The following is a 57671-nucleotide window of genomic DNA, read 5'->3' as shown; positions in this document are numbered from 1 at the left end:
GCAGTTTGATAGAAAACTGGAGTGGGATTATGATAAAGAAGTATTTATTAATGATGATGAGGCCAATGCCATGTTGCGCCGCGAGCAAAGAAAACCTTACGGAACGGATACCGTAAAGTATTAAATTAGGAAAAGCCCGTTCATTGCGAACGGGCTTTTTAAACCGCTCACAAAAAATCTATTATATAGATTGAAGTAGCTTTTGCCCACCTTTGGTAAAAGCCAAAGACTAACAACCCATATATGAAAAAGAATATTGCATTTTTAGTTTTACTGCTCGGAATTGCTTGTGGTGAAAAAAAAACAGTTGATAAAATGGTTGAAACCGATACACAAGCTAAAGTTAAGTTAATGACGTTGGATCCAGGTCATTTTCATGCGGCTTTAGTGCAGAAAACAATGTATCCCCAAGTAGATTCTACAATTTACCTTTTTGCTCCTGATGGTCCTGAAGTGAACGATTTCCTTAATAAAATAGATTCTTATAATTCCCGGGAGACGGACCCTACTGCTTGGAAAGTAAATAAATACTTAGGCGATGATTATCTGGAAAAGATGATTGCTGATAAACCTGGTAATGTGATGATTGTTGCTGGGAAAAATAGTAAGAAAATCGATTATGTTCTTGAGGCAGTAAAAGCCGGGTTGAATGTATATGCGGATAAACCTTTGGTGATTAATCCCGAAGGGTTTAAGAAGTTGCAGCAGGCTTTTGAGATAGCGGAAAAGAATGGAGTGTTGATTTACGATATCATGACCGAGCGTTTTGAGTCCACTACTTTAATGCAGAAAACTTTTTCAGATATACCTGAAATATTTGGGGAATTAATTGATGGTTCTGTTGAAGAGCCCGCTATTAGCAAAGAAAGCGTACATCATTTTTTTAAGTATGTTTCCGGTCAACCGTTGGTGCGCCCAGCTTGGTTTTTTGATGTGAACGAAGAGGGCGAAGGTATTGTAGATGTTACCACACATTTGGTAGATTTGGTTCAGTGGGAAGCTTTTCCGAATCAGATAATCGACATTACTAGCATTAATATGGTGAAAGCCAAACGCTGGCCTACCGTATTGACCAAAGAAGAATTTCAGAAAGTTACGGGTCTTGATTCCTATCCAGAGTATTTAGAAAAGGATATAGAGAATGATAAGTTGAATGTCTTTTGCAACGGAGAGATGATATACAACATCAATGGAAAGTACGCCAAGGTTTCGGTGATATGGAATTATCAGGCGCCAGAGGGTACAGGGGATACGCACTACAGTATCATGCGGGGTACAAAAAGCGACTTGATAATCAAACAGGGAGAAAAAGAAGGCTATAAGCCAACTTTATACATTGCACCGAAAGAGCAAGACGGGTTTGATGGACTATTGAAAACCGCTATTGATGATAAGATAACCGCTCAGTTTGCTGGCACGACCATGGAAAAAATGGATAACGGAACGTATCGCATAAACATACCCGATGAATTTAAAATTGGTCATGAAGCGCATTTTGGACAGGTTACGGAGAACTATCTAAAATATTTGGAAGCCGGAGAATTACCAGAGTGGGAGGTGCCCAATATGATCAGTAAATATTACACGACAACAAAGGCATATGAACTGGCGAAGAAATAATACATATGAACGAGCTTTTTGATTTAAAAGAAAAAACAATAGCCTTGTCTGGTGGTACGGGAGTTTTAGGTGGTTCCATAGCGGAATACCTTGTACAGAATGGTGCTCGTGTGATTTTATTGGGAAGATCTCCTGATAAACTGGACGCCAAGCGTGAGGCGTTAAATACGATCAGTGAAAAAAGTGCTGCTTCATACGTTGTTGATGTTATGAAAGAAAGCCAGCTAATTAGCCTTCGTGAAAAAATAAGGGACAATCACAGTAAAATAGATGGCTTGATAAATTTGGCTGGAGGTAACCTTCCGGGAGCTACATTGCAGCCTGATCAGACTATTTTTGATATTTCGTTGAGCGATACAAAAGAAGTGGTTGATTTGAATCTTTTTGGTAGCGTACTGCCAACCATTGTATTGAGCCAGTTAATGGCAGAGCAAGGGAAAGGCACGATAATAAACATTTCTTCCATGGCTTCTAAGCAGTCCATAACAAGGGTGTTGGGCTATTCTATGGCCAAAGCTGGTATTGATATTTTTACTAAGTGGATGGCAGAAGAACTGGCTACTAAATTCAGTGATAAAATTAGGGTTAATGCCATTGCGCCAGGCTTTTTCATTGGAAATCAAAACCGAAAAATTTTAATTAATGAGGATGGTTCCCATACGGAGCGAAGCAAAAAAATTCTGGCAAAAACACCTATGAACCGTTTTGGTGATGCCTCCGAGCTCAACGGAATGGTACACTATCTTTTAAGTGAAGCCTCTTCTTTTGTCACGGGAACAGTATATGATGTAGATGGAGGTTTCAATTCTTTTACCGGAGTTTAGATGGAATACTTAAAGAAAACATACCGCTGGTTTGGACCAAATTTTGGGGTGACTTTAGCTGATATTGCTCAATTGGGAGCAGAGGGTATAGTTACGGCTTGCCATAGCTTGGCTACAGGAGAGGTTTGGCCGGAAGAGACAATATCGGACATTAAATCTGAAATAGAAAAACACGGTATGGAATGGTCCGTTGTGGAAAGTGTGAATATTCACAATGCTATAAAATATGGACTGCCGGAAAGAGATATCTATATTCAGAACTACATTCAAACCTTAAAAAACCTAGCGAAGCATAACATTTATACTATTTGTTACAATTTTATGCCGCTTATTGATTGGACTCGTACCAACCTTGATTACCAGTTACCCAACGGGACTTCTAGTTTGCTTTATGACCCAATTGCCATAGCTGCATTTGATCTTTTTATTTTACAACGGGAACGTGCTGTTGAGGTATATGAAGAGCAGGTTATTTCTAAAGCGGAAGTCTATTTTAAACGTTTGAAAATTGAAGAAAAGAAAGCATTGGAAAGTGCTGTTTTGGCTGGTTTACCAGGTAGTAAGGAACCAATTCCTATGTCCGTTTTTAGGCAAAACCTGGCCGCGGTGAGTCAAATTTCAAAAGAAGAGCTTCGGGAAAATCTGGTGTATTTTCTTAAGGCTATACTACCCGAAGCCGAAAAGTTGGGTATTAAAATGGCGATACATCCAGATGATCCGCCGTTTTCGGTTTTTGGTATTCCACGAATAGCTTCTTCCTATGATGATTTTCAGTTTATTAAAGACTGTTACCCTTCAATTAATAATGGTTTTACTTTTTGCTCTGGTTCTTTAGGTGCATCGGCCAAAAATGATTTGGTGAAAATTGTGGAGGATTTTGGAGACCGTATTCATTTTGTTCATCTAAGAAATGTACAGCTAAATACCACAGGAGAATTCTATGAGGCGGAACACCTTAAAGGTACGGTGCCTATGGCAGCAGTTATGGAAGCTTTTATAACAGAGCAGCTAAAAAGGATAGGTTCAGGTCGTACGGATATAGCTATTCCTTTGCGGCCCGATCATGGTCATGTTTTATTAGACGATAAAAAAAGACAACAAGAATTTTACCCGGGATACTCACTAATTGGAAGAGCTCTGGGTATGGCACAGCTTTCGGGATTGGAAAAAGGTATTCGTCATCAGATGAAGCTTTCCTGAGGCTATTCCAAAATCTCCCTGAAATCTTCAAAGAACAATTCTACTTGGTTCATTTGTTCGCTCAAAAATATCATGGTTTCTTGCCATGTGTTTTTATTATGAATGGATACGTTTTCTAGGGTAACGTATATTCTAGAAATCTCTTTCCCGTTGGATAAAAAAAAGGCTTCGTCAAAAATAGCATCTGGCAGGTAGTCTTCAGATTGAAGTAACGATTGCAACGATTGAAATTTTTCCCAAAGTGTAATGCGTTTTTCAAGGTCATCGGTTTCGATATCTATGGAAACCATCGCTTTTTTTAAATCGAAATGAAACTTAAAAACAAGGCCTTTTATCTTGGTGTTATAGAGTATCCACTTACGAGGATACGATTTGCCAAAGGCAACCCAAAAATCTTCGCGTAGTTTTTTTGACTCGGCTTTGCTGAACATTTTATAAAAGATAAGCGATTATAATGCCCAAGAGTATGGCTACTATTTTTCGCAAATTAAAGGTGTGTCCCTCTGAACTTTCAAAAAGTATAACCGTAGAAATATGTAAAAATACACCAATGACCAATGAATTGATTGAGGCAAAATACGTATCTGCCAATTGGGTGTGGTTCGCAATATAACTTCCTAATGGCGTCATTAAAGAAAAGATAGAGATAAACAAAAGCGCCTTGGTCAATGGTATTTTTGAGTTTAATAAAAAGATACTCAATATAATAGCTATGGGTACTTTATGAATTAATATGCCGTAAATAATTGTGTTGTGGTCATGTATAGGAAAACCTTCTAAAAACGAATGAAGACAAAGACTTCCGAAAAGTAACCATGGGAAAAGCTTTTTGTCTTTATCTAAATGTACATGACCGTGTTCTGCTCCTTTGGAAAAATACTCCAAAATAATCTGAAGTAAAATTCCCAACATTACAAAGAGTCCCACATTCTTAGGGTCTCCGTGTTCATAAACTGATGGGAAAAGTTCAAACAAGGTAAGGGCCAATAAAAAAGCACCACTAAAGGCCAAAAGAAGCTTAAAATGACTTTTGTTATTAGGTTTTACCAGGTATACAAAGGCAAAACTCAAAAGAACGGCAAAAATTGGTAAGGCGTAATTCATTAACGGAAAATCGTTTTATAGGGGCTCTTAGTCTAAGAAATTTAATAATAATTACAGCTATAAACCCGCATTTTTCAGTTTTCCGAAAGAGCAATTTTGTTCTTTCAATAGAGAAAGAGCGAACGGCATTTTAGAAAGCAGAGGGTAGGTTCTTATTTCTCCGGCTAAAATACTGTATTTTTGCGGCAACTTTAGAATAAGACATGGGTAAAAATTTTAAAATGGTTGCCAAGACCCTCTTTGGTTTTGAAGAGATATTGGCTAAGGAAATTCGTAACCTCGGTGGAGGTAATGTGGTTGAAGGAGTTAGAAATGTAGCTTTTGAAGGGGATACCGGCTTTATGTATAAGGCCAATTTATGTTTGCGAACCGCCATTAAGATTATAAAGCCTATTCACTCTTTTTCTGTACGTAGTGAGAATGACCTGTATAAAAAGATTTATGCCATGGATTGGGCCGAGTATCTTTCCGTGGACACCACTTTTGCCATAGATTCTACAGTTAATTCTGATAATTTTACGCATTCTCTTTATGTATCGCAAAAGGTGAAAGATGCCATAGTTGATAAGTTTAGGGATATGGATGGAAGTCGCCCTAGCGTAGACGTAAAGTTTCCTGACGTGCGTATTAATATCCATATTCATAATGATCATTGCAATGTGTCCTTGGATAGTTCAGGGCGTTCGTTGCACCAACGCGGTTATAGGACGGCTACGAATATTGCGCCTATAAATGAAGTGTTGGCAGCAGGACTTTTATTGATGAGCGGATGGGACGGTCAATGTGATTTTGTTGATCCTATGTGCGGTAGTGGTACTATGTTAACCGAGGCCGCTATGATTGCTTGCAACATACCGGTAAACATTAATAGAAAGGAATTTGCTTTTGAAAAATGGCATGATTTTGACCAAGACCTTTTTGAGAAAATTATAGAAGTCAGTCTGAACAAAGTTAGGGAGTTTCACCATAAAATTGTGGGTTATGATAAAGCTCCTTCTGCGGTGCGAAAGGCAACTGACAACGTTGAGAACGCCAACCTCTCTGAATACATTTCTGTAGAGCGAAAAAACTTTTTTAATACGGAAAAGTTCACGGACGGGAAGTTGCATATGGTCTTCAATCCGCCATACGGGGAACGATTGAATTTGGATATGGAAGATTTTTACGCATCCATTGGAGATACATTAAAACAGAAATACCCAGGTACTGAAGCTTGGTTCATAACCTCAAATATGGAAGCTCTTAAATACGTAGGACTAAGGCCTTCCCGAAAAATAAAGGTTTTCAATAGTCACTTAGAGTCGCGTTTAGTGAAGTACGTAATGTATGAAGGAAGCAAGAAGGCCAAGTATATGAACAAGAACAACGATTAAGTAAATCTTTGTAAACCACCTTTGAGATGTAAATAGGAACGACTATTGTCTTTGCGGTCGCTCTTTACCTTCAGGTTTTGGTTCAGGTTGGGGCTGCGGAATTTCCTTTTTTGGTTCGTTTTTCTTTTTGTATAGGGGGATAAGGTAGCTCATGGAGAAATTGTAGCCTATTCCAAACCTACTACCATCGGTAACCTTATTAAAGCCCGGAACGAAGAGGTCGTCCAATTCATTTTCAGGTCTTTTGTTCGTTATTAATATGGCCAATCTAGCACTTGCCCCTAAGTAGAGGTTGCTAAAAAGTTCGGCTTTTATACCTGCTACGAATTCTAACCAAGATTTATTACGTCCTTCGTATTTTCCAAGTGCATCACTGCCAGAGGCAAAATCATCCGGATTCCAATAGCGGTTGGAGTCGAATATTTTATAGGCATTGAGTTCTTGGCTAAAAGTACTAAAAGCATAGCGCCCACCAATATATATCATGTTTTGTTCGCCATACCAGTTTCCATAGGTATTGTAATCAATTCCCACTTTAATATAGCTTCCAGATGTGGTGAACGTATATAAATCACCATCCGGATTATCAATATCCGCACCAAGAGGCGTCCCTATTGTTTTTTCTTCGTTACCGATTTCGGCTGCTAAATACAGGTTTTGGGTAAGTCTGTAGTCCGCTACTAATTCCAATCCGGTATACTCATCCTCAAAAAAGGAGGTTGCAAGCCTGCTCAGATCAACACCAATTCTAAGACCGTATTTTTGTTTGTATACCGTAGTGTCCTTTTTATTGAGGTCAATAGGTTCGTTCTGAGAGAAGCCCACAGTAACTACGAAAAAGAAAAAAAGACTAGTGAAATATCTTAACATGGGCAGAAGCTGTGTTTTCAATAAGTGCATTATCTACGTCTATGGTCTCAATCCAAACGGAGTCATCCTGTTTAACCGTAGCCGTTAGGTTTTCAAAATTAGCAATATAACCACAAGCTCTAGATTCGTAAATTTCTTTAATATCATAGCTAAAAGTTAGCGTATCTATATTAATATCATCAATACTTAATTGTCTGGATAAGGCAAATGTAGTACTGCTTGCGTCTACTCGTAATGGTAAAACAATGGAATCCAATGCAATATTGTCAATGGTATCTTTACCTTCATTTTCTAAAATGCCCCATACAATTAGGTTTTGAACATCTTTAAACTCTGTTGGGTTGAGCGCATCATAAAAGCGAATGACCAATTGGGGTGTATCTGCATCCGTACAAATATCATCTTTTTCGCAGGCGGAGAAAGAGAGAATTCCTAAGGCGATAATAAAAAGTATTTTGAGTTTATTCATAAAGCTATAGCTTTTTCAAAAGTACAATATTTTCAACATGATGTGTTTGCGGAAACATATCTACCGGTTGTACTTTAACTACTTGGTACATCTCCTTCATTAATGCCAGGTCACGAGCTTGTGTTGCACTATTACAGCTTACATAAACCACTTTTTCAGGAGCAATGTTCAAGATTTGCTGCACTACATCTTTGTGCATACCATCCCTTGGAGGGTCTGTAATAATAACGTCTGGAGTACCGTGGGTATTAATAAATTCTTGATTGAAAACATTTTTCATGTCCCCTACAAAGAAATCTACATTGTCAATTTTGTTTCGCTCAGCGTTAGCTTTTGCATCTGCGATGGCTTCGGGTACCGACTCGATACCTACAACTTTTTTTGCTTTTTTAGAAACGAACTGGGCTATGGTTCCTGTACCTGTGTAAAGGTCATAAACGAGTTCGTCACCTTTTAAATCTGCAAACTCACGTGTAAGTTTATACAGTTCGTAGGCTTGTGCGGAATTAGTTTGATAAAACGACTTGGCATTAATTTTAAACTTCAAGCCCTCCATTTCTTCAAAAATATGGTCACGACCAGAGAAACAAATAATTTCTTGATCATAAATAGTATCGTTTTGTTTCTGATTTATAACGTATAGAAGAGCCGTAATCTCTGGAAAGGTTTCTTTAAGGTGATTTAACAACAGTTCGCGTTTTGCTTTATCATCTTCATAAAACTGAACCATAATCATAAGTTCCCCTGTAGAAGCCGTACGAATCATAAGCGTACGTAATTGTCCGTGCTGATTTCTTGGATTAAAAAATGTGAGTCCGTTTTTGATAGCGAAATCACGGGTTTCTAATCTAATAGCATTAGAAGGGTCTTGCTGTAAGTGACATTTTTTAATGTCCAGAATTTTGTCCCACATTCCGGGAATATGAAAGCCTAGAGCATTTTTATCGGCAATATTCTCGTTAGATTGAATTTCTTCCAAAGTAAGCCAACGACTATCCGAAAAAGAAAATTCCATTTTATTGCGGTAGAAATACTGCTCCTCGGAACCTAAAATAGGAGTAGTCTCAGGCAACTCAAGATGGCCAATTCGTTTCAGGTTGTTTTCAACCTCCTTTTGCTTGTAAAAGAGCTGGTGTTCATAGCCCATGTCTTGCCACTTGCAACCCCCGCAAACACCAAAATGCTGGCATTGAGGTTCTACACGTTTATCGGAATAGGAATGAAAGGTGGTCGCAACCCCTTCAAAATATGCTTTTCTCTTTTTAGTAGTCTGTACATCAACAACATCACCAGGTACGGTATTGGTCAAAAAAATGACTCTTCCGTCGGGTGCTTTACCAATAGTTTTTCCCTTTGCACCGGCATCTACTACCTCAATGTTTTCGAATACCTGTCGCCTGTTCTTTCTTCGCATGCGGCAAAAGTAAGCATCCCATTGCATTTATTATAACTAAGATTACGATCCGGCTTATTAAAAATAGTTAAATCTGGTATTTGGTTACTTTAAGTACATTGGAACGAGTTGTTTTTACGAGAAGAATGATAATAAAAAAAGTCAAGAAACCCCATTACAAGGTTTCCCGACTTCACAAGCAGTTTAATTAATCGGGGGAACTACCACTTGCTTTTATTAAACTTATTTAAAATGTATGCCTTTTATACTAGACTAGTAAAAATGCTCTGTAAACTGTCTATATTTTTTAGACACGCTTTTTTGTTTAAAGTCACAATTGTTTAGTTAAACAAAATAACGGATGTTTTATGAGATAAAAAATATTCATTAGATTTGCAATTCTACAAGGATGATTTCTCTCCCACGCTGAATTTTCGAATCTTCGAAAGGAAAAAGGTACAGAAGGAATTACTGAAGTTTTATTTAAAAGTAATTTTATCATGTCAGTTTTAGAAAAAATCAGTTCTAAAGATGCTATTGCATTGGAGGACAAACACGGAGCACACAACTATCACCCATTACCCGTTGTACTTAACAAGGGAGAAGGTGTTTACGTTTGGGATGTTGAGGGAAAAAAGTATTATGATTTTCTTTCGGCTTACTCTGCGGTAAATCAAGGGCATTGTCACCCAAAAATTGTTAAGGCTATGACCGATCAGGCGCAGACCTTAACGCTTACGTCAAGGGCATTTTATAATGATGTACTTGGGAAGTATGAAAAGTACGCGACCGAAACATTTAAATTTGATAAGCTTTTACCCATGAATACGGGAGCTGAAGCTGTGGAGACAGCGTTGAAGTTATGTCGTAAATGGGCGTACGAGAAAAAAGGTATAGCAGAAAACGAAGCACAGATTATTGTTTGTGAGAATAATTTTCATGGACGAACTACTACCATTATTTCATTTTCTAATGATCCTGTTGCCAGAAAGAATTTTGGACCTTATACTGCAGGCTTCATTAAAATAGAATATAATAACCTTAAAGCTTTGGCAGAAGCATTGGAGCAAAATAATAATGTTGCAGGATTTTTGGTAGAACCTATTCAAGGTGAAGCGGGAGTCTATGTTCCTTCAGAAGGGTATTTGCGTGAGGCAAAAGCATTATGTGAAAAGCACAATGTTCTTTTTATAGCAGATGAAGTACAGACCGGAATTGCTAGAACTGGTAGAATGTTGGCTGTAGACCATGAAAATATAAAACCAGATATTCTTATTCTAGGAAAAGCACTTTCAGGAGGAGCATACCCTGTATCCGCAGTTTTGGCTAATGATACTATTATGGGTGTTATTAGACCAGGTAACCATGGTAGTACTTTTGGAGGGAACCCTATTGCCGCTGCTGTTGCTATGGCTGCGCTAGAAGTAGTTAAGAACGAAGAATTAGCAGAAAATGCTGAAACCTTAGGTGTGTTGTTCAGAGAAGAGCTGAACAAATTTATAGCTACGTGTACTATTGTAAATGCTGTACGCGGTAAAGGCCTTTTGAATGCTATACTTATTAATGATACAGAAGAAAGCTCAACGGCTTGGGATATTTGTATGGCGTTAAAAGAAAACGGACTTTTAGCAAAACCTACGCATGGTAATATCATTCGTTTTGCACCACCATTGGTTATGAACAAAGAGCAACTGTTGGATTGTGTACGAATTATTACGACTACATTAAAACAGTTCGAAAAATAATTCAAAAAAATAGACAAGAAAAAGCCTGAAACTTAGTTTCAGGCTTTTTTATACAACTCCATTTGTGGTTTTATATATTACCCGAGGCTGCCGTGGCAATAATTGCGGCTATCACACCAAAGTAAAGAATACCAATAAGTAGATATACAGAGGCTAGGGCTAGACCTACATATGATAGTATTTTTCCTGTTTTTACATTTTCAATGCCTGAATATTCGCCATTGCTCTGGTCAAATGCTTGTTGCGCTGTTTTTGCATTAGAAAGGCCAATGAAGCTGAAAATAGCTCCGAATGGGCCACAGCAAACTAGGGTCAATACTATAGAAAGAATTCCAAAAGTTAGCGCGTTACTAGCGCCCGGTAAGGATTGTTGCATAGTTTTATCCTAATAATTCTTCCATTCTTTCTTGCATTAACTCAGGGTCTTGTATCTCGTCAAAGCCAAAAAAGGCTACCATACCAATGGTCATTATTAGATAAAGAGCACTTAATACTATACCAATAATAGCAAGAATTTTACCGGTTTTTACGTTTCCGTAATCCGTATAGTTTTCTGGGTTTTCTAAATATACAGCAGTTGCTTTTTTAGCTAAGACTAACGCCACTATTCCAAATATAAGACCAAGAATACCATAGCAGCAGCATGTAACTATAGAGAGTATTCCAAATACAAGAATGAGCGTAGCATTGGGCAGTTTGTGTTGTTCCATTTTTTAGTGGGTTAGGTGAGTCATTTTTAAAATATAGTTAACTAAGATAATAGAACCGCTGAGTATACCAAGGGTTACTTTTATAGTAGAATCAAATCGAAAACGAATAAATTGACTTGTAATAGCAAACAAAACAAGCGGAATTAACGTGAAAATTGCCGGGTACATATCAAAAGCAGCGCTAAAATCACCTTTTAAAAAAAGCACAATAGAACGCTGAAGACCACAACCGGGGCAGTCAATGCCAAAAAGCTTTTTGTTCAGGCAAGGTAGCATGTAGTCTTCAAGAACCAATAGAAAGGTGGCTAACTGCATTTTTACGGTTTAGCAATTCTTTCACGAAAATTACCATTATTTTTGTGGATACAAAATAAATTATGGCCGTTTTTCAAATAGGGGACAAGGTGGAGACCATAGATGATATTATCTCTGGTAAGGTAATTAAGGTTTTAGAAGGTGTGGTTACGATTGAAACTAACGATGGATTTGCTCTAGATTTTGAGTCAAATGAACTGGTTAGGGTAGATACCGGTGATATTAGAGTTAGTAATTACGAAATAAACCAAATCAAAGCAGAAAAAGAACTTCCAAAGAAAAGAAGAACGCAGGTCATAAAACCCAAAGAACGGAATGCTCCCAAAATGGAAGTGGATTTGCATATACACCAACTGACAAAGTCTAGTAAGGGGATGAGCAATCATGAAATGTTAAATCTTCAGTTAGATACAGCAAGAGGTCAATTAGAGTTTGCTATGCGTAAACGCATTCAAAAAGTAGTATTTATCCATGGGGTGGGAGAAGGCGTTCTAAAAGAAGAACTTTATTATCTTTTTAGACGCTATGATAATGTTAAATACTATGATGCGGATTACCAAAAATATGGTCTAGGAGCAACAGAGGTTTATATTTACCAGAACGGTTAGTTTCCTACAGTTGTATACGTACCTAGAACAAAACTGTCCAGTGCAGTAATGGTTACATCAGCAACATCTGCTCCATCTCCTTTTAAAACGAGTACCGCACTATTTAGTGAAATTGTATGCGTATAGGTAATTGCTCCGGCACCATCAGGTTCACTTGCCACGGTTTCAACATTTATAGCACCACTGGAAGAAATAAAATTATGACTGATGATTTCCTCGGAAAGTGCAGCTGTTGAACAAATCATATCGTCTGTAATAACAGTATCCAACACCGTATAGTTAAATTCACCGTTTTCTAGTGTTGCCGTTCGTGGGGTATCTATTTCGGTAACTTCATTTACCAAAGTAGTCAAAGGAATATCTAAGGAAACATATTCGTCGTTAATCATTTTGTGCAATCTAAGGCTGCCTTCAATACTATTACTTTCGCATTCAGAAAAATTGGTAATCGTCTCGTAGTTCATAAAGGGAACTTCAAGATTTAGGCTCGTAGGTGTAGATGTTTTAAAGGTTCCATACGTTAATGTAGAGGAATCTATAATACTTTCATTTTGCTCATTGGTCAAGACCAAACCACTAATTAGTATGGTATGTGAATAGGTTTTTACATCTTTGGAAACGGCAGTTACCTTTGTATTTACTGCAATATCTCCGGCTTCAGCGGTATTTTCGTTTATAACCGTGGGTTCCAATACGGGGATGGTGGAGCAGAAATAATCTGAAGAAACATCATCTGAAAAAAGTCTATAAACCAAATTGGATGAACCGCCCAAAGTACTGGTAAGCGTGCCTTCTGTAGAGCTTTCGTTCACCAATAATCCACCCTCTAATTCAAGTAAAAAAGCTTCGTCTCCATCTATTTTAAAGAAAAAAGTGGTGTCAAGCGGGTCGTCCTCAAGACCACAGGAGGCAAGACTAACAGTGTCAAAATCTACACGTTCAATTTGCAGGTCACCGTCGTCACAGGCAGATAAAAGGATTAAAATACCTAAAAGTAGCGTTTTCTTCATGTGCCAAATTTAAAGGAAATAAAGGACAAGTTTATTCTGAATTAGGGAGAAATTAACTTTAATTCCGCTAATTTTGGAGGATCTTAATTGAATTTTTTGGTGATGAAAAAGGTTTATTTGGATAATGCGGCCACTACGCAGGTACGCGAAAATGTGATTGTGAAGATGCAGGATGCGTTGGCCAACTTTTATGGCAACCCATCTTCTACTCATAGTTTTGGACGTTCGGCAAAGACAGCTGTAGAGAGTGCCCGTAAGACCATAGCTAAGCATATGAATGCCCATCCGTCAGAGATTGTGTTTACCTCTGGAGGTACAGAGGCGGATAATATGATTTTACGTTGCGCCGTTCGCGACTTGGATGTGAAAACCATTATAACTTCTAAAATAGAGCACCATGCCGTTCTTCATACGGTTGAAGATTTGGCCAATGAAAAAGGAGCCCAAGTATTATATGTTGATTTGGATGCATTTGGGAACCCAAAACTTGCGCATTTGGAAGCGTTGTTAACACGCGACGATTCTAAAAAGTTGGTGAGTCTAATGCATGTTAATAATGAAATAGGTAATAAGATTGATATTGCAGCAATTTGTGAGCTGTGTCATTCAAATGGAGCACTTTTTCATTCGGATACGGTACAATCTATTGGGCACTATGCATGGGATGTAAAAGATGTGCCTGCAGATTTTTTGACCGCTGCAGCGCATAAGTTTCATGGTCCTAAGGGTATAGGTTTTGCGTACGTTAAGAAAAACTCAGGACTGAAGCCTTTTATTTCAGGAGGTTCACAGGAACGTGGTAATCGTGCTGGGACTGAATCTTTTCATAATATTGTTGGATTGGAAACGGCTTTTTTGGAGGCATATGATAATCTAGAGTCGGAAACAGCTTATGTTCGTGGGTTGAAATCTTATTTTATAGATAAGATGAAGCAAGAAATTCCGAATGCTAAGTTTAATGGGCATTCTGGTGATATGGATAAGAGTACGTTTACATTGGTGAATGTTTGTTTACCTATTGACCCACAGAAAGCATTGATGCTTTTGTTTCATTTGGATATGAAAGGAATAGCCTGTTCAAAAGGAAGTGCTTGCCAGTCAGGAAGTGACTTGGGTTCGCATGTGCTTGCAGAAATCTTATCTAAGGAGGACCTTGAAAAACCTTCGGTTCGGTTTTCTTTTTCAAAATACAACACTAAAGAAGAGTTAGATTATACTATTCAGGCGCTCAAAGAATTTGTGGAAAAATAAAACTCCCTTTTAAAGGGAGTTTTAGTAATTACTTCTGTTTTCGGTCCTTTCGTTTTTCTCGGTCGTATGGAAATTTTCTGGCCGCTAGTTTCATCATTCTATCAATAAGGTCGGTTGTATTCTTTCCTGACTTTTTATTGATTTTCTTCTCATACTTCCAAAGAAGCTTTCCACTGGTGCCATCGCTGATTTTAACGCCAATACGTCCATAATTGGCATCACCGGAAAAGTAATCCATAAAACTAAATTCCGTTGGTATTCCTTTTGAAAGCAGAACGTTCAAGTCCATATTACCACTAATGATACCGTCTACGCCTAAAATTTCACTAAGTTGTTTAGTGGTGTATACATCAATATTATTGTAGTCGATGTTGTTTTGTGCCAAGATTGCATTGGTGTTTTTTACATCCTGAAAGTCTACATTGAATTTCTTTTTCTTTTTTCGCTTTGAAAAATAAGTTTCAAGTGCATTCTGTACGGCATAACCTTCTTTTTGCTCCAGTGCATTAAGCTCCTCGTGAGAAATATCATCCTTAAGTTCAAGATTGGCTAAAAAAGGAACAATGGCCAATACTTGGTGGCTATCGCTAAGGGCATCAAACTTATCACTTTCATAAATGTTCTTTTGGGCATTGGCAAGAATGCTAGTCAAAAGGAATGCGGCAAAAAAAATATTTTTCATTAGTATGTCTTCTAAAAGCGCATGCGTAATCTTAGGTTGAACACGCGACTTGTCATGAAATTAGGGACTGCAAATTGTTGTTTGCTATCCACATCCCTGACCCATGTATTGGTAATTGAATTTTGATTGTTGAACAAATTAAATATCTCAAATCCTGCGCTCAGTTCTTTAAACCTGTGCAACCAGTGGTTTTTTTGATAGGTTCTGTTTCCGCCCACAAAAATATGGGAAATTCCTAAATCTGCGCGCTTATAATCACGTAATCTTGTATTGTACACATAAGGATCTGCATAATTTGGAGAACCACCGGGTACCCCGGTGTTGTAAACCAGGTTCAGGTACATTTTAAAATTGGGAAATTCCGGAATGTAATCTTGAAATAATACTCCAAATTTTAACCGTTGGTCAGAAGGTCTGGCAATATATCCTCGGTCGTTACTATTTTCTTCTGTTTTTAAATATCCAATGCTCACCCAGGATTCGGTGCCTGGCACAAAGGCTCCGTTTAACCTTAAATCAGCTCCGTAAGCGTAGGCCTTAGCATCATTATTGGCAACATAGCGTATACGTACGTCTTCCAACGTATATGTGTTAACATGGTTCAGCCTTTTATAATACAGCTCGCTCATAAGTGTAAAAGGGCGTTCCCAAAGATTAAAAGAAAATTCATTGCCCAATACTAGGTGAATGGATTCTTGGGCTTTTACATCTGGGTTGATGGTTCCGGTCGCATCCCGCAGTTCACGATAAAAAGGAGGCTGGTAATAAAGTCCGCCGGAAAGCCTGAAGACCATATCACTTTTCCAACTGGGTTTTAAGGATACTTGTCCACGTGGACTTATAACAAATTGTGATGAGGTTTTAATGTCTTCTCCTGAAATTGTCCAGTGTTGCGCTCGAACTCCAATATTATAGTGGAAATCATGAGAGGCCAAGGAGAGTCTATTACTAAATTGCACAAAACCTGAAAAGCGATCGGTCTTGACAAAATTTATAGCGTTAACACCATCATAAGCAACAAGTGGTGAGTTGGAAGGTACTTCTGGTTCATTGGTATTGAACTCGGGCAAAGGTGGGCGAACAAAAAAACCAACGGAATCAATAAATTCAGATTCACGCAATTGATCGCGAATGTCTTCGTGAGTATATTTTATTCCCCATTCAAGCACTTTGTTTTCAATGGTATGGTTTCCTTTATGGGTAATGTTGAAAATTAGCGCATCCAGCTCGTTTCTAGCGCGGTTGAATTGAGTGCCAATTCCCCGTAGGTTTGTGGCACTACCAAAAGAATCGCTGGTAAGGTCATTATTAACATCGCCCAGCTCATATTGGGCAATTACATCAGAATATTCTTCTTCCGTAGTATGGTATAGCGAAACAATAAGCTTTAAGGTAGTTTTTTCGTTTACGAAGTAATTACCTTTTAAGGCTCCTAAAACTGTGTTATAGCGATTATTTTCTTCCCCTTGATAGTATATTCTAAGTGATTTGGGCTCAGCAATAGTACCAAAATTGGTTTGCCGGTTTAAAGGTTCGTTCTTATAATCGTTAATTGAAACAGTGCCTAGAAAGTCAAGATGGAATTTGTTGGAAAACCGGTAGGTCGTAAAAGTTTGTGCATCTGCAAAAGTAGGGTTGAAATTGGAGTTGGTCTCTTGGCTGTTTACCAATAAGCTGTTATTTCTATACCGAATACCGCTAATTGTGCTCAATTTTTTGTTTTTAGAAACCGTTTCTACTGTGGCGCTTGCTCCAAGGAAACTTAAATCTAGTTGCACATTGGTTTCTGATGGTTTCTTGTAGGTGATGTCTAAAACGGACGAAAGTTTATCGCCATATTTGGCTTGAAATCCACCGGAAGAAAAACGAACGTTTTGAACCATGTTACTATTCACAAAACTCATACCTTCCTGCTGAGCTGAGCGAACCAAAAAAGGGCGATAGACTTCAATTTCATTTACATATACTAGATTTTCATCATAATTGCCACCTCGTACACTGTATTGGGTACTTAATTCATTGCTTGAAGAAACACCGGGTAATAGTTTAAGAATATTTTCAACTCCGGCATTGGCTCCAGGTATATTTCGAACAATTTCTGGGCTTAGCGAGGTAATACCAGAAACCATTTTCTTTCCCGTAGGAGTGATGGTTACACCATCAATTTGTATGGCATCAACACTCAATACAGGGTTGAATTCAAAAACTTCGTTGGTGGATAGAATTAAGTCTTTTAATACGGCATTTTTATGTCCTAAATGAGAAAATGTTACCGTTATAGCTTCATCTGCGGTAACTTGTAGGGAGTAAAATCCGCTTTCATTAGAAAAAGTTCCAGTAGAATTTGTGGTGATGTTTACTTCCCTTAAGGGCTCATTCGCTTTGTTCAACACTATGCCTGTAAGCGTAGCGGTTTGCGCACTTAAGCCAAGTGTAAAACCGAATAGCGCAAAAACAAGAATAAGTCTAGAGCACTTCAAAAAGGTGTTATTTTCTATAAAAAGTATGGGTCAAAGTATTTGTATTGCCCACATTGTCAGTCACTGTAACTTCAAGTTTGCATTCTTTCTGATCTAGAATAACATCGTCAAAATTATAGGTTAGTGTCGCGGTTTTTGGCTCGTACTCCATCAATATCCATTTGCCGTTCAAGGTTGCGGAATACGTGTCAATACCACTAAGGTCATCCGTAATTCGTAAACTTAGATAGTGGTAGTTGTTCAGCCACTGTTTTTCTTTAAAGTTTTTCGCTTTTATTCTAGGAGCCACAGTGTCTTTTGCCAAAGTGTAAGTGCCCATGTTTCTGGTTCGTGTTGTAAATGTATTTCCACGTTTGTAGGTTGAGGCATGTGAGGGTCTTAATCTACTATCTAGTCTTGCAATGAACATCTGTTTTCTTTCTGCTTCACTATATTTTGAAACGTCAAAAGTAATGGTGAAGTTGCGGTGCGCCGCCACGGTAGAATTATGAATCCGGACCGTATCATCATCCTTTTTTAAATCGATGTAAAAATCGTCATAAAAAGTATTTGCAGGGAAATATACTTTTGCAGCACCTAAATCATAATTGTTCGGCTTTTTGGCAATCACATAATTCTCTGTCTTCTTCTCGTCCTTATCAACCTTTATAAGTTCTTTTTTTCCTTCTACAGGTATGATAGCCTTGGTTAAGTTGCCGGCATAATCCTTGATCAATAATTCAACATTGTAACTTAATCCTTCGCGAATATCAATCTTGCCTTCGTTTTCAACCGTGTTGTATATGCTTAATTTATTTCCGGGCGATTTATAGAGCAATTGAATACGCTGACGGTATTTTCCGTAATGGTAATAATCAATTAAAGTATTGATATATCTAGTCTCCCCAAAAGAAAAAGATTCTAAATCATAATCTGTATAGACTTTTCCGTTTACCAATTGTTGTACGGAATACACACCATTGTGGTTAGCGGCAAGGTCTTGACGGTCAAAACCTACAAAACCAAATCCTACTGTACCAACGGCATTAACAGGGTCAGCCAAGAACGTTCCGTCTTTTTGTCTCTTAAAATTAAGAGCGGTGGCGTTTTTACTTTGGTTAATTTGTGCATCTTCAGAAAGTGGAAAACCGTACAGTTTTTGTAATGTAGGGTTAGTGGCATCACGAACGTCAAAACCATATAATAATGGGTTTGTAGGTTTTTCCGAAATACTACTTCTAATTTCAAAATGAAGGTGAGGGCCAGAAGAACCTCCGGTATTACCACCGTAGGCTATAATTTCCCCTTTTTCTACTTTTATTTCTGCATAATCTGGGAAGTCTTCAACCTCATAGGATTTTTTCTTGTACTGAAGCTTCTTTACATATTCTTGGATTTTAGGACCAAATTTTTGAAGGTGTCCATAAACAGAAGTATAGCCATTTGGGTGGGCAATGTATAGCACTTTTCCGTAACCCCAATGAGAAACTTTTATACGGGTAACACTTCCATCTGCAATAGCATAAATGGGTAATCCTTCCCGTTGTTGGGTTTTTATGTCAATGCCAGAGTGAAAATGATTGGAACGTAATTCTCCGAAGGTCCCGGCAAGAACCAGAGGGATATCTACGGGAGACCGAAACGCATCTTGTGGGTATTTTTCTTGGGAAACACCAACAATAGTAGTAAACAGCAAAAGAAAGGCAAAAAGTTTTTTCATAATTCTAAGGGGCACAGATACGAAATTAGCCAAACGGTTTGAATTCTAGAAAATATATAGCGTCAAAAATCATACTTCTTATGTAACCAACGTTATTTAAAGGCTTAAAGTATTACTTGAAGAATAATTGAAAAAAGTATTGCTAAGTAGGGGCAGGTATGTTAACTTTGTGTAAAATGCATTGCGTTTGATTTATGAGTGAATTAGTCAAAGTCGTAGACTCGTTAGAGAATAAAATAAGCAAGCTTTTGCATAAGTTGGAGGTGCTTCACCAATCCAATACTAAATTGCAAGAGGAGCTTAGTGGTCTAAAAGAGGACAAAGACAAAGTGTTGGATTCTGTTTCTATGTGGGAGGAGAAATACAACTCGTTGAAACTCGCAAACTCAATGCTTGGCAGTAATACGAATAAAACCGAAGCTAAGCTTAAAATAAATACATTGATCAGAGAGTTGGACTATTGCATAGCACAACTTTCAGAATAATGTTCAAAAAATAAAATGTCGGAAAAGCTAAAAATAAAGCTTTCTATAGCTGATAGGGTGTATCCTTTGACCATTGATCCAAGCCAAGAAGAAGGCTTGAGAAAAGCGGCGAAGAACATTGAACAATTGGCGAAAAAGTTTGAACAAAGTTACGCTGTGAGAGATAAGCAAGATGTTTTGGCTATGTGTGCCTTGCAATTTGCTTCTAAAATTGAACAACGTGGTATTGATCAATCCGAAGGAACCGAAAATGCGACCGAACGTTTAAAAGCGTTAGATCAATTGGTGACCTCAAAGCTAGGTTTAAAATAAAATACGTTCTTTAAAATACATAAGTTACTGCCCACATTGGTATTACCTTTTGACAAACTCAACATTTATTTTGTTTAAAAAGGGTGAGTTTAGATTGTAAAAGCGGGCCCTACTCGTATAGGGATTCTTGATCAGTCTTGTAGCCCTAAACCTGTTTATTGGAGTTTGTTCAAAACTTCGCTGATGTGGGCTTTTTTTATGGATTTGTTTGAGCAACGGTGGTCGGTACATTATTCTTCATGTAGCTTCTAAGTGCTCAGGCTTGTTCAAACCTAAATTGTTAGATATATGGATAGTGCAACACTTATAATAGCCGGAATAGTCGGCCTTGCGATTGGATTTGCCATCGCAAAATTTTTGGAAAAGGGAAAAGCGTCAAAAACGCTTTCTAATGCCAAAACTGAAGCAAATTCAATAATTAGTTCCGCTAAGACCGAAGGCGAAAATATTAAGAAGGACAAGATTTTTCAGGCCAAAGAGAAGTTTTTAGAGTTAAAGGCAGAGCACGAAAAAGTTATTATTAACAAAGACAAGAAAATTGGTGAGGCCGAAAAACGCACTCGTGATAAAGAGTCTCAAGTTAGTAATGAATTAGCTAAAAGCAAAAAACTCAACACTCAGCTTGATAGCAAATTAAAGGAAGTTTCCCATAAAGAGGAGTTTCTTGAAAAAAAGCAAAGCGAACTAGAAAAGCTTCATAAGAATCAAGTACAACAGTTGGAGGTAATCTCGGGACTTTCTGCAGATGATGCAAAAGGTCAGTTAATGGAGTCTCTAAAAGAGACTGCAAAAACAGATGCCATGGCCTACATTCAAACAACGGTGGAAGAGGCTAAACTAACTGCTCAGCAAGAAGCTAAGAAAATCGTTATAAACACCATTCAACGTATAGGAACGGAGGAAGCAGTGGAAAATTGTGTGTCTGTTTTCAACCTAGAATCGGATGATGTTAAGGGTAGGATTATTGGTAGAGAAGGTAGAAACATCCGTGCATTAGAATCTGCTACGGGTGTTGAAATTATAGTTGATGATACTCCGGAAGCTATTATTCTTTCTTGTTTTGATTCAGTTCGTCGTGAGGTAGCAAGACTATCTTTACACAAGTTGGTAACGGATGGTAGAATTCACCCGGCACGTATTGAAGAGATTGTTAAGAAGACAGAGAAGCAGATAGAGCAAGAAATTGTTGAGGTAGGTAAGCGTACTGTAATCGATTTAGGTATTCATGGTTTACATCCGGAATTGGTTCGTGCTGTAGGTAGAATGAAATATCGTTCTTCTTACGGACAGAACTTATTACAACACTCTAGAGAAGTTGCTAAATTATGTGGTGTAATGGCTGCGGAACTTGGGTTGAATCCTAAGTTGGCAAAACGTGCGGGTCTTTTACATGATATTGGTAAAGTGCCAAATACGGAAGCAGAGGTTGAAACTCCACATGCTATTTTAGGTATGCAGTGGGCAGAGAAGTATGGCGAGAAACCGGACGTATGTAATGCTATAGGCGCTCACCATGATGAAATTGAAATGAAGACACTTATCTCACCGATCGTTCAGGTTTGTGATGCTATTAGTGGTGCAAGACCAGGAGCACGTAGACAAGTGTTGGATTCGTACATTCAACGTTTAAAAGACTTGGAAGAAGTAGCTTTCAGTTTTGGAGGTGTTCAAAAGGCTTATGCTATTCAAGCAGGTCGTGAACTAAGGGTAATAGTTGAAAGCGAAAAAGTGAATGACGAGAAAGCAGCACAGTTGTCTTTTGAGATTTCACAAAAAATACAAACAGATATGACATATCCTGGGCAAGTAAAGGTTACCGTAATTAGGGAAACCCGTTCAGTAAACGTAGCGAAATAAGGTACTTACTACTTTATATAAACAAAAAGAGAGCCGCAATATGCGGCTCTCTTTTTGTTTAATGACTATGACCTGTTATTTGTGATAGGGATTGTCTACCAACTTCTCTATTTCAAAAGTTTCATCATAAGCCGGCATGCGACCGCTGTCCCACAATTCTTTGTCTTTTACAGAATAAACCCATAAAGGCTTTACAAAGCTTTTGGTCCACTCTTGTGTTCTAGCTATCATATCCTTTAAACGTTCTGGATAACGGCCAGCAAGGTTTTTCTTTTCACCTATGTCTTGTGTTATATTGTGAAGTCTCCACGGTTCATTACCCATTCTGGTTATTTTCCAATCGCCAAGTCGGGCTCCAACATCATTATAACCTTCACGGTAGCGCAGAGAATAAATTAAATCGTTTTTATAAGGCTCTGTATTTTTCAATACGTCGTTTATGATATTCTTTCCATCCAGTTTTTTTCCTTCTGGAAGTTTAGCTTTGGCAAGCTCTGTAAAAGTAGGGTAGAGGTCCAATGCGGAAACAGGGAATTCAAAGCGTTGATCCTTTTTGATTTTTTTAGGCCAATGAAAAAACATAGGTACACGGTAACCGCCTTCCCAAGTATCTCCTTTTGTTCCTTTTAAGGGATAATTATTAGCTCCATGGTCAAAGTTCCCCCCGTTATCGCTTAGAAAAACAATCAATGTATTATCAAGTTGATTGGTTTCTTTTAGAGTTTTTACGATGTTACCAACACCGCGGTCAACCGCATAAACCATGGCGGCATAGGTTCTTCGGTCTTTGTCTTCTATGTTTGAAAATTTGGCCATGTCTTCAGCTTTCGCTTGAAGCGGAACGTGTGGTGCATTGTATGCCAAATAGATAAAGAAAGGTTGCTTTTTGCTAGCAGCAATTTTTATATCCTTACTAGCTTCACGGGAAAAACCATCGGTTATGTATTCGGTTTCGTTGGCAGGTTTCCCATTATGTTCCATCGGAAAAACATAATCTCTTATATTCTCGTTACCAGCTTTCATCTGTGAATTATAGGTCTTGTTATATTCACTTGGAAAGTAATGATGCCCTCCGCCTAGAAAGCCATAAAAGTTATCAAATCCTCTTTTATTCGGATGAAATTTAGGAGCAGAACCCAAATGCCATTTCCCGATGGCACTGGTATAGTAACCTGCATTTTGTAATACGTTGGCCATGTACGTTTCTTCTAAGGGAACACCCATGTTATCTTCATCATCTTTACTACTATTATGAAATAAGTTGTACGCGGTACCGGTTAAATGTGGATATCGTCCGGTAAGAATAGCAGACCTACTTGGTCCGCAAAAAGGATGCGCAACATACGCCGATGTGAAAATGGAGCCGTTACTTGCCAGTTTATCTAATTCAGGAGTGATAATATCTGTTGATCCGTTAAAACCAACATCTGAATAACCAAGGTCATCACATAAAACTACAAGAATATTTGGACGGGTTTCTTGGGCTATACCCATTGTAAAAATAGAGAGAAAAGCTGCGTATAGAAGCTGTTTAAGATTAGAAGATTTAATTTTCATATGTGTAAGTTTAATTTTGATATGTATATTAGAGGATGTTTTTCAAGGTGTATCCTTTTATTGATGACTATATTTTGCTTCGTTAAACTGCGATAATAATTGAGCTACTAATTCAGAATTTTCTAGTGCAATATTTGTTGTTTCGTCAGGATCGTTTTTATGGTCATAGAGTTCATAGTATAGAGGAGTAGCTTGTGGCTGTGTTTGGTCTTTCCAAACAATAAAGCGGTATTGTTCCGTTCGCATGGCGTATCCCATTAATTTATTTTCAAATAGATCTCTATTCCATTTTTCTTTTTGCTGCGATTTAATTTTTGTTTCAACCTCTTCAATTAACTGGCCAAAATAGGTTTCTCTCATAGCTGGCCGTAATGGGTAAGAACCCCATTCTCGTAAAGCCGGGGATGGAAATTGACTGAATACCGCTGTTTTCCATTTTTGTTTCGGATTCTTTAGAAGAGGAACAAAACTTAGGCCTTCAATATGTTCTGGTTTTTCAATTTGGGCGAGTTCGCATAGCGCGGGGTAAATGTCAATCAATTCCACTAAGGCATCTGTTTGAGCTCCTCTTTTTGTTTCGGGCATATCCGGAGTCCATATCATTAAAGGGACTCTCGTTGCGATTTCGTAATTGGTGGCTTTCCCCCAAATGCCCATATCGCCAAGATGATATCCATGATCACTCCAAACAATAATAATGGTATTGTCACGTATTCCAGCATCTTCCAAAGCTGTAATGGCACGGCCTATTTGAGCGTCAACATAGCTAATGCAAGCCAGATAGGCATGTTTTAAGGTTTTGGAAAGTTTTGGGTCAAGTTTACCTTTTTTAGGAATACCAGAGCGAACGCGCAACTCAAACGAGGGGTGTAGTCCCATTGCGGCACCATTTTCTGGAGGTATACTATCGGATGCCATTGGTATTTTTGTTTCATCGTATAAATCCCAGTATTTTTTTGGGGCTACCCAATTTAAATGAGGCTTATGAAAACCCATGCCTAAAAAAAAAGGTTTATCACTGTCTTTGGCCATCTTTTTGATGTCGGCAACTGCCAAATCCGTATTATAACCGTCACTATAAGTATTATCAGGAACATCTGCAGATTCGTATGCAGGCCCCATGGCTAGGCCATATTTAGCAACATCACCATATTTGGTGAACATTTCCTTACGGGTTTCTTCCCGTATTTGCTGGTTTTCGGGAAGGGCAAAGCCCACAACGGATTTAGGTTGTGGGTCTGGCACTCTACTCCATGATAAAGAATCGTCTAAGTCTCCGTGATGGAATATTTTACCGTAATAAACGGATTCATATCCGTTGTTTTTAAAATGCTGAGGTAGGGTAACAACATCAGGGTGGAGTTCTCGGATTTTTAAATAGTTGTGATAAATACCACTGGTTTCTGGTCTAAGTCCGGTTAAAACACTAGCCCGGGATGGACCACAAATTGCCTGTTGACAATAGGCTCTGTTAAACTGAAGTCCTTCACTTGCCAATTTATCTAGGTTAGGACTTTGCGCTATCATAGAACCATAGGACCCTAGTTCAGGCCTAAGGTCATCTATGGCAATGAATAGGATGTTGGGTTTGCGTTTATTCTTTTTTACAACGGGAGCTTCGTTTTTGCAACTAAAAGCAAGAAACGAAAGCAATATTATAGTTAAACTCTTTTTCATTTTTGTTGTAATTATTCCCAAACAACAGGCAACCAAACACTCATTTCACTAGCTCCTCTGTTTGCCCATGAAAAATACGGAACAAATTGTACTTCGCTAGTTTCCCATGTAGGTTTGGTAACCTCTGTGTACATGCCTTCTTTGGTGTCTTTTCTTAGTTTTAGATTTCCTGTAATGGTAGAAACGCCACCCAATAAATCCGGATTGAAAGTTGCTGTAAGACTAGAGTTAATAGGAAGATATACATCTAAAATATCTGTGTTTTCAGGTAGGTCCGGAGTTTCTACACAATAAACAACAGGGCCTCTTTTTACAGCTACTTGATTACGGACTTCTTCTATAAGAGCGTTACCTTCCAATAGCTTTACATCCATAGGCATGTCTAAAGTAATGACATCGCCTTTTTTCCATTTTCTATTGATAGTGGCATAAGTACCGGTAACTATCTCTGTATTGCTACTTTCACCATTTACCAATATTTTGGAACCAGCTGCCCATTCTGGAATACGTAATAAAATATCGAAAGCCTCTTTTTTGGCTTTTTCAACGGTAATATCTACTTTACCTTTCCATGGGTATTGGGTTTCTTGTTTTAGCTGAATTTTAGAGCCATCAAGTAAGTCTGTTGTTAATTTATTTCCACCGTATAGATTAACAGAAATTCCGTTTTCAGATAAACTATAGGCCCAATTAGACATTTTTGCTATTGTACGCACCAAGTTTGGAGGGCAACAAAAACAAGGAATATACGGCTGACGAACATCAAACTCTGTATCATTGCCTGGGTCATGACCTTTATGGCTTACACGTAACGGGTTGGCATAGAAGTAATCTTTTCCTTCAATACTAATACCGGACAAAGCACTATTAAATAGAACCAATTCCATGATATCTGCATATTTTGATTCTCCATGTAAGCCTAACATACGGTAATTGAACATGGAGTTACAGACATTGGCACAAGTTTCATTATAGGCACTTAAATTAGGCATCATGTACTCGCTAATAAAACCTTCGTGTATCATGTCTACATTAGAAGAGGCTCCGTGGTGCGTTTGCCCACAGGCTCCGGTAACATACATTTTTTTGTTCACCACATTGTCCCAAAGTCGGTCTAAAGCGTCTATCAATTCCTGTTCACCAGTTTCTGCAGCTACATCAGCAGCACCAGCATAAAAATATAGTGCTAATACGGCATGCCCTTCAGCGGTCTGTGCTTTTCTTAAGGGTGTTCTTTCTTGTGTCATATCGCCAATGAACTTGAAATTTGCCGTTTCATCTGGCTCTACTTTGTATTTACCCCTCATATTTATGAATAGTTCCGCTAACTCTAAATATTTTTTGTCTTTAGTGGTACGGTACAACTCAACAAGTCCCATAATTTGGGTTTGATTGAAGCCAAACCTTTTTAAATGGTCTGGTTCTGATATGAAGGTGTCATATAGGAAGTTCGCATTTTTAATGGCAAGGTCTAAAAAGTTTTTCTTACCCGTAACCCGGTGGTGGATACATGCACTAGTATACAGATGTCCGAAGTTGTACATCTCGTGATGTTGTCTGTTTCCAAAGCGAAACATATCATCTTCAATTTGCACTTTTGTGTGAATATATCCGTCTTCTTCTTGTGCTTTTGCAATTATTTCGATGTAACTATCTAAGTCTGATAGTATTTTCGGGTCCTTGTTTTGGGCGTAAATGTAAATGGAAGCTTCCATCCATTTATAAAAATCACCATCATGCCATTTCATGCCTTGGTGCTTTCCTTCTTTAAGACCAGCAGCTATTTTAAAGTTGTTTAAGGCATGTCCCGTGTCACCTGTTAATAGTTCTCCCATGTAGGGAACCATGGTTTCTTCAGCTACTTTGAACTTATCGGCCCAAAAGCCATCTGTCCATTGGCAATCTTCTATGTTTATGCTTTTTAGCTTTACATGCTTACTCTGGCTATTATTAATTATTCCTTGTTGTTGGGCATTACCAACGCTGAAAAATAAAAGACTAAAGACTATAAGTATGGATTTTTTCATTTCAATTCTGGTTATTGATTTTTGCTATTGGTATAGCATAATGTTTTAATAATGTACTTTTTTAGGTCGAAAAATTAATATTGCAACGGCAACCAAACAGACATGTCATGAACGCCTCTATTGGCCCAAGCAAAATAAGGTATCATCTTAATTGGAGTTTTCTTTAGCTCAGGTTTTACCAATGGCTTATACAATTGGTTGGACCAATCTGCTTTGGGTAATACGTTGGCTTCACCTTCTAATATGGTAACACCGGACAAAAGATTGGCTTCGTATTTTGGTTGAAGCATAATATCCGTTGGAACTACAATATCGTTTATACTGGTTCCGGACTCTAAATCTCCACCTTCTAAACAGTATACAATAGGACCACGTTTTACGGCAACTTGGTTTCTGGTCTCTTCAATATTTGGGTCTGCAGTTATTAAAAGAGGAGCCATTGGCAATTCAACTTCTACCACATCTCCTTTTTTCCACTTGCGGTTTATTTCAGCGTAAGACCCAGCTTTTGGAGATTGAGTTACCAGTTCTCCGTTTACTTTAATACTAGCATTCTCCGCCCACGCAGGAATACGTAACATCATTGCATATTCTTTTTTCTTTTTGGAATCTACAGTAATTTTAATATTTCCGTCCCAAGGATAGTTGCTTTGTTGGGTTAGTTTGATGTTGGTTCCATCTGCTAAATCGGTATCAAGTACATTGCTTCCGTACAGATTTACCCAAATCCCTTTTTCTGAAGTGCTATAGGCATAGGTATGCATTTTGGCAATAGTACGGATGATGTTTGGAGGGCAACAAAAAACCGACATAAATTCACCACGTTTGCCTTCATCCTTTGTATTCTGCGGGTGACCTTCAATAAAACGCAATGGGTTGGTGTAAAAGAAATGTTCGCCGTCCAAAGAAATACCTGAAATGGCACTGTTATAAAAAATCAGTTCCATAATATCTGCGAAACGCCCTTCACCATTCATTAGAAACATTCGCCAGTTCCACATGGCATTACCAATGTTGGCACAGGTTTCATTGTACGCTTTTATGTTGGGCAACTCATAATCTTTACCGTAAGCTTCGGCAACAATTGCATGATCGGATATTCCAAAATGATGGGGACCCGTGGCTCCGGTCAAATACATTTTTTGAGTTGTGACGTTCGTCCAAATTCGCTCCAAGTAGTCCTTTAGGGTTTGGTCACCGGTTTCCGCATATAAATCGGCTACACCTGCATAAAGATAGTTGCCATGGCCGGCATGACCCACCGCTTTGGATTCTTCCCTAACGGCAGTACCTCTTTGGCTATGGTCCATACCACGGTGGTCCAAAGCTTCTTTTGGGGCAGTACCTAACATATTTACAAAAGTCTCCGTTAGCTCTAGGTATTTTTTATCTCCAGTGGTGCGGTACATTTCTATCAGACCCATATAATGCGGAGGGTTCCAGTCTATGCGGGCAAGCTCAGGAGATGGCTCTTTAAAATGGTCATAGATATTATCACTCGCTTTAATAGCTATATCAAGAAAGTTCTTTTTACCAGTGATTCTATAATGGATACAAGCAGCAGTCATTAGGTGTCCGAAATTGTAAAATTCGTGAGAAGGTCCGTTGGTATAGGGTTTTTCGTCACTTTTAAATGGATGTGCGGATTCATGAAGAAAACCTGCAATACCGTGACCGATTTGAATTTTAGTATGAATGTAACCATCGGGACGTTGCGCTTTCGCAATTACAGCGATGATTTCATCCATCTGCTGATTTATCTTTTCATCTTTGGTCATGGCGTATTCGTATGCCAAGGCTTCAACATATTTATAGAAATCACCATCTGTAAATGACCATCCTCTAAACTCACCTTCTTCGAGACCTGCAGCTACTTTAAAGTTGGAATAGGCATGAATGATTTCCGGATCATCCATCAATCTTCCCAAATTAGGAATCATTACCTCATGGGCCGCTTTGAGTTTATCGGCCCAAAAACCTTCGGTCCATCGGCAATCATTTATATCAATGGTCTTAAGGTTCATGTGCGGGGTCCTTGAATTGTTCATGACCCCTTGTTCTTGTGCAAAGCTGTAAATAGATAGTAGTAAGCCGCCAGCAAGTGCTAATGTTCTTTTCATAGTTGAGTCTTAAAAAGGATAAATGTTTTAGTTAGGTTGAGATGTTTACTCAGGATTATAGTCTGAGTCTCACAAATAAAACACTAAAACAAATGTTTCCTTTTACGTGGGTTAACCGCTAATGGCACTATTTTATCTATTTGGTACGGTCTGGTCTGTTTTTTACAGAGTATGGGAAATGGGTTTTAATCCTTCCAAACAACAGGCATGAATACCGTCATTTCGGCCTGCCCGCGATTACTCCACGCAAAATAAGGTACAAGTTGCGTCTTGTATGGTGTCCATTCAGGTTTTTGTACGGTTCTGTAGATACCTTTGCCTTTATCTTTTCTAATTAAAATTTCTCCTTCAAGAACGGTAACGCCTCCTAAGAAATTAGGCTCATATTTTGGTTCCAGTTTTTTGTTCCCGTTGAAGTAAATATCCAGAATGTCTGTATTCTCTGGTAAATCTGGAGATTCAATACAGTAAACTATAGGACCACGTTTTATAGCAATTTGATTCCGTACTTCTTCAATTCTTGGGTGACCTTCAATAAAATCAACTTCCATTGGCATATTTAAAACGAGGGTGTCACCTTTTTTCCAATTTCGTTCAATTAAAGTAAAGCTTCCTGGTTTTAGAGTATTAGATATTTCTTCTCCGTTGAGTGTCAGTTTTGAATTTTTTGCCCATTTAGGAATACGCAGACTAATTGAAAAAGCATCTTCCTTACATTCCTTAACAATCAGTTTTACCTTTCCTTGCCACGGGTATTCTGTCTCTTGTGCTATCTTAATAGGGGAACCATCTTTTAACTGGGTGTCTAGATTATTTGCACCGTATAGATTTACGGTTACTCCATTTTCAGCAAGACTATAAGCCCATTCCGAAACCGTAGCAATCGTACGCACAAGGTTAGGAGGGCAGCAGAAACAACTCAGATAAGGCTCTCTATTTGGAGTTTCGGTTACATTTTCGTGAGCGTTATAATCTCTAGTATTATTGAGCATCCGCAATGGGTTCGCATAAAAGTACTCTTTGCCTGTTACGCTAATTCCAGAAAGGGCACTGTTGTAAAGCACCAACTCAACAATATCTGCATATTTGGCTTCGCCATGAAGGTTCAGCATACGATAGCTGAACATGGCGTTACAAAGGTTGGCACAGGTTTCATTATAGGCGGTCATATTGGGCATCATATAGGCGTCTATAAATCCCTCTTCAATCATATCTCTATTTGCAGAAGCTCCATAGTGGGCTTGACCCACGGCACCGGTTACATACATTTTCTTGGTCGTCACATTTTCCCAAAGACGGTCTAAGGCATCAATTAGTGCTTTTTCACCTGTTTCTGCATATACATCGGCAGCACCGGCATAATAGTATAGCGCAAGAACGGCATGGCCAACTGCTTCATTGGACTCACGTAAAGGTGTGCGCTCCTGAACCATGTCACCAATAGGGTAGCCCTCCGTTGTGGCATGATGCTTCACTTCGTATTTACCACGATTATCAATAAACTTTTCAGCAAGGATCAAATATTTTTTATTACCTGTAGTACGGTACAATTCTACCAAGCCCATTATCTGCGTTTGATTGAAACCAAAACGACCGTAATGTTTTGTATCAGGCATGAAAATGGTGTACAACAAATTTGCATGCTTAATGGCAATGTCCAAAAAGTTGCTTTGTCCAGTAACCCTGTGATGTATGCAGGCAGTAATTAGCAAATGGCCGGTATTGTACATCTCGTGGTACTTTCTATTTTCGTAGCGGTCTACGCCATCTCTCAATTGAATTTGAGTCTGTAGATATCCGTCACTTTCTTGCGCCTTCCCTATGACGGTTATGTATTCCTCTAATTCCTTAAGCAACTCTTTATCCTGGGTGTGTGCATAAACATAAATTTTAGCTTCCATGAATTTATAGAAGTCACCATCATGCCAGAACATACCTTGATGTTCACCTTCTTTTTCACCTGCAGCAATCTTAAAATTATTAAGGGCATGTCCTACATCTCCGCATAAAACATCGCCCATATAGGGAACCATGGCAGTGGTACAAAGCTCAAATTTATCGGCCCAAAAGCCTGTGGTCCATTGGCATTCACCAATGTTCATGCTGTTTAGTTTCGTATACGGACTGTTTGAGTTGGCCGGAGTTGCTTGTTTCATTTGTACTAATGTTATTAAACTTTAGGTTTTCTTCGGGAGGATAATGCCAATTGCACTTCTTCTATGGTCATGTTTTTAGTTTCTTTTAAATAAAAGTAAAGGATGACCAAACCGATACTTACCGTTATGGCATAGAATAATAAGGTGGAACTTATGCCCATAGTTGCTAATTGCCAAGGGAAAAATTTCTGTACCAAATAGCTTACAAAACTCGTGACCAAAGTGAAAAAGGGTATAGCAACACCACGGAGGGATATAGGGAATATCTCTGAAAACAAGACCCACATAATAGGGCCTACGGAAAAATGAAATGCACCTATAAAACTGAGTATTCCCATTAGAATGAGTAGGGCATTTATATCCGCTGCTTTTTGGAGTAATAGTCCGGAATAATCTCTAGCATCGGTTTCCCCTAAAGTCTCAATTAAAGCAGCTTTAAAACTAATATCACTCTCATAAGAAACATCAACTAAGACATTTAATCTATCGGCATTAGGAATAGAGGACATCTCGGTAATAGCACTCCCCGTTATGGTGTAGTCTGCAGTTTTAAAACCGTAATAGCAAATTCCTAGGCTGATAATAATCCACAACATTCCCCAAATAATCATAGGTCTTCTACCAATGCGGTCAACCAGTAGCAGACCTAAAATTGTAAATACAATACTAGTCAGGCCAATGTAAATAGCTTGGGCAAAAGCTGCATCTGTTCCAATGCCCAATTGTTCAAAAACAGTAGGTGCATAAAAAAGAATGGCGTTTATTCCGGTAGCTTGTTGCGCTATGGCAATGGTCATTGCGATAATCATGGTAACCCGCATGGGTTTGCCAAAAATTTCTTTTAATTGAGAACCTAGGGAACGGTCTTGATTACTGTTTTCAAGACTGAAACGCATTTGAGCTATTTTTGCGGGAATTTCATCTTCAGGAGTTACCTTTTGCAACGTCTTTATAGCTTCTGGCTCGCGTTCATTGTATAACAACCACGCTGGACTTCTAGGAACTAAAAACAACAATAGAAACCACAAAAAAGCGAAAATAACTTCAGTGGCTAGCATAAACCTCCAAGTATTTGCATCCAGACCCCATTCTTGAACCCATGGAGCTCCCGAGTTTGCCAAACCTAAAATTAGATAGTTGATAAAGTAAGCCGCTGAAAGGCCTACAACAATATTTATTTGTGTCATGGAAACCAATTTTCCACGCCATTTTGGAGGTGCTATTTCTCCAATGTACATTGATGCTATGGAGATGGAACTGAAAGCCAACCCTCCTAAGAACCGAGCAATTAATAATAGTGTATAGGTAGGGGCCATTGCAGATGCTATAGCCGAAAAAAGATAGAGCGCCGCAGCAATCATTAAGGTGGCTCTACGGCCAAATTTGTTACATGCATAACCAACAAAAACAAGCGCCAGAAGTACACCCATAGCAGGTGCGCCTACAACAGAGCCTAATTCCAAATCTGTAAGTGAAAATTCCTGAGTTATGAATTTTATAGTTCCTGAGATTAAGGCGGCGTCCAATCCAAAGACAAAACCGCCCATAGCAACTATGGTTGAGTATGTAAAAGCATTCTTTTTATTAGAACCCATAAATCATTTTGGTTAAGTTATGGTATATTACCATAAATCCTAATTCCAGATTACAGGTAAGAAAACCGTCATTTCTCCTTGGCCTCTATTGCTCCAAGCATAGTAAGGTATAAAATTGGTTTTAAAGGATTGAAATTCTGGTTCACTTACTTCTTGATACATTTCTCCGAGCTTGTCTTTGCGCAATAGAATTTCTCCCTCTAAAGTGGTTACACCTCCTAAGAAATTTGGTCTAGAGGTGGGTTTTAATTTTTTCTTTGAAGAAAGATAAACATTGGTGATATCTGTTTTTTCGGGTAAATCTGCTGATTCTATACAGTACACCACCGGGCCTCTTTTTAGGGCTACTTGGTTGCGAACTTCCTCAATACGTGGGTGCCCTTCAATAAATTTGGTTTCCATGGGCATATCCATAGTAATCTCATCTCCTGCATTCCATTTTCTTTCTATTCTAGCAAAAGTTCCAGGCGTAGCATTTTCCACTGCAACTCCATTTACTTTAATTTGAGTGTCCTTTGCCCAACTAGGTATGCGAAGCAGAACTTCAAAAGTATCTGCTTTAGATTCTTCTACTGTTATTTTAACGGCACCATCCCATGGATAATCTGTTTTTTGAACCAGTTTTATTTTCGAACCGTCTAATAATGTAGTATTCAATTCATTTCCTCCGTATAGGTTAACGGCAATTCCATTTTCGGATTTACTATAGGCCCATCCCGGGGATTTTGCAATGGTACGTACTAAGTTTGGTGGACAACAAAAGCATTTAAGATAGGGTTGTCTTTCAGGAAACTCAACGTTCATTTTTTCATAATCAAGCGCTCCCTCAATTTTACGTAGTGGGTTGGAATAATAATAGTCTTTTCCTTCAAGACTGATGCCCGAGAGTCCGCTGTTGTGAAGTACAAGTTCCATAATATCTCCATGTTTGGCATCACCGGTTAAAGTGAGCATTCTATAATTGAACATGGAATTACAGATGTTGGCACAAGTTTCATTGTATGCCGTCATGTTTGGCATCATATATTCATCAATAAAACCTTCTTCAATTTTATCAAGGCGAGAAGAACGTCCGTAGTGGGTTTGACCAATGGCTCCAGTGATATACATTTTTTTGTTGGTCACGTTGTCCCACAGTCTTTCAAGCGCATCGATTAATGCTTTTTCTCCGGTTTCGGCGTACACATCAGCAGCGCCTGCGTAATAATACAGAGCCAATACCGCATGGCCCACGGCTTCGGTTTCTTCGCGAAGCGGAACACGCTCTTGGACCATATCACCAATAGGATAGCCCAAAGTGGTTTCATCGTCCTCAATTTTATAAGTACCTCTCATATTTATGAATTGTTCGGCCAACTCCAAATAGCGCTTATCTTGAGTGGTACGGTACAATTCTACCAATCCCATAATCTGTGTTTGGTTAAAGCCAAACCGTTTAAGGTGGTCTGGTTTTGGTGAAAAGAGTTTGTATAGATAATCAGCATGTTTTACTGCTATATCTAGAAAATTTGTTTTTCCTGTAAGACGATAATGGATACAGGCGCTGGTCATTAAATGGCCACTGTTGTATAGCTCGTGGTACTTTCTATTGGTAAAAGGTTCAATGTCATCACGGATGATTGCAGGTGTAGATAAATACCCGTCATTCTGTTGCGCTTGGGCAATTACATCTATAATTTCATCTATTTCTTCAACAATTTTCTCATCTTTATTTACACCGTAGATATACATTTTAGCTTCCATCCACTTGTAAAAATCGCCATCATGCCACCAGAATCCTTTATGTTCTCCTTCTTTTTGTCCTGCGGCTATTTTAAAGTTATTATAACCGTGACCTATATCTCCTTTTAGGATTTCACCCATGTGCGGAATCATAGTTTCTTCGGCAACTTTCCATTTTTCGGCCCAGAAACCTTCTGTCCACTTACAATCGCCTATGTCAATACTTTTTAGTTTAACATGGGGACTATTGGTGTTGTTGATAATGCCTTTACCTATATCTAGATTGGCAGCGTAGTCTTTGGTTTTGGTTTCCTCTGAAGGTTGGTTTTGGTCAGTTGTATTTTGGTTACAGGAAGCCAAGGTTAATAAAACACAAATGGTGAAGCTGAGTTTTTTCATAATCCGAATATTTATATAAAACGGTGCTCTGTTGTTTGTTGAGAATTCGCTTAATCAAAAAAACGAAAATTATAAAGCAGCGTAGCATACAAATTAAGGACAATAGGAGGGAAGGAGATTTGTAGATTTTATCTAGTTATAGCACTATTTTAACCTTTTAAGTTGTTGATTTGAGTGAATTGTGGTACTTAAGTGTGGCTCGTGGAGGTTTTGAAACAATGAAATTATGACTTAACGACCCGAATAAATCTTAATCAACACGCTCTACATCAACAAATAAAGGGCCTTTTGCGAGTCTTTCTGTTTTGAGGAAAGCATGGAAGTTACCTTTTCCTTCTGGAAGAGTAACGTCTCTAAAAACAACTTTCTTTTGATTTTTAACTATAGGAAGCTCTAAGTGAAGCTCTTTGTACTTTAAATGGGCCGTACCATCATTTTCCAAAGAAGGAAGATCAAAGCTGACATTATATAAACCAGCTTCTGTCTTCACGCGCCAATGGCCGAGTTCGTTTTTTGAAATTACTCTAGGACCTCCCCAATCAAACTGAGATAAATTTGTAGAACGTTGCATGGCGTTCCCTAGATAGATGCGTTGTATTCCTTTGGAATCTCTTTCTTCGGTAACCTCGTCAAACCAATTTTCATAACGAGATAGAAGATTTTCTACAATTTCAGGGTGATCACCAGCTAGATTTATACGTTCGCTCGGGTCATTCTGAACGTCATATAATTCTAGGTTGGCAAGTATTTCTTTCAGTTCTTCGTCTTTAGGTTGATAAAGAATATGATGCGGATCATCATGCGGACTTACCAATTTATATTTTTGGGTGCGGACGGCAAAATGCATGTATTTAAAAACTGTGGGTCCGTAGTGCATTTGAGTGATGAACTCTCTGTCGTTAAAATCTGTGGGCTCATTTTTCCATAAGGGTAATAACGAGCGGCCATCAATTTTAACCTCTTTTGAAGGTGCAATATCGCAAACATCCAAAATGGTAGGTAATACATCAATGACAGCACCCATGGTATTAGTTGTTTGCGCTTTCTTTACATGTGATGGCCATTGCACAAAGAAAGGAACCCGAGTACCGCATTCGTAAACACTCGTTTTGGTTCCTCTTAGGTTAGATACCCATCTGCCCGGATACACATCATTTTTAGTACGACGGTTTCTTGGGCCATTGTCCGAAAGAAAAATAACAAGGGTTTTATCTTCTATGCCTAATTTCTTTAACCGTTTTAGCACACGACCAACATTGGCGTCAATATTATCTATCATGCCATAGGTTCTCGCATTATCTTCATGCAAACCTATTTTTCTATACGGGTCTGCTTTTTCCTCAGGAACTTCTAAAGGAAAATGCGGCAGGTTGGTAGCTAAATAGGTGAAAAATGGTTTATCACTTTTTGTGCTAATGAAGTCCAATGCAGCATCGGTAAAAATATCATCACAATACCCTTCGTATTTTTTAGATTCATTATTGTGCTCAAGGATGGGGTCAAAATACGTGTTTCCAGCAGGGCCTGCAGCTTGACCAATGCCACCTCCTTTGTGTACCAAAGCTTCTTGAAACCCTTGGTCTGTTGGTCGCATGGGTGCATTATCACCTAAATGCCACTTCCCGAAAATCCCTGTGCGATACCCATTTTTGGATAAAATTTCTGCTATGGTTTCTTCCGAGGTATTCATAAGGTGGTCTACTTGAGTAACGCCAGTAACCCCTGTACGGTACGGATAGCGACCAGTCAAAATTGCCGCTCGGGTGGCCGAACAATTTGGGTAGGTAAAGAAATGAGTCATTTCAAGGCCTTGCTTACCTATTTCCTCAATATTAGGTGTTTTTAGATAGGGGTTGCCATGAGAACCCAAATCTCCATACCCTTGGTCGTCCGTGAGCATAATTAAAACATTAGGACGATTTTGCGCTGAAAGAAAATTGCTGCTACAAAAGAGTATACCAAGACAGAATATTAGTGTATAGCGATTAATTATTTTTGGTCTTATTGCAACGTATTTCATAATATTCTACCGGTTTATTTGCTATCGTTTTCTTTTAATCCATGTGTAGGCTTACTTGGAAGTGGCCACTCTTAACACTACCATCTTTCATCTTAATTCTATATCCGTAACCGGGAATAGAAATACCTCCTTCTATTTTTTGAGCTACCGGACCTAAATTGGCAACCACTTCGGTGCCGCTGGAAAAGCGACTTCTTTGTACTTTGTAGTCTGCGCTCAGGTATTCATGGCTCTTTAATTCCGAATAGAAGGTTTCTTTATGAACGGGGCTAACCAAATCTCTAGCCATTTCAATCATTGGGCGCATGCCTTTAAACTCATAAGGCGAAAAGAAAATGGTAGTTCCTCTGCCAAACAACATACTCCTTAGGGCTTTGATTCTAAAGTCGCCATTGGCCGTAACCTCATTATCTGGATCTTGTATTTTGCCGAAGTTGGCGATGGCTTCATGATACACTAAGTTGAAAAGTGGGGCAGGGTGAGAGATTACCGAAAGCGGGCGATCTTCTAAATACGTCATTCCTTCAAACATATCAAAATATGGTATCCATTGTTCTTGGCCATGCTCGGTTCCGTTTACCAAATTAAAACTGTCTATATATTTGGCCAGTTCAATACGGCCCTCCTTACCGTTTTCACGGTAAGCGGCAAAAGTAATGTCAGTAATATCGGCCTCTAGACCTAAATATGAAATTTCGTTTGCTATGTTTTCTTGCGCCAGTCCTTTCTGGAATTTTGGGTCTACACGTGCCCAACGGCTACCGGTATTCATTAAGTTTCCATCGGCATCGCGCTGCATGAGGTCTGTAGTGAAATTTGGGTCGTTCTCTAACATAGGTGAATACGCATGATATGAGGAGTACAAATACCCGTAGGATTTAGCTAGATCAACAGCGGCTTTTAGTTTTTCTGGTCCGCCTAAAGCTTCACTAATAGGGTGATTATGCGGAACAAAATTGGAGAAGGTTCCCCATGCGTGAACAAAAGCTTTATCTACTTTTAAATCATCATGAATAGTCTGGATGGTGTTTTTTAACTCATCAAAAGTAAAAGCCATTCCAGGCATGTTTACATAATGTGGATACCCGCCATAGATACCAAAATAGATAGCTCCCGGTAGTTTGTCTACATTTGGGTTTCTTTTTAGTTTTTCTTTTAACGAGACAAAATGATCGCGAATCTTAGCTTCTTTTTGATATACTTTAGCCATATCTACATAATTACCACCAGGAATAAAATGATAGCTCATTCGCATTTTACCTTTCTCTTCTTCTAGTTTCCAAATTGGGTCAAGAAAAGCAATACGTTGGTAGGTAGACATTTCTCCTTTAAAAAGATGTTGACCGTTATTGTTAATGTTGTATTCCATGTGTGGACGGGCAGTAACATCTACAATACCCATCACGGCAGATTTTTCATTATACGTGCCCCACCAAGGCATGGTTAGTCCGGTTCCATTATTGAAGAGTTCTAAAGAACCTACGGATTTTCTATTGTAGGTGGCATCGTCCCACTTACAAAACCGACCACCGTTCATTGGAAAAATATAGGAAGGACAGATAATACCTTGTTTTTGAGGAATTACAGCAGCACCCTTGTCTTCATCTGTTTTTAGACTGAAAGCCCGAGCGGGATAGCGCAAATCCGATAATTTAAAACTTCCAGCTTTGTGTTCTAAAACTTCAACATCTAACTGAGCTGTTTTTGGGTCAAGTCTGATTTGGGTTGAAATAGTCACTCCTTTAGCAATAGAACCATCTTCAAAAACAGGATCTGAAAACTTTAATGCTATAGTAGTTTCATTAGTTTTTGATACCTCTATTTTTTTACTCTTAGAAATGTTGACAGTCTGTTTTTTTCCTTTGGAATCTGTTAAGGTCAATAGACCCGCGGCATTTTCCCACGGGTCCGATTTCCAAACGTGGCCCGATGTTTTCTCGGTAACCGAGAAACATCCTGTTGCCTCGTCAACACTAATATTCAATTTTTCATTTTCTAAAACAATAGATTTAATGGGGCCAGTGTTACCAGTGTTTATGGCGAAGCCATTGTAAAAGCTTAGTCCTGTAATGACCAAAAGTAAGATGGTCAGTTTTGCCGTTTTTCTATTGTTTTTCATTTTCTAAATAATTGATAGTGTTAAACTTTAATCTTTAATAAAATCTTTTATCTCGTTTTTCATCTTAATAAAATGCTTTTCCAAATCGGCATAGTTTCCTTCACGAATCATCTTTTTGTCGAAAAGTGCACTTGCCAAACCGGCACCAACAGCTCCTGCTTCAAAAAATGATTTTATATTGTCTACTGAAACACCACCAGTAGGTAAAAGTTTTATTTCATTAAGTGGCGCCAAAACGTCTTTTATGTATTGAATCCCCAACTGCGTTGCCGGAAAGACTTTTACCGCAGAAGCACCCCAAGACCATGCTTTGTGGATTTCAGTAGGTGTATATGCTCCTGGAAAAATAGGAATGTTATTAGCTACACAATGTTTAATTACCTCTTCGTCAATAATTGGGGTTACAATAAATTGAGAGCCAGCATCTAAAGCAATTTTTAAATCTTCCATAGTACAAACCGTACCAGCGCCTACATTAAGTTCAGGATACTCTTTGGCTAAAGTTGCAATGGTTTCAGCAACCTTGGGTGAGTTCATGGTAATTTCAATCGTGTAAAAACCAGTTTTTACGTAAGAAGGCATAATCTTAAGAACCTCTTCTGTTGTTAGCCCTCTTAAGATTCCTACTATTGGGTTTTGGTTGTATTTATCCCATGAAAATGTATTATTCTGCATAAGTCCGTAATATTTGTTGTTGTCCTGTTAGTAATGCTTTTTCTAAAATTTGCTCCTCAAAGCAAACGATTTGTTCGGTTGGTAAAAATGATTCTAGGGCTAGCTTATAGAGTATACTGTATATGCCACTTGCCGCTAGAAAGATGGTTCCGGTCTGGTTTTGTAAACTTGCCAACTCACCACCAATCATAAGACCTGATAAAAAGTAGAAGTTCTGTTCGCCCGAAACATCTTTTATTAGGGTGTTTGCCCTAATAGAAAACAGTGACTGCATCTGCTTGTTTGCCAGTCCTTTCTTAACACCCTCTAAAAAAATAGTGTCAAAAGTAGGGTCCCAAGAAGCTTTGGTTAAAGAGGCGGATAAAATGGTATGATTGCTTATGGTTTCAAAAAGTTCACCGGTCATGTAAGTATTGAAATCATTGAAAACATCTGCTTCAAAGGTAATGTGTTTACAATGGGTGCCCGGTAATAATAAGGTTCCCTTTTCGTATTTAGAAAGTTCGTTTATTAGACCAATGGCCTGAACTTCTTCCCCCCGCATCACATCAGAATCTGTTTTAGCACCCGAAACAAGTAACAGGTCTGGCATATCATCAAAAGGAATGTACTTGCTAATCAAATCCTTGCCATTAAAGGCTATGGGCATGTTGGCATAATTTAATTCATGCATGCCTATGGATGACGAAAGCATTCCTGATGCTACAATACAATAGTCATTACTTATGGTACTGTCTAATTTTTTAATCTGGTTCTTTAAATACTCGGCAAAAAATTGTTCTTGGGTTAATTTTGATTGCGCTTTAAAATCCTGAAAGCATTTTTTAATGCCCATATCCGTCGTGTGTTCCGATAGAATTTTGAGCGATTCAGTGTCTATTAAGCGTAGTCTAAAATTGGTTGTGCCCCAGTCGCAACTAATAAATTTTTCTGGTAATTTCATTGAAGTTGTAAGGCTTTAGTTACTCTTTTTTTCGCAAGATAATCATCTAGCGCATAAGTAGAGCAATCTACACCAATACCACTATTTTTCACTCCGCCGTGCGGCAGGTATATATCATATTTTACTCCATTAAGTTGTACTTCTCCGAATTCTAGGCGGTTCGCAAAGAATTCTAAAGTGTCATCATTTTTAGAAAACACGTAAGAAGCTAGCCCCGCATCTGTATTATTGGCCAGATCAATTACCTCTTCTTTTGTTTTAAATGGAACAATAAGAGCAACAGGACCAAAAATCTCATGTTGAAGAATTTCAACATCGTTTTTATCGAATACTACTACAGTAGGTTCAAAATAATAGCCGGTACCATCTACAGCCTTGCCGCCATAAAGCAATTGGCCACCTTGTTCAATAGCTTTTTCTACGATGCCTTGGACTTTTGTGACCGATTGTTTGTTGGTTAACGGACCCATATCTGGTTTGTTCTCACGGCCGAAACCTAGTTTAGTAGTTTTAAACTTTGCAACCATGCCGGCGGTAAACTCCTCTATAAGAGATTCATGAACAAAAAAGCGATTGGGAGCTACACAGATTTGGCCGGAGTTACCAACTTTTAGGGCTGTTCCTATGTTTACGGCCAATTCTAAATCGGCATCTTCACAAACTATGAACGGAGCGTTTCCGCCACATTCCATACTGTATCTTTTTATGGATGTTTTTGCACTTTGTGCGATAAGTTTCTGTGCTGTTTCCGTAGACCCTATCATGGTAATCAATCTTGGGGTTTTACTTTCGCAAAGTGGAATACCTACGTCTTTTAAATCACCACAAAGAACAGTTATTACCCCCTTTGGGAAATTTATTTCGGCACACAACTCACCAATAATATAAGCGGATAAAGGTGAAAATTCAGAAGGCTTTAAAATAATGCTAGAGCCGGCAGCCAAAGCAGGACCCAATTTAAAACCTAGGTTTAGAAGCGGAAAATTATAGGCAAGAAAAGCAACGGCAACACCTAAAGGTTGAGATACAAAATGGTGTTTATGTGTACCTTCTTTATCCTCAAGAGGAATATCCTTGCGTTTTTTAATTTCTTCGGAATAGTATTGTAATGAGTTGGTTATACTAGTTAGGTCTTCTTCGGAACCTTCCCACGTTTTGCCCATTTCGTACATAATGCTTTCACGCAGCAAATCGCTATTCTCAATAATTTTGTTTCTAAGCTTATCAATCCATTTTAGACGTTCCTCAAGAGGAAGAACAGACCATGTTTCAAATCCTTTTTGAGCACTTTTCAAAGCTCTTTCTGTATCTTCTGCACTTGCCCAAGCTATGGTAGCCGTTGGTTTTTCGTCCGCAGGACAGATTACTTCAAAAGTTTTATGATTAGAGGCCTCTACTAGGGCACCGTCTATATAAAGTTTCTTATGACCGAATTTTAACTGCTCCATCTTTATGTATTTCTTTATCTAAATAGTATTCTAATTTATCCATATCAACATCAACGCCTAAACCAGGTGCACGGGGTACTTCTAGATGTCCGTTTTCAATTTTGACGTTATGTAGGGTAACCTCGTCACGTAGGGCATTTTCAGTTCTGTCCAATTCCATAGTAGGCAAGTCGTTATACATTCTGCCCGGATTTTTATCAAGGTTGGCAACTAGATGTATGGCGGCACTAATGGCGATCCAAGTTCCCCAAGTATGGGGTACCACATCTTTATTATAGGCCTGTGCTAGCGTTGTAATTCTTTTAGCTTCCGTTAATCCGCCAGTGGCACAAATATCAGGTTGTGCTATGTCTACCGCATCATTATCAAAAAGGCGCTTAAAACCGAATTTTAAATACTCGCATTCACCTCCAGCTATTGGAATAGTCGTGTTTTCTCTAAGTCTTCTGTACCCGTCGTAATCTTCTGGAGAAACAGGTTCTTCAAACCAAGAAATGTCATATTGTTCGGATTTTCTGGCCAATTCCACAGCCTCTTTATAACTATAGGCGTGGTTGGAATCTATCATCAAACGCATATCGGGTCCAATGGCCTTTCGTATTGCGGCAATATATTTTAGGTCTTGCTGAATGCCCAGACCTACTTTCATTTTTGTGGCTGTGAATCCTTGGGATTTGTACAATAGCGCCTCTTCAACCAAAAGCTCTTCAAGGTTTTCGCTTCGGGTAAAATATAATCCAGTGGCGTAAGGTTCAATAATCGGGTTTTTAATACCGCCCAATAGCACGGAAACGGGCTGGTTTAAAAGCTTCCCTTTAATATCCCACAATGCAACATCTATAGCACTGATAGCCGCTTGAAAAGCTCCGCTACGTGCGTAGTCCATAGAGCGCCTGTACATTTCTTGCCAGAGCGTCTCATGTTCCAACGCATTTTTTTCCAATAGGAAAGGCTTGAAAAATTCGACACCGGATTTAATAACTGCCGCTGGACCGTAGCCTTCACCCCATCCGTAGGTGCCATCATCCAAGGTTATTTTGACGATACATATTTTTCGCGTGTCATACTGCCATTGCGAAAAATAGAAGGGCGTGTCAAGAGTGTGAGTAATTACAAAAGGCTCTATCTTCTTGATTTTCATAGTTTATTGTGCTTATAGTTTAAAGAAATGGTCGGTTTAATAATTGGCGTATCCTAAAATACAAATAGCAATAATCAGTACGGCTAAGCCGCCCAATAAAATTTTAAAGGGTTTTGCTGCATTTTTCCATTCACCTTCACGATAGCCCCAAATATTACTAATAATTAAAGCTAGTCCTAAAAGTATGGGCCAGCCTACAACTGGGCCTAAGTTTCCCATAAGTGCAGCTCCTTGACCATAAACACCAAGTGCCGCGAACCAGAAAATACCGGCTACAACAGCCCATTTTAAAGCTTTGCCTTTGTTGGGAATAGTAAAGGCATCCCATGATTTGTTCTTTATAAAAAGGTAAAGAGCGTATCCTCCATTCATGGCAAAAGCACCTAAAAGAACAACTACCCACGAGGCTAAACTAGCATCTTTGGCATCTACCCCATACTCGTTTACAGCAATTGCTGCGACCGGAGCGGCATTAGAAAAGCCTACGTTTAAAAAGGCAGATAAAACTCCCGAAGCTACAGCTATTAAAACACCAATTTTTATAGATTTTGTTGTTGTGGTAGAGTTACTGTGTAATTTGTCTCTCTGAACACCTGCAATTGCAGTAATGGCGACGCCCACTAAAAGAAGGGCAACTCCAATCATTATAATAGGAAATGAAGGTTGTTCAAATGCTCCTTCAATCTGAAAAAGCGGAATAATAGAACCTACCGAAGCCGCAAGCCCCATAACAATTCCATAGGTGATTGATATGCCAGTCTTTTCAACGCTAACCCCAAAAAGAATACCTCCAATTCCCCATAAAAAACCATAAAAGGCAGCTAGGAATAAGGTGTTGCTCTCTGCTTGTGAAATGATTTCAAAGAGATTTGGAATGACAATGAGCGCCCAGATTAAAGGAAATAAAATCATTGCTGTAAACGTGTGAACAATCCACCAAGCTTCCCATTTTAGAGGTGCTATATGTTTCATTCCTAATCCAAAAGTTCCCTGAAAGAAACTAGCGAATACTATTAAAACAATAGCCAGTAGATAAGTATCCATGTATGTTGATTTGTTTTATTGATGTTCAGATAGTGAGGTGTAGATGTATTCATATCCTCTTGTGATACAAAGAAAATTGAATATGATACAGTGGGATTCTCGAATTTTACCTTAGAGTAACATTATTTTATCCGAGTTGATTTGGGGTTAGAGTTGTGTTATGTAATATAAAGCCAACACAAGGAGCCCTCCACTAAGAGCAACAACCCCGGATAGTAGACTAAAAGATTTTAATAGGCGAGATACGGATACATCGTGTACTTCTTTAAATAACCAAAAGAAACTACTGTTTACATGGATAATACCTAAAGAACCCGCTCCAATTGCCGCAGCGGTAAAGGTTGGATGTAGAGTTCCGTTTGAGACTAATGGGGCAACAATAGATGCGGTAGTGATGAGTGATACCGTAATGGAGCCAGTAACCGTAGTAAAAAGGAAGCTCAGCATAAAAGGAATAACGATGCCCATAGCAGCAATATCTCCTACATCTGAAAACATGGAGCCTACTATTTCCGTGTCTTTTATTACTTGTCCAAATGCACCTCCTGTACCGGTGATTAGAATTACGATAGCCGATTTCTCGCCAGATGTCTTGAAAAATGTATTCAAACGGGTAGAAAAGTCTTTTGTAGGTAATAATGGCAGGGCAAAAAGTACACCTATGAGCAGTGCCCATACAGGATTTTTTATAAACTCGATAAAACCATTTTCTGAAGGGAAAATAGTGCCTATGGACATTAGGAAAAGAGGAACCAACAATGCCGCAAAAGGCAAAATCTTTTTAAAACCTTTCAATTCTTTTATTTGCGATACCGTATCAATAGTAGGCTCTGGTAAATTTAAGCTGAGGTTTTTCTTATTCCATCTAATCCACAGTAAACCTCCGGCTATAGCGGCTAAAGCAACCACAATATTCACCGGAATCATATCACCTATATTAATTTCAAGAATAGCCGCTACCGCCAGAGGCCCAGGGGTAGGCGGTATGAGCGCATGGGCAACCGTAAGGCTAATAGCTAAAGAAAGTCCGAGTGTTAAAACGGAATGACCTGATTTTTTTGAGAGAACGAATATAGTGGGTAGTAGCGTTAAATAAGCGACATCCATAAAAACAGGTATACCTATTAAAAAACCAATAATAGCCATACTCAATGGGAGGTACTTTGTGCCGAATAAGTTGATAATTGTATTAGCTATAACATCAGCACCTCCGGTTTGTGCAAGTATTTCACCTAATAAAGTACCAAAAAGAATAATGAGACCTATCCACTTTAAGGTATTCCCAAAACCACTTAATAAACTTTCCGTAACGAGTTCTACAGAACTGCCGGTGGTTAGTCCTAAAATAAGACCAGATATTAATAGCGCGGGTATGGGGTGTACTTTAAAAACTGTTACAGCCACAATGAGCAATACAATACAGAGAAGTAAGAACAGAAGGCTGGTCACGTGGTGAAGTTTAAGTTAGGTCGGTGTACAATAAGCTATTCAAACAAAAATAATGGAAATCTAGGCTCGCATAAAAGCGTACATTAACCAGTATTGGCACTATTGTAACCTTGGAGGCAGTATTACAAGTAACTTGGTTGTGTAAGAGATTTTAAATTCAGGTTACACCAGCTCTTTTTTCTCATTGTATTTTTGCATGTATTCGGTTGGAGTAATATCCATAAGGGCCTTAAATTGTCTATTAAAATTAGTGAGGGTATTAAAACCTGATTGGTAGCAAACGGTTGAGATTTGCATTTCGCCCTCAATTAGCAGCTTGCATGCATTTCGTAAACGAATTTCATTTAAGTATTGTGTAAATGATTTTCTTGTTTTCTTTTTAAAGTATCTACAAAAAGCATTTGGGGTCATGTGTGCAATAGAAGCAATCTGTTCTAATTCTATTTTCTTCTCAAAATTTTCAGTCAAGAAATTTATGATTTTACGCATTCTATCTTTCTCGTTACTATTATAGGTATTTGCAATTACCTCAGAACATAGTAACTCATAATTTTCACTAATAGATAAGGTATCTAGAATTTTCAAAAGCCCTACAATGCTGGAAAGGCCTTGGTCGCCAACTAGTCCGGATATAAGATTATGAACCATATACGTTGCAGATTCTGAAAATTTGATTCCTCTATCTGCCCGTTGCATAAGACTTTTTAATCTTTTTGATTCGGTAAGGTCTAGAAAGTCGCTCCCTAAAAAGTGAGGTTCAAACTTTATGACAATGAGGTTCACAGCTTCAGTTTCCTGCTGGTCGTTGTAATACTCTTTATGGTTTCTGAATAGATGGGGAATATTACTTCCAATAAGATAAAGTTCTCCGGGTTCAAAGCTTCCTATAGAATTACCAACGTAGCGCGTTCCCGTACTTTTAATGAAGTAAATAAGTTCAAGCTCTTTATGGAAATGCCAATTCTGTTCAATACATGGTAATCTATCTTGTCTCGCTAAAAATGAATTTTCAGGGCGTTTTTCGGTTTGTTTGTACGTCAGCTTCATAGTCTCTTTCAATTTTATTATCCAGATTTTTCAAGTGCACGTTTCGACTTTAAAAATTTAGATATTCGTTGTTTTGTCAAGATAAGATTCCTATAAAGATATAAAATTACCTGAAATAATATCAATTATTAATTTTTGGAGATAGAATAGTGTAGGTGTGTTACGCTAGTTTTATCAATTTGATATGATAAATGTTAGCTGATATTCTTTTCTTAAATTTCTGCTTAGTTACTCTAAAATCTTCATTCTATTTATATCCCTATTCCTTTATAATTATTCATTATGAAAAAGAGCAAACATCTAATTATTCATGCTGATGATGCCGGCCTGTGTCATTCTGAAAATAGAGCAACAATGGAGGCCCTAAAAAAAGGTATTGTTAACTCATGCAGTATTATGGTCAATTGTCCTTGGTTTTATGAGATGGCAGAATTTGCTAGAGAAAATCCATTTTACGATTATGGAATTCACCTTACATTAACTTGTGAATGGGAAAAATACAAATTTGGGCCGGTTTTGCCAGTTTCGGAAGTTTCGAGTTTGGTGGGTGAAAACGGATATTTTTATAGAAATCGAGATTTACTAAGGGAACATGCTGTGGCGTCTGAAGTTAAAAAGGAACTTGTAGCTCAAATAGAGAGAGGGTTGAGGTTTGGGATTAATCCGAGTCATATTGATTCGCATATGTATAGTCTTGGGGCAAGGGAAGACTTATTTGATGTGTATAAAGACTTAGGGAAAATATATAACCTCCCGGTTTTATTGAATAGGGAGCTTATGGAAATGGTTGGGTTGGATTGCAACCAGAATCTTAGTGAAGAAGACTTGGTAATAGACAAAACACATTATGGAAACTTTGATTATTTTAAGGAAGGAAAATTAAAGGAGTATTACACCAGTGTTTTTGATAATCTGGTTGATGGTGTTAATCTCATATTAATTCACCCAGCCTTTGATGATGCAGAAATGAAAGCTATTACTATTAATCATCCAAATTTTGGTTCTGAATGGAGGCAAATCGATTTTGACTATTTTACGAGTCAAGAGTGTAGGTCAATTTTGGATGAGAGGAATATTACTCTTATAAATTGGAAAGACTTGAGTAAATAAAATTGTATTTACTTTTATACTTACCACTTTATATATCCTCTGATTTTATAATTTTTCACTTATTTCCATGACACTCAGTTTTATAAGTGCAATATTCCATTTATAATCCAAATTGGGCAGTACACTACAGGATAGTAAAGAAAAAATGCTTCATTAGTTTTAAAGACTTAGAAACATGAAATAGCCGTAAGCCTATAGACGTGTTTTTAAGACAGCCAACTCAACATAATAGGATTATCGGGTTTTTAATGAACTTCTATCCTATTTTAAACAAAACTAAAAATGACTATAAAATTATTGAGGATCAATCAGTTTTTTCTTCTTCTTTCTGGTGTTTTGATTTTTGCAATCTCTTGTACTTCGGATAAAAAAAATACAAATGAATCGGTTGAATCCGATAATCCTAAAATAGCAAAGCTGAAACTCCAGTCTGGTTTTAGTGCGGAACATTTGTACAGTCCCGGAGATAATGAAATGGGGTCTTGGGTAGCCATGACTTTCGATAATAAGGGAAGGTTGATTACATCTGACCAATATGGTGCTCTGTATAGAATGGAAGTTACAGCTATAGGAGCGGACAACCTTACACCAAAAATTGAAAAGCTTAAAATTCAAACAGGAATGCAAGTAGCGGATTCTGTTATACAGATGGGTTATGCCCAAGGTTTGCTGTATGCTTTCAATAGTCTTTATGTAATGGTAAACCATAGAGGAAGTGATGATTTTGAGAAAACTAGCGGTCTATACCGCTTACAGGATACGGATAATGATGATCAGTATGATAAAATAACACTTCTGAAAAAGCTGAACGGGGCAGGCGAACATGGTCCTCATAGCATAGTTCTTTCTCCTGACGAGAAGTCGCTTTACGTGATTGCCGGAAACCATACAGATTTACCCGAAATGGACGGATACCGCCTTCCTAATAATTGGAAGGATGATAATCTTTTTCCACAAATTAAAGACCCTCGTGGTCATGCTAATGACCGTGGAGCACCAGGTGGTTGGGTTGCTAATCTTGATCCTGAAGGAAAAAACTGGGAGCTTGTAGCTTCAGGATTTAGAAACCCCTTTGATTTGGATTTTAATGAACTGGGTGATATGTTCGTGTATGATTCCGATATGGAGTGGGATTTAGGAATGCCTTGGTATCGCCCAACTCGCATATGTCATGTGACAAGTGGTGCCGAATTTGGATGGCGTACGGGTAATGGAAAATGGTCCGCTGCCTATCCTGATAATTTACCTCCGGTACTAAATATTGGTCAGGGTTCACCAACAAATGTTTTGAGCGGAAAAGGAGCTAAGTTCCCTGAAAAATATCAACATAGCATATTCGCTTTTGACTGGAGTTTTGGAATTATTTATGCCATTGAAATGAAAGCAAATGGTTCGTCTTATGTTGGTAAAAAGGAGGAGTTTTTATCGGGAATTCCACTTCCGCTAACAGATGGGGTTATAGGCCCGGATGGTGCTATGTATTTTATGACGGGAGGGCGCAGATTAGAATCGGACTTGTATCGTGTATACTACAGTGACCAAGAAAACTTAAAAGCTTCTGTGGCAGAATTAGGACTGACGGAAGAGAACAAAATTCGCAAAAAACTTGAAACCTTTCATGGCGAGCCACAAGATGAAGCTGTAGCTTTCGCTTGGCCTTATTTAAATAGTAAAGATCGCTTTATTCAATATGCAGCTCGTATTGCCGTAGAACATCAACCCGTAAGCACTTGGCAAGAAAAAGTGTTTTCAGAAACCAATGCTGTTCGTAAAATTCATGCGGCTGTTGCTTTGGCAAGACAGGGAGATAAAAGTCAGCAAGACCGAATCATAAACTCTTTGGTAAACATAGATTACGTAAGTCTTTCGGAGCAAGATCAGGTAGATTTAGTTCGTGCTATTGAACTTACATTGTCTCGTTTTGGAGAACCAAAAGCGAATGTAAAAAAGCAAATCAGTAATTATCTTTCTAATCATTATCCAACCGATACTGATGTGCTGAATCAATTATTGAGTAAGACATTAGTTTATGTAGATGACTCTTCCGTAGTGTCAAAAACATTAGCTTTATTGGAATCTGAAGAAGGAGAAAATGCCTCCGTTATGGCTAACACGGCTACTGAAGCAGCCGACCTTATTTTGAGAAACCCACAGTATGGGATGGATATAGCCGAAACGCTAAAAAATATGCCTTTAGCGCAGCATACATATTACGGATTGGTTTTACAGGATGCAACTACAGGCTGGACACCAGAATTGAGGGAGCGATATTTCCAATGGTTTTACAAAGCTTTCTCTTATAAGGCAGGTCGCAGTTATATAGGATTTATAGATAAAGCTAGGAAAAAGGCTTTGACTCATGTGGCTGAAAATAAAAAAGAATTTTACAATCAAATGTCCGGAGATTCTTTACTTAGTAAATCTGGGAATTCATTGGTCTCTAATGCTATTCAGCCAAAAGGCCCCGGTAAAAGATGGGAAGAAATAGATATTGAACCTTTGTTGGCTGATGGTTTAAGTGGAAGAAATTATGAAATAGGCCGAAACATGTTTTTAGCTACCAATTGCATCACTTGTCATAGTATGGGTGGTGAAGGTCAGAATATTGGTCCAGAGCTGTCTCAGATTGGAACACGGTTCTCACCGGAAGATATTCTTATGGCTATCATAGATCCTAGTGATGTAATATCGGACCAATATAATACGACTGTATTTTCATTAAATGATGGAAATTCTATTGTTGGCAGGTTGATAAGTGAAGAGGGAGAAGAATACAAAGTTTCTCAAAACCCGTATGCTCCGGATATTATTCGGACAATTCCTAAAAGTGAAGTTATTAATATGAAGATGTCTTCGGTTTCATTGATGCCACCAGGGACGATTAATCGCCTGAGTGATGATGAGGTAAAAGATTTATTGGCATACCTTATTTCTGGGGGTAATGCTGAAAACGAACTTTTTACAAAAGAATAGAATCAATCCATGTCAGTTAATAAAGTACATAGGGGAAAAGATAAGATAGGCAATGCCGCTCAGGTTGGCGGTATTGAAATCTCTGTCCTGGATAATGGGTTAGGTCGCGGTACACGTATCGCTTGGATAAATACGGGAACAGGTCTTAGGTATAAGGTGGTCATAGATCGAGCAATGGATATTGCTGATACTTTTTACAATGCGCATAGTTTGGCGTGGTTAAGTCAGACGGGTGTTGTTCCTGCCAATCGGTTTTCTGATAAAGGAATGGGGTGGATACGCAATTTTGGAGGGGGACTTTTAACAACCTGTGGATTGTCTCACGTGGGAGGACCGGAAGACGATGAAAATGGAAAAAGAGGGCTTCATGGCCTTGTCAGCAATACCCCTGCAGAAATAGTATCTATTATTCAACCTGACCCAGTTGTGGGAAAAATGGATATGAGTATCACCGGAATCATTCGCGAGACTCAGGTTTTTGGACCAAATTTGGAATTAAAAAGGACTATTTCTGGTACATTGGGAGAAACAAAAATAACGATACAGGATGAGGTTGTAAACCGAGGTAATCAAAAGGCACCACACATGCTTTTGTATCATGTAAATTTTGGTTGGCCCTTGATAGATGAAGGAACCGATTTACTTTGGAAAGGAGATTGGAAATCTCCAACACCGGATTCAGAACAAAAAATATTCAAAGAGGGCCGTAATTTTCGTAAGTGCCCAGCACCCATGGATGCACATTCGGGCACAGGAGAGGATGTCGCTTTTATTGATATAGAAGCTGATGCTTCCGGAAATTGTGAATGTGGAGTTTACAATGAAAAGCTGAACTTGGGGGTAAAGCTCCAGTTTCCAAAAAAGCAATTGCCTTGGTTGATCAATTGGCAACATTGGGGCAAAAATGAATACGTAGCGGCCTTGGAGCCAGCGACCAATCCACCTATAGGCCAGAAAAAGGCAAGGGAAGAAAATAGTCTTATTTTTTTATCTCCGAACGAAAGTAGGAGCTATATTCTAGAATTAGAAGTGCTATCACCAGAAAAAATAAAATCATTTATAACATCTTTTTTATAAAATAAATATAGAATACTATGGCAAATTCATCGGCTAAAAAGGCTTTGGAACAAGGACAAGGAATTTTACGTTTGGCACCAACATGGGTACCGCGTTCTTTTTGTGTTCCGGGTAGAAGAATAAAATTACACCCAGATGATTATTATGTGCTAGGGGGAGAGCGTGGAGGTATAGATGAACGTTGGTTTTCTTCAACCACACCTGCAGAAAACGGGCCATTAACCGGAGAAAACGAAGGTTTAAGTCCAGTAGTTTTTGAAGAAGATGGTAAAGAAGTCCAGATTCTTTTAAAAGATGTTATTGACGAATTAAAGGGTGAGGTTATTGGAGACCGTCTATGGGATGAATACCAAAGCTGGCCTATGTATTCCAAGTTTTTTGATAACATGGGGCCCTTGCCACATCACATTCATCATAATGACGAGCATGCCGCTAAAATTGGTCAAAAAGGAAAGCCGGAAGCCTATTATTTTCCACCTCAAGTAAATAACCATGGTGGTGATTTCCCTTATACGTTTTTCGGGATAACTCCGGGTACAACTAAAGAAGAGATTAAAGAATGCCTAAAGAATTTTACAAAAGGCGATAATAAGATAACCAATTTTTCCTCGGCTTTTAGATTGGAACCGGGAACGGGTTGGGATGTACCACCAGGAATGCTTCATGCGCCAGGCAGTATGTGTACCTACGAGCCACAAAAGGCATCTGATGTATTTGCAATGTACCAGTCTTTGGTAAACGAAGCTATTATTCCTGAGGAACTGTTGTGGAACGGAACACCAGAAGACCGAATGGGAGATTTTGACCAATTGATGGAGGTAATAGACTGGGAATTGAATACGGATCCAAATATGCTAGAAACCCGTTTTATGAGACCTATTCCCGTAAAACCACTAGAAGATATGGAAGCTGAAGGGTATGTTGATAAATGGATCTGTTATCGTTCGGATGCGTTCAGTGCCAAAGAATTAACCGTGTTGCCAGGCCAGACAGTAACTATAAAAGATAGTGCATGCTACGGAATGATTATGATGCAAGGGCATGGTAAAATGGGCGTTTGGGATATTGAAACTCCATCACTTATAAGATATGGACAATTAACTCATGACGAATATTTCGTATCCGAAAAAGCTGCAAAAGAAGGTGTTACTATCGTAAATCATAGTAAAACGGACCCTATTGTAATGCTAAAACACTTTGGACCTAAAAATCCTGACCTTAAATTATAAATAAACCGTATTTTAGAGCAAGTGTATTTTTTACGTTTATAAAGATGCACTAAATTTAGAAAACAGATACGTTTAATTTAAAAGTACAGAAGTATGAAAGACAACACTTTTCCAAAACTCCACAATGCCTCTTGGCCTGGTATTGTTGGTAAAGGACCAGATTCAGAGCCACCTATTTCATTTGATCAGATGCTTAAAATGACTGCTGACGCAGAGGTAAATGGCGTTAAGTTTGACGGAATAGATATTGGGTTATTTGATCCACATGTTGATATTCATAGTTCTGATGATGACATAAAAAGATTGGCCGATAAGGTTGCCGGTTATAATTTAAATATAGGAACAATGGTAGCTCCTATCTGGGGAGGTCCAACATTAGGCTCGGATGAAGACCGAAAGACTTTTGTGGCAATGGTACAACGTGCATGTCATTTTGGTAAAATATTTAGGGAACATGGCGTACGGCAATACGGGGTTATTAGAATTGATTCTGCTTCAGGGCCGGATGCTTGGTACAAAGACCCTGTAAATAGTACCAAAATAATTGCCAAAACATTTCAGGAAGCATGCGATGTAGCTGCTGACTATGACGAAAAATTAGCTGCGGAAGGTGAGATTTGCTGGGCGGGAATGCATAGTTGGAAAGCCATGGTAGAAACTTTGGAAGCTGTAGACAGATCTAATATTGGTTTTCAGGCAGATATGTCCCACACCTTATTGTATTTATTAGGGTATAACGCGCCTGAACATAGAATTTTACCTGAAAATTTTGATTGGTCAGATCGTAAAACTTTGGAAGCCGGTCTCAAAACAGTTACCGACGCTTTACGACCATGGACTATAGATTTCCACGTTGCTCAAAATGATGGAACGGTACACGGAACGGGATCTCATGATAAGACCGGACGCCATTGCTTGGCTACGGATCCAAACGGTAAATTAGATGTTGCGAAGGACGCAGGCTATTGGTTGCGTGATGGAAATGGAGAGTTGACCAAAGCCTTTAAACATATTTGTTGGGATGGGTGCATGTTTGACAATGATGTGATGTTAAAACAACAGACTTGGAACGATATTTTAGCAACCCTTATTGAGGTGCGTACATTACATGGATGGAGTTAACTAACAAATAAAAAGAGAAGACTATGTCATTTGTTACAGTTAACGGAATACAAGTATACTACGAAACTAGAGGTCCAGTTGATGGAAAACCTCTCTTGTTAATAATGGGAATTACCGCTGCTAGTGCAGTATGGGAAAAACACGTTTCGTATTGGGAAAAAGAATATTACTGCATACTTTTTGATAACCGAGGAGTTGGTTTATCGGACAAACCGGAAGGTCCTTATACAACCGCTCAGATGGCCGATGATAGTGCAGCATTGTTAGATACATTACATATATCAAATGCAGCGGTAGTCGGTGTTTCTATGGGAGGTGCAATTGCTTTGCAAATGGCCATTAGGTATCCGGAAAAGGTTTCGGCAATGGTAGCCATGTGTCCTTGGGCAAGTTGCGATAGAAAGGGAGAGGCTATTTTCAGACACATTACGCATATTAAAGCACATTTAAGACCGGAGCAGTTTGCACATTTTATGCAATTGCTCATTTTTGATAAACCTACATTTGATGATGATGCCGAATATGCAGGGTTATTAGAGGGACAGACAGGAGCGTCGTTGGAAGCTATTCAGCAACCTTTACATGGTCTGGAGGCTCAAGCTGAAGCTTGTATTAATCACAATGTGGTAGCGCAGTTGCAGCAAATAAAATCACCAACACTTGTAATAGGAGGTAAGCAGGATATGTTCGTTCCAGAATGGATGGTACGGCAAGTATCCGATGGAATTTCTAATAGTGAGCTGCATTTGTACGATAATGCCGGTCATGCTTTCCATTGGGAAAAATTAGATGATTTCAATCCAAGAGTATTGAATTGGTTAAAAGCGAACTATTGAAAAAGACCATTTTCCATTGAAGAGGTAATCTTTCTCAATTTGGAAGCAAATGGCAAATCCAATTCTAATTAAAAATAAAACAACGATGTCAAAAATAAAAATTGGTTGCGAAACCTATACTTGGGCAATGTCCGGTGAAAAATATAAAAACAAATTAGATCATATAATAGAAGTAACCTCGAAAGCAGGATTTAAAGGCATTGAGCCTGATACTGGTTTTATGAACGGGTTTACAGATCCCAAAGTTTTCAAGGAGACTTTGGATAAAAATAATATTGAATTGTCCGTCCTGTGTCATGTCGAAGATTGGAGAAATCCAAAGGAAACTGATGCTGAAAAAAGAAATGCCAATCAATGGATCGAGTTTATGAAACATTTTCCTGAAGCAATATTATTGCTGGTGCAAATGCCAGGACAAGATCGTGAACATTTAAAGGAAAGGCAACAGAATCTATTGACCTGTGTAAATGAAATTGCCACAAGGGCCGCAGGTGAAGGAGTGATATGCTCATATCACCCTAACTCTCCCATGGGTTCTATATACAGAACCGAGGAGGACTATAAAATTCTGTTGAACGGTCTGGATAGTAATGTAATAAAATACACGCCGGATGTTGGGCATATGGCCAAGGGCGGTATGGACCCATTACCTATTATAAAACAGTACCGGGAATTGGTGAACTGCGTGCATTATAAAGATATGTACGACAATGGTAAATGGGCTGCAATGGGCGATGGAATTATCGATTTTAAAGGAATAACATCTTATTTAAAGGAAACTGATTTTGAAGGATGGATTATTGTTGAGGACGAATGTGATGCCGCAATTACTGATCCAGACGGAATTACTTTAAAAGATGGTATTTACATAGAAGAGGTTTTGAGGCCTTTGATATAAACGAATATGAACATTTTTTAAACTTAAAATTATAGTACAATGGCACAAAAGAAAGAACTCCGTATAGGATTGATAGGAACTGGTTTAATGGCGAGGACGCACACAAATGGCTACAAGCGTAGTGGTGATTTTTTTCCTGAACTAGAATATCGGCCGGTCTTAAAAACGGTGTGTGCCAGGACAGAGGAAAAGGTGAAAGCTTTTGCTGAACAATGGGGTTTTGAATCTTATGAAACCGATTGGAAAGCGGTAATTGCCAGAGATGATATAGATGCTGTTGATATCTGCACACCCAACCATATGCATGCAAATATTGCAATTGCGGCTGCAGAAGCAGGTAAAATGGTGCTCTGTGAAAAACCATTGGCGCGCTCTGTAGCAGAAGCGCAACCTATGGTGGATGCTATTAAAAAAGCAGGTGTTGCCAACACCGTATTTTATAATTACCGTCGTATTCCGGCTGTAACGCTAATCAAGCAAATTGTAGATTCGGGTAAGTTGGGTAAGATATTCCATTACAGAGCTAATTTTCTACAAGATTGGACGATTAACCCTGAGCTGCCACAAGGTGGTGAAGCTTTATGGCGTTTGGATGCCGAAGCAGCAGGCTCTGGGGTAACGGGAGATCTTTTGGCACACTGTATTGATAGTGCCATGTGGTTGAATGGTGCAATAAAAGATGTATCTGCAGTTACTGAGACTTTTATCAAGGAACGTGTACACCAAGGAACTGGGGAAGTTCAAAAAGTGACTATAGATGACGCTTGTATTTTTCATTGTCATTTTGAGAACGGGGCTTTGGGACTTTTTGAAGCAACACGATACGCACGGGGTCATAAAGCTTTGAATACGCTGGAGATAAACGGAGAACATGCTTCGCTGAGGTGGGATTTGCATGATATGAACTATCTTGAAATGTATGACCATGCAGATGATGCAATTGTAAGAGGTTGGAAAAGAATCCTGATTACAGATAGTGATCAGCCCTACATGGATAAATGGTGGATACCGGGTACATCTATTGGCTATGAACATTCATTTGTACATCAGGTAGCAGATTTCTTAAAAAGTTTGGAAACAGGAGAGCCATGCCAACCTTCTTTTGAAAATGCATTGATGACCCAAAAAGTTTGTGAAGCGGTCATTAATTCGGCTAATTCCAAAAGCTGGAAAGATACAGGTTTGGTTTAAAAATTTACAACCTGTCCTTTTTTCAATAAAGAATCCCGCTAAACAAGTAGTTTAGCGGGATTCTAATATAAGTATGCCTTTCAGTATCT

At 38.6% G+C, this 57671-nt stretch carries 48 protein-coding genes and 1 other RNA gene (2 of these 49 cut by a window edge); 20 read left to right on the top strand and 29 right to left on the bottom strand.

Translation table 11 applies throughout. The annotated features are described in order from the left end of the window. From IWC72_RS20155 to uxuA, 4 genes are all read left to right on the top strand, one after another. Window positions 1–124, top strand: partial view of a Gfo/Idh/MocA family protein gene (locus IWC72_RS20155; RefSeq protein WP_194528012.1) — the 3' portion only. Its footprint begins 1253 nt before the window's first position; the window shows 124 of its 1377 coding nt (coding positions 1254–1377); its start codon lies beyond the left edge, outside the window; its stop codon occupies window positions 122–124. 119 nt (window positions 125–243) lie between these two features. Further along, the gene (locus tag IWC72_RS20150) at window positions 244–1620 is read left to right on the top strand and encodes a putative oxidoreductase C-terminal domain-containing protein (protein ID WP_194531045.1); all 1377 of its coding nucleotides are present in this window, start codon (window positions 244–246) and stop codon (window positions 1618–1620) included. A 5-nt stretch (window positions 1621–1625) separates the two neighbouring features. Further along, a complete protein-coding gene (locus IWC72_RS20145) occupies window positions 1626–2444 on the top strand; it encodes an SDR family oxidoreductase (RefSeq protein WP_194531044.1) in 819 nt (272 codons plus the stop codon). Further along, complete coding sequence (gene uxuA, locus IWC72_RS20140; RefSeq protein ID WP_194531043.1) at window positions 2445–3644, top strand: mannonate dehydratase; 1200 nt, start codon at window positions 2445–2447, stop codon at window positions 3642–3644. 2 nt (window positions 3645–3646) lie between these two features. Here the strand turns inward: uxuA and IWC72_RS20135 are convergent, their stop codons facing one another. Both IWC72_RS20135 and IWC72_RS20130 read right to left on the bottom strand, forming a co-directional pair. Then, the gene (locus IWC72_RS20135) at window positions 3647–4075 is read right to left on the bottom strand and encodes a DUF4268 domain-containing protein (RefSeq protein ID WP_194531042.1); all 429 of its coding nucleotides are present in this window, start codon (window positions 4073–4075) and stop codon (window positions 3647–3649) included. Window position 4076: 1 nt separating this feature from the next. Further along, on the bottom strand, window positions 4077–4748 hold the full coding sequence (locus IWC72_RS20130) for a ZIP family metal transporter (protein WP_194531041.1): 672 nt from the start codon (window positions 4746–4748) through the stop codon (window positions 4077–4079). A 203-nt stretch (window positions 4749–4951) separates the two neighbouring features. On the opposite strand from IWC72_RS20130, the gene IWC72_RS20125 reads away from it, so the two are divergent. Further along, a complete protein-coding gene (locus tag IWC72_RS20125; RefSeq protein ID WP_194531040.1) occupies window positions 4952–6121 on the top strand; it encodes a THUMP domain-containing class I SAM-dependent RNA methyltransferase in 1170 nt (389 codons plus the stop codon). Between the two features lie 42 nt (window positions 6122–6163). Here IWC72_RS20125 and IWC72_RS20120 read toward each other — a convergent pair whose 3' ends face one another. Genes IWC72_RS20120 through rlmD form a run of 3 tightly spaced genes read right to left on the bottom strand, consistent with a single transcriptional unit; the run spans window position 6164 to window position 8874 of the window. Beyond that, window positions 6164–7012 carry a DUF6048 family protein gene (locus IWC72_RS20120; protein ID WP_317171423.1) on the bottom strand — a complete coding sequence of 283 codons (849 nt, stop codon included), beginning with the start codon at window positions 7010–7012 and terminating at the stop codon, window positions 6164–6166. Beyond that, window positions 6972–7460, bottom strand: a complete 489-nt coding sequence (locus tag IWC72_RS20115; protein WP_194528004.1) for a DUF6452 family protein — start codon at window positions 7458–7460, stop codon at window positions 6972–6974. The genes IWC72_RS20120 and IWC72_RS20115 overlap by 41 nt, the downstream gene beginning before the upstream one ends. Before the next feature lie 4 nt (window positions 7461–7464). After that, window positions 7465–8874, bottom strand: coding sequence for a 23S rRNA (uracil(1939)-C(5))-methyltransferase RlmD (gene rlmD, locus IWC72_RS20110; protein ID WP_194531039.1), 1410 nt, complete (start codon window positions 8872–8874; stop codon window positions 7465–7467). 479 nt (window positions 8875–9353) lie between these two features. Between rlmD and rocD the strand changes: the two genes are divergently transcribed. Continuing rightward, window positions 9354–10598, top strand: a complete 1245-nt coding sequence (rocD, locus tag IWC72_RS20105) for an ornithine--oxo-acid transaminase (protein WP_194531038.1) — start codon at window positions 9354–9356, stop codon at window positions 10596–10598. Window positions 10599–10668: 70 nt separating this feature from the next. Here the strand turns inward: rocD and IWC72_RS20100 are convergent, their stop codons facing one another. The 3 genes from IWC72_RS20100 to IWC72_RS20090 are packed head-to-tail and all read right to left on the bottom strand — an operon-like array spanning window position 10669 to window position 11623. Further along, complete coding sequence (locus IWC72_RS20100; RefSeq protein ID WP_194528001.1) at window positions 10669–10974, bottom strand: CCC motif membrane protein; 306 nt, start codon at window positions 10972–10974, stop codon at window positions 10669–10671. Between the two features lie 4 nt (window positions 10975–10978). Further along, a complete protein-coding gene (locus IWC72_RS20095) occupies window positions 10979–11308 on the bottom strand; it encodes a CCC motif membrane protein (protein WP_194528000.1) in 330 nt (109 codons plus the stop codon). Between the two features lie 3 nt (window positions 11309–11311). Further along, window positions 11312–11623, bottom strand: a complete 312-nt coding sequence (locus IWC72_RS20090; protein ID WP_194527999.1) for a DUF2752 domain-containing protein — start codon at window positions 11621–11623, stop codon at window positions 11312–11314. A gap of 62 nt (window positions 11624–11685) precedes the next feature. Between IWC72_RS20090 and IWC72_RS20085 the strand changes: the two genes are divergently transcribed. Then, window positions 11686–12231, top strand: coding sequence for a Smr/MutS family protein (locus IWC72_RS20085; RefSeq protein WP_194527998.1), 546 nt, complete (start codon window positions 11686–11688; stop codon window positions 12229–12231). Here IWC72_RS20085 and IWC72_RS20080 read toward each other — a convergent pair. Next, the gene (locus tag IWC72_RS20080; protein WP_194531037.1) at window positions 12228–13241 is read right to left on the bottom strand and encodes a hypothetical protein; all 1014 of its coding nucleotides are present in this window, start codon (window positions 13239–13241) and stop codon (window positions 12228–12230) included. The two genes, IWC72_RS20085 and IWC72_RS20080, sit on opposite strands and share 4 nt — an antisense overlap. Window positions 13242–13343: 102 nt before the next feature. Here IWC72_RS20080 and IWC72_RS20075 point away from each other — a divergent pair, with 102 nt between their 5' ends. Beyond that, a complete protein-coding gene (locus IWC72_RS20075; protein ID WP_194531036.1) occupies window positions 13344–14492 on the top strand; it encodes a cysteine desulfurase family protein in 1149 nt (382 codons plus the stop codon). A 28-nt stretch (window positions 14493–14520) separates the two neighbouring features. On the opposite strand, the gene IWC72_RS20070 is transcribed toward IWC72_RS20075, so the two are convergent. From IWC72_RS20070 to IWC72_RS20060, 3 genes are read right to left on the bottom strand one after another with little or no spacing between them, the layout of a single operon-like run. After that, window positions 14521–15174, bottom strand: a complete 654-nt coding sequence (locus tag IWC72_RS20070) for a hypothetical protein (RefSeq protein WP_194527995.1) — start codon at window positions 15172–15174, stop codon at window positions 14521–14523. 11 nt (window positions 15175–15185) lie between these two features. Then, window positions 15186–17654 (bottom strand): TonB-dependent receptor, encoded by a 2469-nt coding sequence (locus IWC72_RS20065; protein ID WP_194531035.1) that lies wholly within the window; start codon window positions 17652–17654, stop codon window positions 15186–15188. A 7-nt stretch (window positions 17655–17661) separates the two neighbouring features. Next, entirely contained in the window at window positions 17662–19353 is a 1692-nt protein-coding gene (locus IWC72_RS20060) for a M23 family metallopeptidase (protein WP_194531034.1), read from the bottom strand. Window positions 19354–19547: 194 nt separating this feature from the next. Between IWC72_RS20060 and IWC72_RS20055 the strand changes: the two genes are divergently transcribed. The 4 genes from IWC72_RS20055 (at window position 19548) to rny (ending at window position 22007) form a co-directional block, all read left to right on the top strand. Continuing rightward, complete coding sequence (locus IWC72_RS20055; RefSeq protein ID WP_194527992.1) at window positions 19548–19838, top strand: hypothetical protein; 291 nt, start codon at window positions 19548–19550, stop codon at window positions 19836–19838. 15 nt (window positions 19839–19853) lie between these two features. Further along, entirely contained in the window at window positions 19854–20150 is a 297-nt protein-coding gene (locus IWC72_RS20050) for a cell division protein ZapA (RefSeq protein ID WP_194527991.1), read from the top strand. Window positions 20151–20206: 56 nt separating this feature from the next. Beyond that, a non-coding RNA gene (gene ssrS / locus IWC72_RS20045) (6S RNA) lies at window positions 20207–20317 on the top strand. 121 nt (window positions 20318–20438) lie between these two features. After that, window positions 20439–22007 (top strand): ribonuclease Y, encoded by a 1569-nt coding sequence (rny, locus tag IWC72_RS20040; protein ID WP_194531033.1) that lies wholly within the window; start codon window positions 20439–20441, stop codon window positions 22005–22007. A 75-nt stretch (window positions 22008–22082) separates the two neighbouring features. Here rny and IWC72_RS20035 read toward each other — a convergent pair whose 3' ends face one another. The 16 genes from IWC72_RS20035 to IWC72_RS19960 all read right to left on the bottom strand — a co-directional run bounded on the left by IWC72_RS20035 (window position 22083) and on the right by IWC72_RS19960 (window position 47146). Further along, window positions 22083–23564 (bottom strand): sulfatase-like hydrolase/transferase, encoded by a 1482-nt coding sequence (locus IWC72_RS20035; RefSeq protein ID WP_194531032.1) that lies wholly within the window; start codon window positions 23562–23564, stop codon window positions 22083–22085. 57 nt (window positions 23565–23621) lie between these two features. Continuing rightward, window positions 23622–25241, bottom strand: coding sequence for a sulfatase (locus tag IWC72_RS20030; RefSeq protein ID WP_194531031.1), 1620 nt, complete (start codon window positions 25239–25241; stop codon window positions 23622–23624). 11 nt (window positions 25242–25252) lie between these two features. Beyond that, window positions 25253–27268 carry a glycoside hydrolase family 127 protein gene (locus IWC72_RS20025; RefSeq protein WP_194531030.1) on the bottom strand — a complete coding sequence of 672 codons (2016 nt, stop codon included), beginning with the start codon at window positions 27266–27268 and terminating at the stop codon, window positions 25253–25255. Window positions 27269–27342: 74 nt separating this feature from the next. Then, entirely contained in the window at window positions 27343–29388 is a 2046-nt protein-coding gene (locus IWC72_RS20020; RefSeq protein WP_194531029.1) for a glycoside hydrolase family 127 protein, read from the bottom strand. A 185-nt stretch (window positions 29389–29573) separates the two neighbouring features. Continuing rightward, a complete protein-coding gene (locus IWC72_RS20015) occupies window positions 29574–31544 on the bottom strand; it encodes a glycoside hydrolase family 127 protein (protein WP_194531028.1) in 1971 nt (656 codons plus the stop codon). A 14-nt stretch (window positions 31545–31558) separates the two neighbouring features. Next, window positions 31559–33139 carry an MFS transporter gene (locus IWC72_RS20010; protein ID WP_194531027.1) on the bottom strand — a complete coding sequence of 527 codons (1581 nt, stop codon included), beginning with the start codon at window positions 33137–33139 and terminating at the stop codon, window positions 31559–31561. A gap of 39 nt (window positions 33140–33178) precedes the next feature. Beyond that, window positions 33179–35260, bottom strand: a complete 2082-nt coding sequence (locus IWC72_RS20005) for a glycoside hydrolase family 127 protein (protein ID WP_194531026.1) — start codon at window positions 35258–35260, stop codon at window positions 33179–33181. A 250-nt stretch (window positions 35261–35510) separates the two neighbouring features. Continuing rightward, a complete protein-coding gene (locus IWC72_RS20000; RefSeq protein ID WP_194531025.1) occupies window positions 35511–37280 on the bottom strand; it encodes an arylsulfatase in 1770 nt (589 codons plus the stop codon). 34 nt (window positions 37281–37314) lie between these two features. Further along, complete coding sequence (locus IWC72_RS19995) at window positions 37315–39399, bottom strand: hypothetical protein (protein WP_194531024.1); 2085 nt, start codon at window positions 39397–39399, stop codon at window positions 37315–37317. A 27-nt stretch (window positions 39400–39426) separates the two neighbouring features. Further along, complete coding sequence (locus tag IWC72_RS19990) at window positions 39427–40074, bottom strand: bifunctional 4-hydroxy-2-oxoglutarate aldolase/2-dehydro-3-deoxy-phosphogluconate aldolase (RefSeq protein ID WP_194531023.1); 648 nt, start codon at window positions 40072–40074, stop codon at window positions 39427–39429. After that, window positions 40064–41017: a 2-dehydro-3-deoxygalactonokinase gene (locus IWC72_RS19985; RefSeq protein WP_194531022.1), complete on the bottom strand. Its 954-nt coding sequence runs from the start codon at window positions 41015–41017 to the stop codon at window positions 40064–40066. The genes IWC72_RS19990 and IWC72_RS19985 overlap by 11 nt, the downstream gene beginning before the upstream one ends. Beyond that, a complete protein-coding gene (locus IWC72_RS19980; protein WP_194531021.1) occupies window positions 41014–42465 on the bottom strand; it encodes an aldehyde dehydrogenase family protein in 1452 nt (483 codons plus the stop codon). Before IWC72_RS19980 ends, IWC72_RS19985 begins: the two co-directional genes overlap by 4 nt. Further along, window positions 42440–43606: a mandelate racemase/muconate lactonizing enzyme family protein gene (locus tag IWC72_RS19975; protein WP_194531020.1), complete on the bottom strand. Its 1167-nt coding sequence runs from the start codon at window positions 43604–43606 to the stop codon at window positions 42440–42442. The genes IWC72_RS19980 and IWC72_RS19975 overlap by 26 nt, the downstream gene beginning before the upstream one ends. Before the next feature lie 36 nt (window positions 43607–43642). Then, the gene (locus IWC72_RS19970) at window positions 43643–44650 is read right to left on the bottom strand and encodes an L-rhamnose/proton symporter RhaT (RefSeq protein WP_194527976.1); all 1008 of its coding nucleotides are present in this window, start codon (window positions 44648–44650) and stop codon (window positions 43643–43645) included. A 147-nt stretch (window positions 44651–44797) separates the two neighbouring features. Continuing rightward, window positions 44798–46099, bottom strand: a complete 1302-nt coding sequence (locus tag IWC72_RS19965) for a GntP family permease (RefSeq protein ID WP_194531019.1) — start codon at window positions 46097–46099, stop codon at window positions 44798–44800. Window positions 46100–46261: 162 nt separating this feature from the next. Continuing rightward, complete coding sequence (locus IWC72_RS19960; protein WP_194527974.1) at window positions 46262–47146, bottom strand: AraC family transcriptional regulator; 885 nt, start codon at window positions 47144–47146, stop codon at window positions 46262–46264. 282 nt (window positions 47147–47428) lie between these two features. Here IWC72_RS19960 and IWC72_RS19955 point away from each other — a divergent pair, with 282 nt between their 5' ends. The 8 genes from IWC72_RS19955 (at window position 47429) to IWC72_RS19920 (ending at window position 57582) form a co-directional block, all read left to right on the top strand. After that, window positions 47429–48256, top strand: coding sequence for a polysaccharide deacetylase family protein (locus tag IWC72_RS19955; RefSeq protein WP_194531018.1), 828 nt, complete (start codon window positions 47429–47431; stop codon window positions 48254–48256). Window positions 48257–48538: 282 nt separating this feature from the next. Continuing rightward, a complete protein-coding gene (locus IWC72_RS19950) occupies window positions 48539–51229 on the top strand; it encodes a c-type cytochrome (RefSeq protein ID WP_194531017.1) in 2691 nt (896 codons plus the stop codon). 9 nt (window positions 51230–51238) lie between these two features. Continuing rightward, complete coding sequence (locus tag IWC72_RS19945) at window positions 51239–52306, top strand: aldose 1-epimerase family protein (RefSeq protein WP_194531016.1); 1068 nt, start codon at window positions 51239–51241, stop codon at window positions 52304–52306. Between the two features lie 17 nt (window positions 52307–52323). Continuing rightward, window positions 52324–53535: a class I mannose-6-phosphate isomerase gene (locus IWC72_RS19940; protein WP_194531015.1), complete on the top strand. Its 1212-nt coding sequence runs from the start codon at window positions 52324–52326 to the stop codon at window positions 53533–53535. Window positions 53536–53628: 93 nt separating this feature from the next. Further along, window positions 53629–54657 (top strand): sugar phosphate isomerase/epimerase family protein, encoded by a 1029-nt coding sequence (locus tag IWC72_RS19935; RefSeq protein ID WP_194531014.1) that lies wholly within the window; start codon window positions 53629–53631, stop codon window positions 54655–54657. Window positions 54658–54680: 23 nt separating this feature from the next. Then, window positions 54681–55493: an alpha/beta fold hydrolase gene (locus IWC72_RS19930; protein ID WP_194531013.1), complete on the top strand. Its 813-nt coding sequence runs from the start codon at window positions 54681–54683 to the stop codon at window positions 55491–55493. Between the two features lie 85 nt (window positions 55494–55578). Next, the gene (locus tag IWC72_RS19925; protein ID WP_194531012.1) at window positions 55579–56391 is read left to right on the top strand and encodes a sugar phosphate isomerase/epimerase family protein; all 813 of its coding nucleotides are present in this window, start codon (window positions 55579–55581) and stop codon (window positions 56389–56391) included. Between the two features lie 39 nt (window positions 56392–56430). After that, complete coding sequence (locus IWC72_RS19920) at window positions 56431–57582, top strand: Gfo/Idh/MocA family protein (protein ID WP_194527966.1); 1152 nt, start codon at window positions 56431–56433, stop codon at window positions 57580–57582. Between the two features lie 87 nt (window positions 57583–57669). Here IWC72_RS19920 and IWC72_RS19915 read toward each other — a convergent pair whose 3' ends face one another. After that, window positions 57670–57671 carry a 2-nt sliver of a GDP-L-fucose synthase family protein gene (locus IWC72_RS19915; protein WP_194531011.1) on the bottom strand. The gene runs 1084 nt beyond the window's last position, so just 2 of its 1086 coding nucleotides fall inside the window; its start codon lies beyond the right edge, outside the window; only part of the stop codon is in view: it crosses the right edge, with 2 bases visible at window positions 57670–57671.

It is taken from the genome of Zobellia roscoffensis (genome assembly GCF_015330165.1).
Lineage (GTDB): Bacteria > Bacteroidota > Bacteroidia > Flavobacteriales > Flavobacteriaceae > Zobellia > Zobellia roscoffensis.
Note: the sequence above shows the minus strand (reverse complement) of the source record. Positions and strands in the feature narration are given on the sequence as shown.

What these genes read in the sequence shown, in the direction of transcription:
- IWC72_RS20150 (WP_194531045.1), top strand. Translation starts at nt 244, where the DNA reads ATGAAAAAGAATATTGCATTTTTAGTTTTACTGCTCGGAATTGCTTGT.
- IWC72_RS20145 (WP_194531044.1), top strand. Translation starts at nt 1,626, where the DNA reads ATGAACGAGCTTTTTGATTTAAAAGAAAAAACAATAGCCTTGTCTGGT.
- uxuA (WP_194531043.1), top strand. Translation starts at nt 2,445, where the DNA reads ATGGAATACTTAAAGAAAACATACCGCTGGTTTGGACCAAATTTTGGG.
- IWC72_RS20135 (WP_194531042.1), bottom strand. Translation starts at nt 4,075, where the DNA reads ATGTTCAGCAAAGCCGAGTCAAAAAAACTACGCGAAGATTTTTGGGTT.
- IWC72_RS20130 (WP_194531041.1), bottom strand. Translation starts at nt 4,748, where the DNA reads ATGAATTACGCCTTACCAATTTTTGCCGTTCTTTTGAGTTTTGCCTTT.
- IWC72_RS20125 (WP_194531040.1), top strand. Translation starts at nt 4,952, where the DNA reads ATGGGTAAAAATTTTAAAATGGTTGCCAAGACCCTCTTTGGTTTTGAA.
- IWC72_RS20115 (WP_194528004.1), bottom strand. Translation starts at nt 7,460, where the DNA reads ATGAATAAACTCAAAATACTTTTTATTATCGCCTTAGGAATTCTCTCT.
- rlmD (WP_194531039.1), bottom strand. Translation starts at nt 8,874, where the DNA reads ATGCGAAGAAAGAACAGGCGACAGGTATTCGAAAACATTGAGGTAGTA.
- rocD (WP_194531038.1), top strand. Translation starts at nt 9,354, where the DNA reads ATGTCAGTTTTAGAAAAAATCAGTTCTAAAGATGCTATTGCATTGGAG.
- IWC72_RS20100 (WP_194528001.1), bottom strand. Translation starts at nt 10,974, where the DNA reads ATGCAACAATCCTTACCGGGCGCTAGTAACGCGCTAACTTTTGGAATT.
- IWC72_RS20095 (WP_194528000.1), bottom strand. Translation starts at nt 11,308, where the DNA reads ATGGAACAACACAAACTGCCCAATGCTACGCTCATTCTTGTATTTGGA.
- IWC72_RS20090 (WP_194527999.1), bottom strand. Translation starts at nt 11,623, where the DNA reads ATGCAGTTAGCCACCTTTCTATTGGTTCTTGAAGACTACATGCTACCT.
- IWC72_RS20085 (WP_194527998.1), top strand. Translation starts at nt 11,686, where the DNA reads ATGGCCGTTTTTCAAATAGGGGACAAGGTGGAGACCATAGATGATATT.
- IWC72_RS20080 (WP_194531037.1), bottom strand. Translation starts at nt 13,241, where the DNA reads ATGAAGAAAACGCTACTTTTAGGTATTTTAATCCTTTTATCTGCCTGT.
- IWC72_RS20075 (WP_194531036.1), top strand. Translation starts at nt 13,344, where the DNA reads ATGAAAAAGGTTTATTTGGATAATGCGGCCACTACGCAGGTACGCGAA.
- IWC72_RS20070 (WP_194527995.1), bottom strand. Translation starts at nt 15,174, where the DNA reads ATGAAAAATATTTTTTTTGCCGCATTCCTTTTGACTAGCATTCTTGCC.
- IWC72_RS20060 (WP_194531034.1), bottom strand. Translation starts at nt 19,353, where the DNA reads ATGAAAAAACTTTTTGCCTTTCTTTTGCTGTTTACTACTATTGTTGGT.
- IWC72_RS20055 (WP_194527992.1), top strand. Translation starts at nt 19,548, where the DNA reads ATGAGTGAATTAGTCAAAGTCGTAGACTCGTTAGAGAATAAAATAAGC.
- IWC72_RS20050 (WP_194527991.1), top strand. Translation starts at nt 19,854, where the DNA reads ATGTCGGAAAAGCTAAAAATAAAGCTTTCTATAGCTGATAGGGTGTAT.
- rny (WP_194531033.1), top strand. Translation starts at nt 20,439, where the DNA reads ATGGATAGTGCAACACTTATAATAGCCGGAATAGTCGGCCTTGCGATT.
- IWC72_RS20035 (WP_194531032.1), bottom strand. Translation starts at nt 23,564, where the DNA reads ATGAAAATTAAATCTTCTAATCTTAAACAGCTTCTATACGCAGCTTTT.
- IWC72_RS20030 (WP_194531031.1), bottom strand. Translation starts at nt 25,241, where the DNA reads ATGAAAAAGAGTTTAACTATAATATTGCTTTCGTTTCTTGCTTTTAGT.
- IWC72_RS20025 (WP_194531030.1), bottom strand. Translation starts at nt 27,268, where the DNA reads ATGAAAAAATCCATACTTATAGTCTTTAGTCTTTTATTTTTCAGCGTT.
- IWC72_RS20020 (WP_194531029.1), bottom strand. Translation starts at nt 29,388, where the DNA reads ATGAAAAGAACATTAGCACTTGCTGGCGGCTTACTACTATCTATTTAC.
- IWC72_RS20015 (WP_194531028.1), bottom strand. Translation starts at nt 31,544, where the DNA reads ATGAAACAAGCAACTCCGGCCAACTCAAACAGTCCGTATACGAAACTA.
- IWC72_RS20010 (WP_194531027.1), bottom strand. Translation starts at nt 33,139, where the DNA reads ATGGGTTCTAATAAAAAGAATGCTTTTACATACTCAACCATAGTTGCT.
- IWC72_RS20005 (WP_194531026.1), bottom strand. Translation starts at nt 35,260, where the DNA reads ATGAAAAAACTCAGCTTCACCATTTGTGTTTTATTAACCTTGGCTTCC.
- IWC72_RS20000 (WP_194531025.1), bottom strand. Translation starts at nt 37,280, where the DNA reads ATGAAATACGTTGCAATAAGACCAAAAATAATTAATCGCTATACACTA.
- IWC72_RS19995 (WP_194531024.1), bottom strand. Translation starts at nt 39,399, where the DNA reads ATGAAAAACAATAGAAAAACGGCAAAACTGACCATCTTACTTTTGGTC.
- IWC72_RS19990 (WP_194531023.1), bottom strand. Translation starts at nt 40,074, where the DNA reads ATGCAGAATAATACATTTTCATGGGATAAATACAACCAAAACCCAATA.
- IWC72_RS19985 (WP_194531022.1), bottom strand. Translation starts at nt 41,017, where the DNA reads ATGAAATTACCAGAAAAATTTATTAGTTGCGACTGGGGCACAACCAAT.
- IWC72_RS19980 (WP_194531021.1), bottom strand. Translation starts at nt 42,465, where the DNA reads ATGGAGCAGTTAAAATTCGGTCATAAGAAACTTTATATAGACGGTGCC.
- IWC72_RS19975 (WP_194531020.1), bottom strand. Translation starts at nt 43,606, where the DNA reads ATGAAAATCAAGAAGATAGAGCCTTTTGTAATTACTCACACTCTTGAC.
- IWC72_RS19970 (WP_194527976.1), bottom strand. Translation starts at nt 44,650, where the DNA reads ATGGATACTTATCTACTGGCTATTGTTTTAATAGTATTCGCTAGTTTC.
- IWC72_RS19960 (WP_194527974.1), bottom strand. Translation starts at nt 47,146, where the DNA reads ATGAAGCTGACGTACAAACAAACCGAAAAACGCCCTGAAAATTCATTT.
- IWC72_RS19955 (WP_194531018.1), top strand. Translation starts at nt 47,429, where the DNA reads ATGAAAAAGAGCAAACATCTAATTATTCATGCTGATGATGCCGGCCTG.
- IWC72_RS19950 (WP_194531017.1), top strand. Translation starts at nt 48,539, where the DNA reads ATGACTATAAAATTATTGAGGATCAATCAGTTTTTTCTTCTTCTTTCT.
- IWC72_RS19945 (WP_194531016.1), top strand. Translation starts at nt 51,239, where the DNA reads ATGTCAGTTAATAAAGTACATAGGGGAAAAGATAAGATAGGCAATGCC.
- IWC72_RS19940 (WP_194531015.1), top strand. Translation starts at nt 52,324, where the DNA reads ATGGCAAATTCATCGGCTAAAAAGGCTTTGGAACAAGGACAAGGAATT.
- IWC72_RS19935 (WP_194531014.1), top strand. Translation starts at nt 53,629, where the DNA reads ATGAAAGACAACACTTTTCCAAAACTCCACAATGCCTCTTGGCCTGGT.
- IWC72_RS19930 (WP_194531013.1), top strand. Translation starts at nt 54,681, where the DNA reads ATGTCATTTGTTACAGTTAACGGAATACAAGTATACTACGAAACTAGA.
- IWC72_RS19925 (WP_194531012.1), top strand. Translation starts at nt 55,579, where the DNA reads ATGTCAAAAATAAAAATTGGTTGCGAAACCTATACTTGGGCAATGTCC.
- IWC72_RS19920 (WP_194527966.1), top strand. Translation starts at nt 56,431, where the DNA reads ATGGCACAAAAGAAAGAACTCCGTATAGGATTGATAGGAACTGGTTTA.